Annotated in this window: 43 protein-coding genes, 2 tRNA genes and 1 pseudogene (2 of these 46 running past the window's edge); 23 read left to right on the top strand and 23 right to left on the bottom strand. The window is 60.2% G+C overall.

The features are described 5' to 3' along the window. On the bottom strand, nt 1–1,212 hold the 5' end (the start) of the coding sequence (locus OGI63_RS01180; RefSeq protein ID WP_011742577.1) for a phosphoenolpyruvate carboxylase. It extends 1,545 nt beyond the left edge of the window; the window shows 1,212 of its 2,757 coding nt (coding positions 1–1,212); the start codon lies at nt 1,210–1,212; its stop codon lies beyond the left edge, outside the window. A gap of 201 nt (nt 1,213–1,413) precedes the next feature. On the opposite strand from OGI63_RS01180, the gene OGI63_RS01185 reads away from it, so the two are divergent. Both OGI63_RS01185 and OGI63_RS01190 read left to right on the top strand, forming a co-directional pair. After that, on the top strand, nt 1,414–3,246 hold the full coding sequence (locus OGI63_RS01185; RefSeq protein ID WP_011742578.1) for a threonine/serine ThrE exporter family protein: 1,833 nt from the start codon (nt 1,414–1,416) through the stop codon (nt 3,244–3,246). A gap of 57 nt (nt 3,247–3,303) precedes the next feature. Beyond that, entirely contained in the window at nt 3,304–4,899 is a 1,596-nt protein-coding gene (locus OGI63_RS01190) for a sodium/proline symporter (RefSeq protein ID WP_011742579.1), read from the top strand. Between the two features lie 138 nt (nt 4,900–5,037). Here the strand turns inward: OGI63_RS01190 and trpS are convergent, their stop codons facing one another. After that, nucleotides 5,038–6,138: a tryptophan--tRNA ligase gene (gene trpS, locus OGI63_RS01195; RefSeq protein WP_055054870.1), complete on the bottom strand. Its 1,101-nt coding sequence runs from the start codon at nt 6,136–6,138 to the stop codon at nt 5,038–5,040. A gap of 126 nt (nt 6,139–6,264) precedes the next feature. Between trpS and OGI63_RS01200 the strand changes: the two genes are divergently transcribed. After that, a complete protein-coding gene (locus tag OGI63_RS01200; RefSeq protein WP_264309053.1) occupies nt 6,265–6,636 on the top strand; it encodes a DUF3073 domain-containing protein in 372 nt (123 codons plus the stop codon). 135 nt (nt 6,637–6,771) lie between these two features. Here OGI63_RS01200 and OGI63_RS01205 read toward each other — a convergent pair whose 3' ends face one another. Beyond that, nucleotides 6,772–7,209, bottom strand: a complete 438-nt coding sequence (locus tag OGI63_RS01205) for a sterol carrier family protein (RefSeq protein ID WP_011742582.1) — start codon at nt 7,207–7,209, stop codon at nt 6,772–6,774. Nucleotides 7,210–7,537: 328 nt separating this feature from the next. On the opposite strand from OGI63_RS01205, the gene OGI63_RS01210 reads away from it, so the two are divergent. Then, a complete protein-coding gene (locus tag OGI63_RS01210) occupies nt 7,538–9,994 on the top strand; it encodes a glycogen/starch/alpha-glucan phosphorylase (RefSeq protein ID WP_011742583.1) in 2,457 nt (818 codons plus the stop codon). Nucleotides 9,995–10,322: 328 nt separating this feature from the next. On the opposite strand, the gene OGI63_RS01215 is transcribed toward OGI63_RS01210, so the two are convergent. Then, on the bottom strand, nt 10,323–10,553 hold the full coding sequence (locus OGI63_RS01215; protein ID WP_021913506.1) for a hypothetical protein: 231 nt from the start codon (nt 10,551–10,553) through the stop codon (nt 10,323–10,325). Nucleotides 10,554–10,693: 140 nt separating this feature from the next. Here OGI63_RS01215 and OGI63_RS01220 point away from each other — a divergent pair, with 140 nt between their 5' ends. After that, nucleotides 10,694–11,482, top strand: a complete 789-nt coding sequence (locus tag OGI63_RS01220; RefSeq protein WP_041777187.1) for a rhomboid family intramembrane serine protease — start codon at nt 10,694–10,696, stop codon at nt 11,480–11,482. 409 nt (nt 11,483–11,891) lie between these two features. After that, complete coding sequence (locus tag OGI63_RS01225; protein WP_264309054.1) at nt 11,892–13,166, top strand: class I SAM-dependent methyltransferase; 1,275 nt, start codon at nt 11,892–11,894, stop codon at nt 13,164–13,166. A gap of 189 nt (nt 13,167–13,355) precedes the next feature. Here the strand turns inward: OGI63_RS01225 and crgA are convergent, their stop codons facing one another. Further along, nucleotides 13,356–13,817 carry a cell division protein CrgA gene (gene crgA / locus OGI63_RS01230; protein WP_021913503.1) on the bottom strand — a complete coding sequence of 154 codons (462 nt, stop codon included), beginning with the start codon at nt 13,815–13,817 and terminating at the stop codon, nt 13,356–13,358. 141 nt (nt 13,818–13,958) lie between these two features. Between crgA and OGI63_RS01235 the strand changes: the two genes are divergently transcribed. The 3 genes from OGI63_RS01235 (at nt 13,959) to OGI63_RS01245 (ending at nt 16,565) form a co-directional block, all read left to right on the top strand. Next, nucleotides 13,959–14,738, top strand: coding sequence for a DUF881 domain-containing protein (locus tag OGI63_RS01235; RefSeq protein ID WP_011742588.1), 780 nt, complete (start codon nt 13,959–13,961; stop codon nt 14,736–14,738). A 6-nt stretch (nt 14,739–14,744) separates the two neighbouring features. Further along, a complete protein-coding gene (locus OGI63_RS01240) occupies nt 14,745–15,839 on the top strand; it encodes a class E sortase (RefSeq protein WP_011742589.1) in 1,095 nt (364 codons plus the stop codon). Between the two features lie 81 nt (nt 15,840–15,920). Continuing rightward, nucleotides 15,921–16,565 carry an anthranilate synthase component II gene (locus OGI63_RS01245; protein WP_041777188.1) on the top strand — a complete coding sequence of 215 codons (645 nt, stop codon included), beginning with the start codon at nt 15,921–15,923 and terminating at the stop codon, nt 16,563–16,565. Nucleotides 16,566–16,683: 118 nt separating this feature from the next. Here OGI63_RS01245 and pknB read toward each other — a convergent pair whose 3' ends face one another. From pknB to OGI63_RS01280, 7 genes are read right to left on the bottom strand one after another with little or no spacing between them, the layout of a single operon-like run. After that, nucleotides 16,684–18,744, bottom strand: coding sequence for a Stk1 family PASTA domain-containing Ser/Thr kinase (gene pknB / locus OGI63_RS01250; RefSeq protein ID WP_011742591.1), 2,061 nt, complete (start codon nt 18,742–18,744; stop codon nt 16,684–16,686). Beyond that, nucleotides 18,741–19,685, bottom strand: coding sequence for a serine/threonine-protein kinase (locus OGI63_RS01255; protein WP_003807258.1), 945 nt, complete (start codon nt 19,683–19,685; stop codon nt 18,741–18,743). Before OGI63_RS01255 ends, pknB begins: the two co-directional genes overlap by 4 nt. Further along, the gene (locus OGI63_RS01260) at nt 19,682–21,148 is read right to left on the bottom strand and encodes a peptidoglycan D,D-transpeptidase FtsI family protein (RefSeq protein WP_011742592.1); all 1,467 of its coding nucleotides are present in this window, start codon (nt 21,146–21,148) and stop codon (nt 19,682–19,684) included. Before OGI63_RS01260 ends, OGI63_RS01255 begins: the two co-directional genes overlap by 4 nt. Continuing rightward, nucleotides 21,141–22,724, bottom strand: coding sequence for an FtsW/RodA/SpoVE family cell cycle protein (locus OGI63_RS01265; protein ID WP_011742593.1), 1,584 nt, complete (start codon nt 22,722–22,724; stop codon nt 21,141–21,143). The genes OGI63_RS01260 and OGI63_RS01265 overlap by 8 nt, the downstream gene beginning before the upstream one ends. After that, entirely contained in the window at nt 22,721–24,334 is a 1,614-nt protein-coding gene (locus OGI63_RS01270; RefSeq protein ID WP_041777456.1) for a PP2C family protein-serine/threonine phosphatase, read from the bottom strand. Before OGI63_RS01270 ends, OGI63_RS01265 begins: the two co-directional genes overlap by 4 nt. 5 nt (nt 24,335–24,339) lie before the next feature. Continuing rightward, on the bottom strand, nt 24,340–24,855 hold the full coding sequence (locus OGI63_RS01275) for an FHA domain-containing protein (protein ID WP_003807267.1): 516 nt from the start codon (nt 24,853–24,855) through the stop codon (nt 24,340–24,342). 28 nt (nt 24,856–24,883) lie between these two features. Beyond that, a complete protein-coding gene (locus OGI63_RS01280; protein WP_003807269.1) occupies nt 24,884–25,591 on the bottom strand; it encodes an FhaA domain-containing protein in 708 nt (235 codons plus the stop codon). Between the two features lie 149 nt (nt 25,592–25,740). On the opposite strand from OGI63_RS01280, the gene OGI63_RS01285 reads away from it, so the two are divergent. Further along, nucleotides 25,741–28,251: a prolyl oligopeptidase family serine peptidase gene (locus tag OGI63_RS01285; protein WP_011742596.1), complete on the top strand. Its 2,511-nt coding sequence runs from the start codon at nt 25,741–25,743 to the stop codon at nt 28,249–28,251. 225 nt (nt 28,252–28,476) lie between these two features. Here the strand turns inward: OGI63_RS01285 and OGI63_RS01290 are convergent, their stop codons facing one another. The 3 genes from OGI63_RS01290 to OGI63_RS01300 are packed head-to-tail and all read right to left on the bottom strand — an operon-like array spanning nt 28,477 to nt 30,600. Further along, nucleotides 28,477–29,766 (bottom strand): hypothetical protein, encoded by a 1,290-nt coding sequence (locus OGI63_RS01290; protein WP_011742597.1) that lies wholly within the window; start codon nt 29,764–29,766, stop codon nt 28,477–28,479. Continuing rightward, complete coding sequence (locus OGI63_RS01295) at nt 29,756–30,421, bottom strand: response regulator (protein ID WP_011742598.1); 666 nt, start codon at nt 30,419–30,421, stop codon at nt 29,756–29,758. Before OGI63_RS01295 ends, OGI63_RS01290 begins: the two co-directional genes overlap by 11 nt. An 8-nt stretch (nt 30,422–30,429) precedes the next feature. After that, the gene (locus OGI63_RS01300) at nt 30,430–30,600 is read right to left on the bottom strand and encodes a hypothetical protein (RefSeq protein ID WP_172761224.1); all 171 of its coding nucleotides are present in this window, start codon (nt 30,598–30,600) and stop codon (nt 30,430–30,432) included. 110 nt (nt 30,601–30,710) lie between these two features. Between OGI63_RS01300 and OGI63_RS01305 the strand changes: the two genes are divergently transcribed. Continuing rightward, entirely contained in the window at nt 30,711–31,775 is a 1,065-nt protein-coding gene (locus OGI63_RS01305; RefSeq protein ID WP_011742599.1) for an alpha/beta fold hydrolase, read from the top strand. A 127-nt stretch (nt 31,776–31,902) separates the two neighbouring features. After that, nucleotides 31,903–32,751 (top strand): DMT family transporter, encoded by an 849-nt coding sequence (locus OGI63_RS01310; RefSeq protein ID WP_217268757.1) that lies wholly within the window; start codon nt 31,903–31,905, stop codon nt 32,749–32,751. A gap of 143 nt (nt 32,752–32,894) precedes the next feature. Here the strand turns inward: OGI63_RS01310 and OGI63_RS01315 are convergent, their stop codons facing one another. The 4 genes from OGI63_RS01315 to OGI63_RS01330 all read right to left on the bottom strand — a co-directional run bounded on the left by OGI63_RS01315 (nt 32,895) and on the right by OGI63_RS01330 (nt 35,274). Further along, nucleotides 32,895–33,356 (bottom strand): Hsp20/alpha crystallin family protein, encoded by a 462-nt coding sequence (locus tag OGI63_RS01315; RefSeq protein ID WP_021913490.1) that lies wholly within the window; start codon nt 33,354–33,356, stop codon nt 32,895–32,897. A 573-nt stretch (nt 33,357–33,929) separates the two neighbouring features. Then, a tRNA-Leu gene (locus tag OGI63_RS01320) sits at nt 33,930–34,012 on the bottom strand. Between the two features lie 159 nt (nt 34,013–34,171). Continuing rightward, nucleotides 34,172–34,420: a hypothetical protein gene (locus OGI63_RS01325; RefSeq protein WP_041777189.1), complete on the bottom strand. Its 249-nt coding sequence runs from the start codon at nt 34,418–34,420 to the stop codon at nt 34,172–34,174. Nucleotides 34,421–34,788: 368 nt separating this feature from the next. Continuing rightward, the gene (locus OGI63_RS01330; RefSeq protein ID WP_011742603.1) at nt 34,789–35,274 is read right to left on the bottom strand and encodes a hypothetical protein; all 486 of its coding nucleotides are present in this window, start codon (nt 35,272–35,274) and stop codon (nt 34,789–34,791) included. Nucleotides 35,275–35,468: 194 nt separating this feature from the next. Between OGI63_RS01330 and OGI63_RS01335 the strand changes: the two genes are divergently transcribed. After that, nucleotides 35,469–36,824 carry a hypothetical protein gene (locus OGI63_RS01335; RefSeq protein ID WP_041777190.1) on the top strand — a complete coding sequence of 452 codons (1,356 nt, stop codon included), beginning with the start codon at nt 35,469–35,471 and terminating at the stop codon, nt 36,822–36,824. A 97-nt stretch (nt 36,825–36,921) separates the two neighbouring features. After that, nucleotides 36,922–37,626, top strand: a complete 705-nt coding sequence (locus OGI63_RS01340) for a response regulator transcription factor (RefSeq protein ID WP_041777191.1) — start codon at nt 36,922–36,924, stop codon at nt 37,624–37,626. Between the two features lie 211 nt (nt 37,627–37,837). Here OGI63_RS01340 and tgt read toward each other — a convergent pair whose 3' ends face one another. Beyond that, entirely contained in the window at nt 37,838–39,253 is a 1,416-nt protein-coding gene (gene tgt, locus OGI63_RS01345) for a tRNA guanosine(34) transglycosylase Tgt (protein ID WP_217268755.1), read from the bottom strand. Nucleotides 39,254–39,466: 213 nt separating this feature from the next. Between tgt and OGI63_RS01350 the strand changes: the two genes are divergently transcribed. Both OGI63_RS01350 and OGI63_RS01355 read left to right on the top strand, forming a co-directional pair. Next, the gene (locus tag OGI63_RS01350) at nt 39,467–41,392 is read left to right on the top strand and encodes a S1C family serine protease (RefSeq protein ID WP_011742607.1); all 1,926 of its coding nucleotides are present in this window, start codon (nt 39,467–39,469) and stop codon (nt 41,390–41,392) included. 355 nt (nt 41,393–41,747) lie between these two features. Continuing rightward, nucleotides 41,748–44,057 carry a heavy metal translocating P-type ATPase gene (locus OGI63_RS01355; protein WP_011742608.1) on the top strand — a complete coding sequence of 770 codons (2,310 nt, stop codon included), beginning with the start codon at nt 41,748–41,750 and terminating at the stop codon, nt 44,055–44,057. Between the two features lie 50 nt (nt 44,058–44,107). Here OGI63_RS01355 and OGI63_RS01360 read toward each other — a convergent pair whose 3' ends face one another. Further along, a complete protein-coding gene (locus OGI63_RS01360; protein WP_041777192.1) occupies nt 44,108–45,118 on the bottom strand; it encodes an asparaginase in 1,011 nt (336 codons plus the stop codon). Between the two features lie 402 nt (nt 45,119–45,520). Here OGI63_RS01360 and OGI63_RS01365 point away from each other — a divergent pair, with 402 nt between their 5' ends. The 6 genes and pseudogenes from OGI63_RS01365 to yddG all read left to right on the top strand — a co-directional run bounded on the left by OGI63_RS01365 (nt 45,521) and on the right by yddG (nt 51,910). Beyond that, complete coding sequence (locus OGI63_RS01365; RefSeq protein ID WP_231837096.1) at nt 45,521–47,188, top strand: ABC transporter permease; 1,668 nt, start codon at nt 45,521–45,523, stop codon at nt 47,186–47,188. A gap of 81 nt (nt 47,189–47,269) precedes the next feature. Next, nucleotides 47,270–48,721, top strand: a complete 1,452-nt coding sequence (locus tag OGI63_RS01370) for an FAD-dependent oxidoreductase (protein ID WP_041777194.1) — start codon at nt 47,270–47,272, stop codon at nt 48,719–48,721. 241 nt (nt 48,722–48,962) lie between these two features. Beyond that, the gene (gene htpX / locus OGI63_RS01375) at nt 48,963–50,084 is read left to right on the top strand and encodes a zinc metalloprotease HtpX (protein ID WP_041777458.1); all 1,122 of its coding nucleotides are present in this window, start codon (nt 48,963–48,965) and stop codon (nt 50,082–50,084) included. A 333-nt stretch (nt 50,085–50,417) separates the two neighbouring features. Next, nucleotides 50,418–50,491, top strand: a tRNA-Gly gene (locus OGI63_RS01380). Between the two features lie 159 nt (nt 50,492–50,650). Continuing rightward, a pseudogene (locus OGI63_RS14265) lies at nt 50,651–50,752 on the top strand (XRE family transcriptional regulator); the annotation flags it as partial. Nucleotides 50,753–50,941: 189 nt separating this feature from the next. Continuing rightward, nucleotides 50,942–51,910 carry an aromatic amino acid DMT transporter YddG gene (yddG, locus tag OGI63_RS01385; RefSeq protein ID WP_003807310.1) on the top strand — a complete coding sequence of 323 codons (969 nt, stop codon included), beginning with the start codon at nt 50,942–50,944 and terminating at the stop codon, nt 51,908–51,910. A 339-nt stretch (nt 51,911–52,249) separates the two neighbouring features. Here the strand turns inward: yddG and OGI63_RS01390 are convergent, their stop codons facing one another. Continuing rightward, complete coding sequence (locus OGI63_RS01390) at nt 52,250–54,574, bottom strand: YhgE/Pip domain-containing protein (RefSeq protein ID WP_011742614.1); 2,325 nt, start codon at nt 54,572–54,574, stop codon at nt 52,250–52,252. A 2-nt stretch (nt 54,575–54,576) separates the two neighbouring features. Continuing rightward, nucleotides 54,577–57,288 carry a YhgE/Pip domain-containing protein gene (locus OGI63_RS01395; RefSeq protein WP_011742615.1) on the bottom strand — a complete coding sequence of 904 codons (2,712 nt, stop codon included), beginning with the start codon at nt 57,286–57,288 and terminating at the stop codon, nt 54,577–54,579. Between the two features lie 308 nt (nt 57,289–57,596). On the opposite strand from OGI63_RS01395, the gene fbaA reads away from it, so the two are divergent. Further along, nucleotides 57,597–57,671: the beginning of a class II fructose-bisphosphate aldolase gene (gene fbaA, locus OGI63_RS01400; RefSeq protein WP_011742616.1), read on the top strand. Its footprint extends 993 nt past the window's final position; 75 of the gene's 1,068 nt are visible here — the first part of the coding sequence; the start codon lies at nt 57,597–57,599; its stop codon lies off the right edge, out of view.

Here is a 57,671-nt window from a genome sequence, read left to right on the forward strand (position 1 = left end):
ATCGGCGATGTAGTCCTCGCAGGAGTGGTACATGAGGTCGGCGTCGCGGTCGATGGTGGCCTTCAGACGGTCTGCCATGACCAGCATGACGGCGCGGTGCAGCTCCTTGGTGGAGATCAGCGCGGCCTTGTCGGTCAGACGCTCGCTCATTTCCTTCTGGTGGTTCCACAGGGACTTGAGTTCGGCGCTCGGCGGGGTGGTCTCGGCCTCCATCGTCAGGTTCTTGCCGACGCGGCGGGTCTCGATCTCCAGCGCGCCCAGCACGTGGTCGCTGAACTTGCGGGCCACCTGACGGCTCACCTTGGCGGTGACGTTCGGGTTGCCGTCACGGTCGGAACCGATCCAGCTTCCCGGATGGAAGAACGCCGGGCACACCGGCGGCACGAGGCCGGCCTTGTCTCCGAGGACCCAGTCGTCGAAACGACGGTAGACCTGCGGAATGGTGTAGAACAGCGTGTTGTCGAAGATATCAAGAATGGTGTCGGCTTCCTCAACCGGAGTCGGCTTCTTCAGCGCGATCGGGGAGGTACGGAACAGCGCGTCGATCTCGTTGAAGAGTCGACGGGAGTTCTCCTTCTTGTCCGAGCCGCCGAGCAGCTTATGCGCTTCGAGCAGCTGGGAGATGCGGCGGATCTTGCCTTCCACGGCCTTACGGCGGGCTTCGGTCGGATGCGCGGTGAACACCGGATGGAACTCGAGCTGGTCGAGCAGCTCCTTGGCTCTGGCCGGACCCATCTCGTTGATGAGCTGGTGGTAGGCGCAGGTCATTTCGTTCACCGGATCGACGGCCTGGGTGTCGTCAACGGCGTTCTCACGGCTGTGCAGCACGGAGACACGGTAGTTCTCCTCGCACAGATTGGCCAGATGGAAGTAAGTGGTGAAGGCACGAGCCAACAGCTGGGCCTCATGCACGTCCGTCTTGTCGATGATGTCGACAACCTTCTGCAGGTCGTCCTGATCGGGATTCGTGTCGGTCAGAATGCCGGAGAAACGTTCGTCGCTGGCCTTCAGCGCATGTTCGCGCACTTCATCGAACTTGGCCAGCAGGTTTTCATCGAACTCACCGAGCACCTCGCGAAGAATCTGCAGACACAGATCCATTTCCTCTTTGAGGGATGCGGGAAGATCACGCTCCTCAGGGCCCTTGGTGCCGGTGCCGGACGAGACGATAGCCGCGTCCGCAGGCGTGATCTGTTCGTTTTCAGTTGTCATCAGACCTCCTTCTCCAAACCATCGGGTTGCTCGGTCTGTCGGTCCTTCGCGGCACCTCCGCGATTGTTTTGGCCGTCTGTTGCGAGCCCACAGCCCTAAGCTTGGTGGGTAAATGCTCGACCATTGTAGGCGCGGCAAATCGACAGTTTGGTTACGGAAACGCCGGAATGGTTCGCATCGTGGACATTGAATGTCCGGAAAATGGGCATGTGGGAATGTTCGGAAAATATCCGACCAGCCCACACGTTAGACCTGAATAGTGTGAGCGCACTACATGAACATGATGAGAACACCGAACGCGTTGACAGCAGCGCGAAGGCGGTCAGCAAATTCCACACCCACTCCATTCCGCTCGATATGGAAGACATCGAACGCGATTGGGACAAGCCGGTAACCGAAGCCGGCATCGCGGCGAAAGCCAGCGTGATCGTCCGCGTCGGCATGCTTGACCTCGGCGCCGGAACAGGCAGCTTCCGCGTCCGCGAAATGATGCACCGCATCGCCTATCCATTGGGCGTGCACGTGCGCGCCGACGTGAACCTCACCGACATCGAAGCCTCCTGCACGGACGGCAAGGACCGCATCACCGAAGTCGTCGACCTGCCGACCACCGGCGTCAACACCGAACGCATCTGGCTGCTCGAGCACTTCGCCGACTGGTTCAACGTCAACCTCGGCAAAGGCTCTATGTACCACAGCCAATCCGACGTTTCCGAAGGGCTGATGCAGCATCTCGACAAGCGCGACGCCTCGCAGGTGTCGGCCGAACTGTCCAAGCAGCTCAAGGAACGGCAGAAGGCCGAGCAGAACCAGGAAGGTTCCGACGATCCCGTGCTCGACGCGCTGGAAATGGTCACGGAACGCGCGCAGGAAGGCGATTCCACCGCACGTCCGCTGCACATGCGCGATATCGAGGCGGCGGCCGCGGCCGGACGTAGCAATGGCGATTCGGTCGCGGAAAAGCCGCGTAAGAACCGCAACTGCAAACCGCCGAAGGAATATGCCGAGCATTTCGACCATATCGGGAAAGCCGCGGGCGAATCGCAAGGCGTCACCGTACGGCAGGCGCACGAGCGACTCGACATGATCGAACGTCGCAAACCGCTGTATTCGCCGGCCTTCGCGGGACTCGCGTCCGCCTGCGCCTGCGCATCCTTCGTGTTCCTGCTCGGCGGCGGCCCGTACGACATGATCGGCGCGTTCGTCGGCGCCGGCCTCGGCCACTGGCTGCGTCGCCGCCTGTTCGCCCACCATCTCAACCAATTCTTCGTGACGTTCGTCTGCGTGGCCGTCGCCGCGCTGGCATGCACCGGCATGCTGCGACTGATCGGCCTGTTCGATCCGATCGCCTTGCAGCACGACACCGCGTATATCGGCGCGATGCTGTTCGTCATCCCCGGATTCCCGCTGATAACCGGCGGGCTTGACATGGCGAAAATCGACTTCCCATCAGGCGTGCAACGACTCACCTACGTGCTGTGCATCATTCTGATGGCCACGTTGGCAGGATGGATGGTCGCCTCAATCGTGCACCTGAATCCGCAAGGATTCGAGCCGCTTGGACTGAACCCCGTCATCAACTGCCTGCTGCGCATGCTGTTCGCGTTCATCGGTGTGTGGGGCTTCTCCGTGATGTTCAATTCGCCGCAGCGCATGTGCCTCGTCGCAGCCACCATCGGCGCCATCACCGATACCTTGCGATTGGAGATCGTCGACTTGGGCGTGCCCGCGGAAGCCGGCGCGTTCATCGGCGCGTTCCTTGCCGGCCTGCTCGCCTCCGCATGGCGTTCGGCGGTGCGCCACGGCCTACTTGCTCCGCATTTGGGATATCCGCGCATCTGCCTGACGGTTCCGTCTATTGTGATCATGGTGCCCGGTTTGTATATGTACCAGGCCATGTTCCACCTCGGCCAGTTCGATACGCTGAACGCGCTCGATTGGGCGTTCCGTGCGTTCATGGTGATCATCTGCCTGCCGATCGGCCTGGCGATGGCACGAGTAGTGACCGATAAATCCTGGCGCTACGACATTTAATAACCTGCAGAAGGGTAAAAACACTTGGTAACCAAAGATTTCTGGGTGCTGCTGGCCATGGTCTTGTACTTCGCGGCCATGCTGACCATCGGCTTCGTCTACTCCAAGAGGTCCAATTCCTCCACCAAACAGTATTTCGCGGGTGGGCGTGGCGTCGGACCGTGGCTGACGGCATTGAGCGCGGAAGCCTCCGACATGAGCGGCTGGCTGCTTATGGGCCTGCCGGGCGTCGCCTACTTCACCGGCGCGGTCGACCCAATGTGGACGGCCATCGGTCTGGCGCTTGGTACTTACCTCAACTGGAAACTCGTCGCACGCCGTCTGCGCCGCTACTCCGTGGTGGCCGGCGACGCGATCACCATTCCCGACTTCTTCTCCAAGCGCTTCCATGACGATCGCAATATCGTATCCACCATCGCTGCGCTCATCATCCTCGTATTCTTCTGCGTGTACGTCGGCAGCTGCTTCGTGACCGTCGGCAAACTCTTCTCCACGCTGTTCGGCTGGGACTACCACCTGACCATGGTGATCGGCGCCGCCATCGTGTTCGCGTACACCATCATCGGCGGCTATCTGTCCGTGGTCGTGACCGACTTCATCCAGGGCCTGCTCATGTTCTTCGCGCTGGCCGTGGTGTTCATCGGCTCCGTGGCGTCCGCCGGCGGCATCGACAACACCGTCGCCTTCCTCAAGGGCATTCCGGGATTCCTCGACGGCACGCATGTGGCCACGCCGATCCTCAACGACGCCGGCGAGCAGATCGTCAAGGCCGGACAGGCCATGTTCGGCGCGCCCGCCGACTACGGCATCATCACCATCATCTCCATGCTCGCGTGGGGCCTGGGCTACTTCGGCATGCCGCAGGTGCTCGTGCGGTTCCTGTCCATCCGCAGTTCCGAGGAAATCAAGAAATCCCGCATCATCGCAACCACGTGGTGCGTGATCTCGCTGGCGTGCGGCGTGTGCATCGGCCTGGTCGGCCGTGCCATGATGCCGACGCAGTTCGCCACGCAGGCGGCCGCGGAGAACATCTTCATCGTGGTGTCGCAGGCGCTGCTGCCGAGCTTCATGTGCGGCATCGTCGTGTCCGGCATCTTCGCCGCGTCCATGAGCTCCTCGTCCTCGTACATGATCATCGGCGCCTCGGCCGTCGGCGAGAACATCTTCCGCGGACTGCTGCACCGCAAGGCCACCGACCGCCAGGTGATGATGGTGGCGCGCATCACGCTGCTCGTCATGTTCATCTTCGGCATCGTGGTGGCGTTCGACCAGAACTCCTCGATCTTCCAAGTGGTCTCGTACGCGTGGGCCGGCCTCGGCGCATCCTTCGGACCGCTGATGCTCACCTCGCTGTACTGGAGGCGCACCAACAAGTACGGCGCGATTGCGGGCATGCTGTCCGGCACGGCCACCGTGCTCATCTGGCACAACCTCGTCAAGCCGCTCGGTGGCATCTTCGCCATCTACGAGCTGCTGCCGGCGTTCATCGTCTCGCTGCTGTTCATCGTGGTGGTCTCGCTGCTTACGCCCGCGCCAAGCGCGGAAGTGCTGCACGAATTCGACCACTATCTCGACGATCCGGACGACCGCCACGTGGACGACGACCTCGTGGCCGCCGAAATCGCCGCAGGGGAGAAGCGCTCGCAGATCTAAGCGGGATGGCATCCGGCGGAAGGCGTAATCCGCCATTTGTAAGCGAAATGGGTCGGGAACCGATGTGGTTCCCGACCCATTTCTCGTTGTGAACGTGCGAACACGTAAGCGTGCGACGGCCGCACGGCTCAAACGCGCTCAGTAGCGCATGCCCATGGCGTCGCGCACCTGCTCCAGCGTCTCGTTGGCGATGGCATTGGCCTTCTTGTTGCCCTCGGCGAGCACGTCACGCACGTAATCCATATCTTTGGCCAGCTCGGCGCGGCGTTCGCGCATCGGGGCAAGGAAGTTGTTCACGGATTCAACCACGTACATCTTCAGTGCGCCCGCGCCGGAATCACCGATCTCCTCGGCGATTTCCTTCGGGTCGCGGCCGGTGGTCAGCGCTGCGGTGGTCAGCAGTGCGGAGACCTCCGGACGGTTGATCGGATCGAAGGTGATCTTGCGTTCGGAATCGGTGCGGCTCTTCTTGATGAGCTTGGCGGTCTCCGCTGCGGTGGCACTCAGCATGATGGAGTTGCCACGGGATTTGCTCATCTTCTGGCCGTCGAGGCCCGGAATCTCCGGCGCATCGGACAGGATGGCGTCAGGCTCCGGGAACACCGGGTTCTTCTTGGCGTAACGCTCGTTGAAGCGGCGGGCGATGGTGCGGGTCAATTCGATGTGCGGCAGCTGATCCTTGCCCACCGGCACGATATTGCCCTTGCAGAACAGGATGTCGCAGGCCTGATGGACCGGGTAGGTCAGCAGCAGGCCGGTCAGTGCGTGGCCGGAAGCCTCCATCTCGGCTTTGACGGTCGGATTGCGGTGCAGTTCGGACTCGGTGACGAGCGACAGGAACGGCAGCATGAGTTGGTTTTCGGCCGGCACGGAGGAGTGCGTGTAGATCATGGTCTTTTCCGGATCGATGCCGGCGGCCATGTAGTCGAGGATCAGGTTGAGCACGTTGTCCTGGATGTGCTCGGTGGTGTCACGGTCGGTGATCACCTGATAGTCGGCGATGATGATGTTGGTGTGCACGCCCTTGTTCTGCATCTCCACGCGGCTGCGCAGCGTGCCGAAGTAATGGCCCATGTGCAGACGGCCCGTCGGACGGTCGCCGGTGAGCATGGTGAACTTGCCCGGATTCTTTTCGATTGCGGCGAGGGTTTCATCGGAACGCTTCTTTGCGGCGAGGAAGCTCGCGCTCATTTCATTGCCGACAGCAGTGATCTGCTGCTCCTGGGTTTCGTCCGTCATACGTGTCCTTTTCTTAAGAAAATCAACGATTTTATCGTAAAAGTCTGAGCCGACAACGAAATAATGCGCAATAAGTGGTACTCTCTTGTTTGATGAATTGATAGCACAGTAATTTCAGGGGGTCAGATGGGCCGCGGACGTCAGAAAGCCAAACAGCAGAAAATAGCCCGAAAGCTCAAGTACCTGACCACCGACGCCGATTACGATGAGCTTGCCAAGGAGCTCGGTGCGCAGGAGCCCGGTTCTGGTTCCTTCGACCCATTTGCCGATATCGAAGCCAAGTATTCTCACGATGTGGACGCCGAAGATGAGACCGTTGGGGACGGCCAAACGTCTTCCGATTCCGCCGATGACCTTGACGAATACGCCAAGTGGGCCGCGGAAGCCGCGGCGAAGGCCACGAGTGGCGAGTTTCCGGCGGCAAAGGCCGCGCCGAAGCCGCACAAGCCCATCCCGATGCCGGTGCCCAGCGCGCTGAAGCCGAAGAAGCAGGACTGACTGCACAGATTTTTTCAACGAATGGCCCGTGGTTTCGACCGCGGGCCATTTTTTATTATTTCGATTTCGATTGTCGGGCGATTGTCGAGCTCGTCCCGCCAACCATCACCGGTCGCACCACGCCGCGACCTATTCCTATGCCAGCGGCAGCAGCCCGCTCAGATCGTCGCGTTCGCCGACGGCGGTGATGCGTCCGGCGTCCTTTTCCTCGCCCCAGCTGGTGATGCCGGTGGCGAGCCTCATCCACACGTCGGGGTCCAGTTCGATGACGTCCGGCGGCGTGAGATTGTGCGGATCGGACGCCGGCCCGTCGAGGATCTTGATGGCGCCCCACGGTGCCACGCGCACCTCCACGCCTTCGCCCGGAGCCTTCTTTTCCAGCAGGTATAGCGAGTAGCGCACCGCCATCGCCCACAGCTGGCGCGGCAGACGCGGCGAGAAGTTGAGCCGGAAATCGAAAGCGGCGTCGTCATCGGCCGGCAGCTGCTCGCTGAAAATGTTGTGCGCCGCGTCCTGCCACTGTTCGAAGGCGGCGCGTCCTTTGCCCAAGTCTTGTTCTCGTATGACAGCCATACCGGTATTGTGCAGCCCGCAAACGACTATGATGGGACTTTGCAAACGATGTAGTCGTAACTAAATAGGGGTTTGAGGGGCGATTTTCCTGCGATTGTGGTGCCCTCGCTTAATGGGCGCCATACGTTGCGTTGCAGTTTTTGCAATGTTTTTTGCAAACGAATGCCGGCTTACGATTGCTGGGAATTTCGTCTTTTTATGATTACGTAGTATGCTGTACATGAGAACGTATGCATGATGTTACTTAGTGTTCATGCGGCCGCAAATGCAAGGACGCTGAAGTAAGGCATAATGTTCCTGGAGAGTATCCGTCAAAGGGAGTCAATCAATGACTGAAATTACCGCACCGAAGTCCGCGGTCACCGCGGAACAGTTCGCTGACGAGATTCGTGAGCAGCTGAAGTACACCCAGGGCGTCACCGTCGAGCAGGCCAAGCCGGCCGACGTGTACGTTGCCGCGTCCGCCGCAGTGCGTCGCCATCTCGTGGATTCCTGGATGAAGACCCAGGCCGACATGGTCAACGGCAACACCAAGGCCGTGGGCTACCTGTCCGCTGAGTTCCTCATGGGCAAGCAGCTCGAGAACGCGCTGCTCAACGCCGGACTGACCGACCAGTTCGACAAGGCCGTGGAAGCTCTCGGCTTCGATGCGCAGGAAGTCATCGACGCCGAATACGAGCCGGGACTCGGCAATGGTGGCCTGGGCCGTCTGGCCGCCTGCTTCATCGACTCCCTCGCCTCCCTCGGCGTGCCGGCGTTCGGTTACGGCATCCAGTACAAGTACGGCATCTTCAAGCAGGAATTCGACGAGAACGGCAAGCAGATCGAGACCCCGGATTACTGGCTGGCCAACGAAGAGCCGTGGGGCCACATCGACTACAACCGCGACCAGAAGGTCTCCTTCGGCGGCGAAGTCGTCGAAGAGAACGGCAAGAAGGTTTGGAAGCCGGCTTGGTCCGTGCGCGCCGTCCCGGTCGACTACATGGTTCCGGGCTACGCCTCCGGCCGCGTGAACACCCTGCGCCTGTGGACCGCCAAGAGCTACGACGAGTTCGATCTGCTCACCTTCAACAAGTCCGAGTACCTCGACGCCGTCAAGCCGCAGGTCGAGGCCGAGAACATCTCCAAGATCCTGTATCCGGAAGACTCCACCCCGCAGGGCAAGGCTCTGCGCCTCGAGCAGCAGTACTTCTTCGTGTCCGCCTCCATCCACGACGCCATCCGCGTCTTCTACCCGGGCCAGGACAAGCCGGATCTGACCACCTTCCCGGACAAGATCAACTTCCAGCTCAACGACACCCACCCGGTCATCGGCATTCCGGAGCTCATGCGCGTGCTCATGGACGAGTATGGCTACGATTGGGACACCGCCTGGACGATTACCAACAAGACCTTCAACTACACCTGCCACACCCTGCTTCCGGAAGCTCTGGAAGTGTGGCCGTCCAAGCTCATCGGCGAACTGCTGCCGCGTCATCTCGAGATCATCGAGAAGATCAACGACCAGTTCGAGGCCGAGCTCAAGGCCAAGGGCGTTGCCGAGGAGACCATCAAGGACATGGCCATCTACACCGGCGACTCCGTGCGCATGGCCTACCTGGCCACCTATGGCGGCTCCCACGTCAACGGCGTGGCCGAGCTGCACTCCCAGCTGCTCAAGGACGTCACCCTGAAGAACTTCTCCGACGTGTATCCGGACAAGTTCACCAACGTGACCAACGGCGTGACCCCTCGCCGCTTCATCAAGCTGGCCAACCCGCGCCTGTCCGACCTCATCACCGAAGGCCTCGGCACCGACAAGTGGCTGAGCGACCTCGAACTGCTCAAGGGCCTCATCCCGCTGGCCGACGATGACGAGTTCGTCAAGAAGTTCGCCGCCGTCAAGCAGGCCAACAAGGTCGACTTCTCCAACTTCGCCAAGCGCAAGTACGGCTTCGACATCGACCCGAACACCATGATCAACACCATGGTCAAGCGTCTGCACGAGTACAAGCGCCAGGCCCTGAAGATCCTGTCCGTCATCGCCGACTACGCCGACATCAAGTCCGGCAAGGTCTCCGCCGACGACATCATGCCGCGCACCATCGTGTTCGGCGCTAAGGCCGCTCCGGGCTACTACCTGGCCAAGCAGACCATCCAGCTGATCAACAACGTCGTCCGCGTCATCAACAACGACCCGGACGTCAAGGGCAAGCTGAACGTCTACTTCCCGTGGAACTACAACATCGAGCTGGCCATGAACCTCATTCCGGCCACCGACCTCGACGAGCAGATCTCCCAGGCCGGCAAGGAAGCCTCCGGCACCGGCAACATGAAGTTCGCCCTCAACGGCGCTCTGACCGTCGGCACCCTCGATGGCGCCAACGTCGAGATCCGTGAGCGTGTGGGCGCCGAGAACTTCTTCCTGTTCGGCATGACCGAGCCGGAAGTCTCTGCGCTGTACGCCAAGGGCTACGACACCAAGGGTCTGTCCCGCGAGTACTACGAGAAGGACCCGCAGCTCAAGGCCGCCATCGATATGGTTGCCGACGGCACCTTCTCCGACGGCGACAAGGACACCTACAAGGACCTCGTCAACGATTGGCTGAACAAGGATTACTTCATGACGCTCGCCGACTTCCGCGCGTACATGGACATCCAGGCCCAGATCGAGGAAACCTACCGCGATCCGATGAAGTGGAGCCGCATGGCCGTGCTCAACGTGGCCAACTCCGGCTACTTCAGCTCCGACCGCTCCATCGAGGATTACCTCGAGCGCATCTGGCACACCGGTCCGCTCAAGTGATTATGGAGCGGTCATGAAACGTCGCTGGCATCGCCGACGCACGCATGATCGCTTTCGCTCCGTCCGTTTCGCAATGGGCGGATAAGTGATGACGACGAAGGCCCTTGGGATTTTCCAAGGGCCTTTTCGTATGTTTTTCGCATGTCCGATTGCGTATGCCGGTAGTGCCCGAACGTACGTGCCGAACGTACGTGGCAATACAGCGACAGTACGACGGAAGGCCGCAAGCCAATCGCAATCGCAAAAGCAAAAGAAAAACCCTGTATCGCAAGATACAGGGCGAAGCAACAAACCCAACGCGGCATAGGTGTGCCGGGGAAAGGCGAAATCAAGCGGCTTCCGGCTCAGCGGCAGGAGCGGCGGCAGTGGCGTCGGCCTCCGGCTCGGCGTCCTTGGTCAGGCCCAGGTCGACCGGCGAGGAGCTGTTCTCCCACGGTTCCTCCCACGGGTCATAGTCGGGATTCTGCTGCTTGTAGATGTACAGACCGACGACGCCAGCAAGCAAAGCTCCGAAGAGCAGTGCGAAGAACTTCCAACCGTTAGAAGACTTGTTCTCCATGACGGCTCCTTTCAAGGTTTCCAAACACTGGCTGACCTGCTCGTTCAAGCCAGCTCTGTTCCCTATCTTAATTCGTGGAATGTGTCGATTGGGTGGATTTACGCGCCGGAAAATACCGCATGTGCCGGTAGTGTTGAGCTATGGCATACCAACGATTCAGTCTGTTTCCCGATTCCCCATCGTTCAAGGATCTGTTCTCCGCCCGATCGCTGCGATACCGGTGGCGCAACGGCGACCCGGTCATCACCACCGCCATCATGGCGATCTGCATCGTGGTGTGGACCATCGAAGCGGTCCTCTTCCTCGTCTGGCCCGAAGGCGGCAACGCGTTCGTGAACGCCGGCATGCTGCTGCCCGCCACGGCCGTCCGGCACCCGTGGACCTTCATCACCTCGATGTTCCTGCACCAGCCGACCTCGCTGTGGCACATCCTGTTCAACATGCTTACTTTGTGGTGCGTGGGGCCCGTGCTGGAACGCATGATGGGGCATTGGCCGTATCTTGCGCTGTACCTGCTGTCCGGATTGGGCGGCGGCGCCGGACTGATGGTGTGGGCCGTGTGCTCGCCGTCGGGATGGATGACCGCCGCATATGGCGCGTCCGGCGCGCTGTTCGGCCTGTTCGCCGCGATTCTGGTGGTGTACAGGAGAATAGGCATCGATATTCGTTCGATGCTGATTTGGATGCTGATCAACTTCCTGATGCCGGTGATCACGCCGGGCATTGCATGGCAGGCGCATGTCGGCGGATTCATCGTCGGCGGCGTGCTTGCGTGGCTGCTGGTCACCGGCCTGCATGCGTTCCGCGGCAAAAGCCTGACGTGGCGCACCACGGTGTACGGCATCACGGTGTTCGTGGTGGTCGTGGCGATCATCGTGGGATGCAACGCCGGCAATCCGCTGATGCATATGTCACTTCTGTACCAGTAATGCGGGAACTACACACATGTAGTTTTCCACATCCGTGGATAACTTTGTGGATAAGTGATGTCAAACCTGTGGGTAAGTCGGGGATAACGTGGTGGATTATCCACAAGGATATTCACAAAATGGCGGAACATAAGGAATTTCCTATGTGAAAATTGTGGATAACCGATATCCACACCCCACAAAAATGGGGAAAATCGCCGCCGGTATTTCGTGGTGCGACGTTGACTCAGGCACAAAATATGGGCGTTATCCACATTCATCCACATTTGTCCACTTGTTATCCACAGGAAAGATAAGATGACGAAGGCAATCGACAAGGACGCAATACCGATGCGCCACGGACGCAGGATACGCGTGCGACGATATACGTGCGACATGGCAGATACTTGCGAAGAAGGGGAGAGGAACCATGAGTGACGGACCACTGCTCAACGACGTGACGCGCGCCTTCGCCGAGGCGCATCGCAATGAAGATGTGCGTGACCTAGCGCTCAAAACCAAACGGACGGCGGACCTCGACTTGCCGGCCGCGCTCGACCAGATCGCGGGCTGGCAAATCGCCCGCAACAAACTGCCGCAATGGGCCGCCTGCGCGGATATCGTCTATCCCGCGCATATTTCCATGGAACAGTGCTCATCGCAGTTCACAACGCAATACAAGGCCGAAATCGCCCGGCGTCTGTTGCGATCTCTGCCGCAATCGGCGGGACAGACGGCCAACGACGCGACCATGACGGACCTGACAGGCGGATTCGGCGTCGATTTCTCATATCTCGCCCGAGGATTCGGTCACGCCACGTACGTGGAACGCCAATCGCATCTATGCGAACTGGCCGCGCACAATATGGCGGCGCTGGGCCTCACGCAAGCACAGGTGGTGTGCGGCGACGGCGTCGAATACCTACGTGCGATGGAGCCGGCGCAGCTGATCTACATCGACCCGGCCCGCCGCGACGAGCACGGCGCCCGCACCTACGCGATCGAGGACTGCACGCCCGACGTGCTGGCGCTGCGCGATCTGCTGCTGGCTAAGGCACGATATGTGATGATCAAACTGTCGCCGATGCTCGACTGGCGCAAGGCGGTCGACGATTTCGCGGGCACTGTGGCCGAAGTGCACATCGTCTCCACCGGCAACGAATGCAAGGAACTGCTTCTGGTGCTGGACGGCAAGGCTGCCGGGGCAACGTCCGATGCCGCAGCGGCAGACACGCGTGCGCCGCACGTGTACTGCGTGAACGACGATCAGCGACTCGACTACGATGCGGCCGCCTATACGCGCGGCCTGCGCATCGGGGACGCGCCGCTGCCGCACGAGCTGCGCTACCTGTACGAGCCGAACGCGTCGATCATGAAGGCCGGCTGCTTCGACGTGGTGGAAGCGCGATTCGGGGCGGTGCAGATCGGCCCGAGCAGCCACCTGTTCGTATCGGACGAGCCGGTCGATGGTTTTCCGGGGCGCGGTTTTGCGATTGAAACGATCGGCGGTATGGGTAAGAAGGAGCTGAAGCGATTGCTGTCCGGCTTGGACCGTGCCAACATCGCCGTGCGTAATTTCCCACTCACCGCGCCGCAATTGCGCAAGAAACTCAAGCTCGCCGACGGCGGCGACGCCTACCTGTTCGGCACCACCATGCAAGGCGGCGACCACGTGCTGATTCGGACGGCAAAAATCAGCAGATAATCGGCGGGTAAGCGGCGGCTTTCCACTCGACAGGAAACCGCTTTTCCTAAAGCTGAAGCGGGGCGATGCAGACGCGGTAAGTAAAGTGGATGAAGTGGATGAAGCGGATGAAAAAAGACGCCGGATCGCAAAGAACCCGGCGTCTTTTGAATAAGCCTCGATGGAATAGGCGAAACGGAGAAAACCGACTCAGCGCCACCACATGGTCATAATGAAACCGACCATGATGATTGCGAACGCGATGGCCAGGTTCCAAGCGCCGATGTGCGGAATCGGATAATCGGTGGTCAGGTAGTAGACCACGGCCCACACCAGACCGATGATCATCAGCGCGCAGAACAGCGGCACGAACCAGCGCGGGTTGGACTTGGTGCCCTTGATGCTTTCCTCCACACGGCGGGTGTTCTCCGCCTGACGGTTCATCATGCGTTGCATCTGCGGTGACAGCGAATCCTTATCAACGGTGGCGTTCAGCACCGCTTCGACACGGTCCATAGGAATATCGAGATCGTCATCGTCGGACTGGTCCTCGTCAACAGAAGTCTTGTCGACGACATCTTCGGTGGTTTCCTCGACGGCAGCGGTGTCGTCGGCGGACTGCAGATCCTTCTGGTCATCCGCGGTGGTTTCGTGCAGCTCTTCGTCAGCCATCAGCATAGTCTCCTTTAATAGGCTAAAAGTCATAATAGTGGGTAGACTCGAAAGCGGCGAACTCACGGCGTAAAACTGTTCAAAATCAGGACAATTGTTCAGTGAAACCCGGCGGATTCAGGCAGGTTTGGAAAGGCGCGTATGGCGAAGCATACCGGAAAGCACAGCGCGAAACGGTCGAAGGCGGCCGGCGTCGCGGCGTTCCTCGTGCTGCTGTTCTCCGGATTCCTGCTGTCCACCAACCTGCGCGTCAACCGTTCCGTGGTGGTCAGCAACGATACCGCCGAACTCGTGGAACAGCGCGTGAAAAAAGTGAACTCGCTACGGTCCGAAATCGATGCGCTGAGCACCAGAGTCAACGATCTGAGCAAAACACTCGACAGCCAGAACGCCGACGGATCGCAAGACAGCGAAAGCGCCGGCAACGGCACCATGCTCCCCGCCGTGGAAGGCCCGGGACTGGTGGTGACGCTCGACGATTCGCCGCTATGGGAGAACATGGTCGACGCCAACGGATCCAGCGCCAACATCAACGATTACGTGGTGCACCAGCAGGACATCGAAGCCGTGGTCAACGCGCTGTGGGCGGGAGGCGCCGAATCCATGCAGATCATGGACCAGCGCGTATTGTTCAACTCCGCCGTACGCTGCTCCGGCAACGTGCTGCTGCTGCAAGGCAAGAAGTATTCGCCGCCGTTCAAAATCTCGGCGATCGGACCAGTGGAGGGCATGAGAAAAGCGCTCGACGATTCCGAGGAAGTGTCCATCTACAAGCAGTACGTGAGCGCGTTCGGCCTGGGATGGCAGGTCGACGAGAAAACGAAACTGCATTTCGACGCGACCGACGCGTTGCAGCAGCCGTTGCAGTATGCGAAAGCGCTCGAAAACGACAAGAACGGCGACTCGCAAGAGGGGAAATAACAATCGATGAAACATGTGGCAAGCCGTGGCGGACGCACCAAAAGCGCGCTGTGGACGATACTCGGCATCCTCGCCGAACTCATGCTGACCGCCGCCGCCATCTGCGCGCTGTACATCGCATGGCAGATGTGGTGGACGGGCGTGCAGTCGGAGCATAACCAGATCGAAACCCGCCAATCCGTATCCTGGTCCGATCCAGGAAAGTCCGGCAACGTCACCGTGGCGAAGGCACAGCAGGGTGACCCGCCTGTACAGCCGCAAAGCGCCACGGAAGGCGAACTCATCGCCCAAATCTACATACCGCGATTCGGCAGCCAATGGCAGCGCAACCTGGTGGAAGGCACGGACCTGACACAGCTCAACAAGCACGGCCTCGGCCACTACACGGATTCGCAGATGCCCGGCCAGGTCGGCAACTTCGCATTCGCCGGCCACCGCAACGGCTACGGGCAGCCGCTCGGCGACGTCGACAAACTGCAGGAAGGCGACCCGATCATCGTCCGCACGCAGGATTACTGGTACGTGTACCACTACACCAGCTACAAAATCGTGCTGCCGACACAGACCGAAGTGGTGGCGGCCAACCCCGAAAACCCCGGCGCAACACCGACCAAACGCATGCTGACCATGACCACCTGCGAACCGAAATACTCCACGCCGACGCACCGCTGGATCAGCTACGCCGAATTCTCCTACTGGGCGAAGGTCTCCGACGGCATCCCACAGGAACTGGCCTCCCAAAACGCCAACGGCACAGTCAAATTCGTCAACAACGAACAGTCGTCGTTCCTGTCGTCGATCGATACGCTGAAACCGTGGATCTTCGGCGCGCTCGCCGCATACGTGATCATATTTATTTCCGCCGCCGTCGCCTGGCGATGGCCGTATCTCGCCGACGTGCGCGCAGGAAGACGAAAGAAGGCCGATTTCAGCCTGTACGGCAGCCTGGTGCGACTGCAGCCGGGCGTGCTGCCGATCCGTCTGCTGCTGGTGCTGCTGCTGGTTTTCGCAGCGGCCGCATCGTGCTTCGAATGGCTGTTCCCGTGGGCCGCGTCGACTATTCCGATGTTGCAGGAGATGTCGAACTACACGGCCATCTAAAGGCTGCCGCTGCGTGAGACGCGGACGTTGCTGCGGCACGGAACGCACGTACACTGCTGTTCAAACGTTGATTGGAGCATGATGACCGATTCCGCACGCATTCTGGTGGTAGATAATTACGATTCGTTCGTCTATACGATCGTCGGCTATCTCAAGACGCTCGGCGCCACGGTGACCGTGGTGCGCAACGACGCGATCGACCCGTCCCAGCCGGGCGTGATCGACGAATACGACGGCGTGCTGATTTCTCCTGGCCCCGGCGCTCCGGCCGAATCCGGCGCCAGCGAGGACATGATCCGCCTGTGCGCGAAGCTCGACAAGCCGATGTTCGGCGTATGCCTCGGCATGCAGGCGCTCGCCGAAGTGTTCGGTGCCATCGTGAGCCACGCGCCGACCATCATGCATGGCAAAACCAGCCAGGTTGAGCATATCGACGATGAGATCTTCGACGGCGTGGCCAATCCGATGACCGCCACGCGCTACCATTCCCTGGCAGTGGAACCGGAGTCCGTGCCGGACGATCTGGTGGTGACCGCGTGGACGCAGGGCGACCACATCGTGCAGGGCATCAAGCATCGCAGCAAGCCGATGTACGCGGTGCAGTTCCATCCGGAGTCCGTGATGACCCAGGACGGCTACCGTCTGCTGGCCAACTGGCTGAAGGTGTGCGGGCAGGATTCCGCGGTTGAGAAGTCGGCTGGATTGCAGCCTAAGGTTGTTGAGTAGGAGGCTGTAGCTCGAAGGTAGTCTGCAATCCGCATTCCGCAGAGAACCGGCAAGGTTTTTACGGTACGGGATATGAAAAAGGAGCGGCGTTGAGCCGCTCCTTTTTCATCATCACTGATTAGTGCTGTGGTTGCTGCTGATTGTTGTCAGTGGTGTTGCCGTTGCTATTGTCACCGGTGTCGGTGGCGGGCTGGGCCTTGGTGGTCAGCGTGATGGTGGAGCCGTTATCGGCCTTGCTGCCACCATTCGGGCTCATGGAAGCAACCGTGCCGTCCTGCGGGCCGGAAACGTTGACCTGGAAGCCGTAGCCTTCCAGCAGAGCCTTGGCATCCGCGTAGTTCATACCGGCCACGTTCGGCACGCTGGTCTGCTGCTTGCCGGTGGACACCCAAATGGTCACCGCGGTGCCCATTTCGACGGTGCTGCCGGAACCCGGATCGATGCGGGTGACTGCACCGGACTGCACCGAATCGGAATACTCGCTTTCGATGGTGATCTGCGTCAGACCAGCCTGCTTGAGCTGCGCGATGACCGAATCCTTGGCCTGGCCTACCAGACCATCCGGAATCTTGGTCATGCCGGACGAAATGTACAGCGTGATGATGGTGCCCTTGGTCTGCTTCGAATTCGCGGCCGGATCGGTGTTCACCACCTGATCCTTCGCAATGGTGGCGTTATCCACGGTCTTGACGTTGCCTACCTTGAATCCGGCAGCCTCGAGGATGCTCTTCGCCTCCTCCTGGGTCTTGCCGGACACATCCGGAACAGGGACCGCTTGTGGGCCAGTGGAGAACCACACGGAGACCGTGGAGCCCTTCGCCACTTTCCTGCCGCCTTGCGGATTCTGCTTGGTGATGGTGCCCTTTGGCTGGCTGGATGTGGCATCGTCACGGGCGTCAAGCTTCAGACCAAGGGCCTTAAGCTGTTCTTCCACACGCGCCTGGGAAATGTTCGACGTGTCGGTGAAGTCCGGCACGGACACCAGATCCGCAGTGTTCTTATGCCCGTTCAACGCGAAGAAAATACCGATGACGGCCAGCAAAACAACGATGCTGCCGACCACGGAAGCGATGATGATCTGCTTCTTCTTACGCTCCTGCACGGCCTTGGCACGCTGTTCCGCACGGGTCTTCGTTTCGACTCCGCCATTCGGATTCGGCACGGCCTCGAACTGGCCGGTGACCGGATTGAACGCCTGCGTCGGCGCATCCGTCGCCGGCGCCATGGGCACGGTGGCTGCATCCATTTCGGCCTGCTTGCGGGCCTTCATGTTGGTCAGGTCGGTCAACGGGTTGAACGCGGCAGCCATCGGCACACCGCCGTTCATGAACGTCAGCAGATCGTTCTTGAACTCGGAAGCGGTGGCGTAACGGTTCTGCCGATCCTTGGCCATCGCCTTCGCGCAGATCGAATCCCACATCTTCGGCAGGCCCGGCACGATCGTGCTTGGGGGAGTGGCGACTTCCGACACATGCTGGTAGGCGATCGCCACCGCCGAATCGCCGGTGAACGGCGGCCGGCCGGTGAGCATTTCGTACAGCACGCAGCCGGCGGAATACAGGTCGGAACGCATGTCGACGCTTTCGCCGCGCGCCTGCTCCGGAGACAGGTATTGCGCGGTGCCGACGACGCCCTGCGACTGCGTCATCGTGGCCGCGGAATCGTCGATCGCGCGGGCGATGCCGAAGTCCATGACCTTGACCACGCCCTGCTCGGAAATCATGATGTTGCCGGGCTTGATGTCGCGGTGGATGATGCCCATGCGGTGCGAGTATTCGAGCGCGTTGAGCACGCCCATCATCACCTGCTCGGCGTCGCGCTGGCTCAGCGCGCCATTCACCTTGAGGATGTCACGCAGGGTCTGACCCTTGACGTACTCCATCACCAGATACGGCAGATGCTCGATCTCGCCGGTTTCCGTGGTGACGGTTTCCTCGCCCGAATCGTAGATGTTCACGATGTTCGGGTTGTTCATCTGCGCGACGGAATGGGCTTCACGGCGGAAACGCTCAAGGAAGATGCTGTCAGTGGCGAAATCGGCGCGCATGATCTTGACGGCGACGGTACGCCCCAGACGCGTGTCGGTCGCCACATGCACTTCGGCCATGCCGCCACGGCCGACGAGTTGGCCGAGCTGATAACGGCCCCCGGCCAGAGAGGTAGGCATGTTGATGTTCATCCCTGTTCCTTCCAATCATTGCTCACGGAGATATGGGGTTTGCTGACCACACGTCGGGGAAGCCTTCCTCCCGAAGAGACGACCATCGTGTCGGCCAGCTGCGTCTGCTGGTCGAGCAGACGGCGTTCGATGCGGGACAGGGTGCGTGACACCACCAGCGCGTCCTTCGGACGGTCCAGCGGGTCCTTGGCCAACATCGACATGACGAATTCACGCAACTGCACATCGACGGTGTCGGGCAGCGGCGGAACCGGATTATTGACATGTGCTGCGGCGATGTCGACCGGTGTGGCGCCCGTGAACGGACGGTGTCCGCACAGGCCCTCATAGGCGACGACGCCAAGCGAATAGATATCGGATTGCGGCGTGGCATGCTTGCCCTGCGCCTGCTCCGGGGAAATGTACTGCGCGGTGCCCACGACCATGCCGTCCTGCGTGATCTGCTCCTGGTTGGTGGAGTAGGAGACGCCGAAGTCGGTGATCTTCACCTCGCCGGAATCGGACACCATGATGTTCGCCGGCTTCACGTCACGGTGGATCACGCCATGGGAATGCGCGACGAACAGGCCGCGTGCGGTCTGAATGAGAATCGGCAGCAGCTTGATCGGGTCCATCGGGCCGTTCTGCTCGTGGTACAGGTCTGCAAGCGACTTGCTCGGCACGTATTCCATGATGAGGAATCCGATGCCGTCATGCTCGTAATATTCGAACAGCGCAGCGATGTTCGGATGCGCAAGATTGGCGGAATTATGGGCTTCCGCGCGCAGACGAAGCAGTTTGGCCTCCTGGGTGACGCCCAAATCGCCACGTAGCGCCTTGATGGCCACCGGACGTCCAAGTTGGATGTCATAGCCTTTCCACACTTCACCCATACCACCTTGGGCCAGGCGGGAATCTAACCTGTAGCGTCGGTGGATGAGCTGTCCTTCAACCAGTTTCATTCTGCCAGCGCCTCCTGCATCATTGCTTTCATAATCGGTCCTGCCGCGAACGAGCCGTACAGGTCCACGTTATGCACCACGACCGCCACCGCGATCTTCGGATCGTCCGCCGGTGCGAATCCGATCACCCAGCCGTCGATGGACGTATTGCCGTTTCCAATCTGCGCGGTACCCGTCTTGACGGCCACCTGCACGCCGTTGATGGCCAGATTCGTGTTCTCCTTGGTGACCACGGCCTCCATCATCTGGGTGAGCTTGTTGGCCGTATCCGCACTGAACGCATGGGACATGACCGTGGGCTTGGTCTGCGAAATGACCGACAAGTCGGCGGAACGCACGCGGTCGACCAGCGTGGGCTGCATAAGCTTGCCATCATTGGCTATGGCGGCGGCCACCATAGCATTCTGCAACGGTGTCACCACGGTGTCTCCCTGGCCGATAGACGCCAATGCGAGCTTGTCGTCGTTGATGTCGGTGGGGAACTTCGACGTGACCGACACCCACGGGGTTCCGGTGTAATCGGAACCGTCCACGGTGATCGGGCTGTCAAAACCAAGTTTCTTGGCCATGGACGAGACGGCGTTGTCGCCCAACGACACGCCCAACTGGGCGAACGCGGTGTTCGACGAATACGCCAGCGCGTCCTCCATGGAGATCTTGCCGTCAGCGCCGTCGGCCTGCGGTACGGCGTTGGTCAGTTGCGTGACGGTGCCGGGAAGCGTGTAGCTTGCTCCTGCCGGAATCTGCGTATCCGGCTGGTATTGGCCGGTTTCCAAAGCCGCGGCGGCCACCACCGTTTTGAACGTGGACCCCGGAGGATACAGCTGCGAAGTGGCTCGGTTGAGCATCGGATTGGTGGCGTCCTGGGACAGCACGCCGTAGTTGCTGTTCGCCTGGCTCATGTCATGGCTGGCCAGCTGGTTCGGGTCGTAGCTGGGCGTGCTGACCATGGCGAGGATACGGCCGGTTTTCGGCTCGATGGCCACTGCGGCGCCATCCGTGCTGCCGAGGCTGTTGTATGCGGCCTGCTGAATCTTCGGATCGATGGACGTTTCGATATTGGCGCCCTTGTTCTCCTGCCCGGTGAACAGCGACTTGAACCGCTGCCAGAGCAGCTGCTCCGACTGGCCCGACAGCAGCGAGCTGCGGGACGCTTCGACGCCGCTCCAGCCACGCTGGCTGATGGAGAAGAATCCGGTGACCGGCGCATACAGTTCGCCGGCGGAATAGGAACGCTGGTACGAGAACGAATCGTTGGAAGGATCGGATTTTGCGATGACCGATCCGTCCGCGGCGAGAATGGACCCGCGCGGTGCGCCGTATTCGTGGTACAGCGCGCGGACGTTACGTGCGTCGTTGGTGAGCTGGTTGGCTCGGATGGCCATGATGATGGTGGTGGACATGCCCAGAATGACGAACAAGGCCACCACGATGGTGAACAGCTGGCGGAGCGACTTATTCATGCGATGCTCCTTGCTGGTCGATCGTCGGCAGGACTCCGGTTATCGGAATCGTCGGATTGGATTGATCGGTCTGGCCGGCTTGGCTGGTTTGATTGGCGGGCACGGCATGACCTGCTTGTCCGGCTGCGCCCGCATGGTTTGCCCGCACGGCCGGGATGGCCGAAGCCTTCGCCGCACCCGAACGCGTATTGCCGGCGATTTCGGTACGACGGTTCCGCTCGCGTTCGCGCAACACCCTGACGGCTTCCTGCTGGAATGTGTCGCTGTCAATCTCGGATTCCGGCCTGTTCGCGGAATTGGAGATGACGATCAGCAGCGCGGCCAGCATGTAGTTTGCGATCAGCGACGAACCGCCGGCCGCCATGTAGGGAAGCGTCAGACCGGTCAGCGGAATGACCAGCGTGATACCGCCGACCACGGTGAACACCTGGAAGGCCATGGTGAACACCAAGCCGGACGCAAGCAGCTTGCCGAAGCCGTCCTTGATTTTCATCGCGGTGATCATGCCGGCTGCGATGATCAGCAGATACAGCATGAGAATGGCCATCAGGCCGGTCAATCCCAGCTCCTCGCCCAATGCCGCGTAAATGTAGTCGGAATTTGCGATCGGGGTGATCGACGGGTGGCCCTGACCGAGGCCGGTGCCCATCAGACCGCCGGAAGCCAAGCCGAAAATGCCGGTGACGAGCTGGTATGAGCCGCCGTATTCCTTGTTGTATTGAGCCGCGGAGAACGGGTGAAGCCAGGCGTCCACACGCGAGCCGACGTGGCTGAAGATGCTTGCCGCCGCCACCGCGCCGGCGGCGAAGGCGATGAATCCGATGACGATCCAGCTTTTACGCCCGGTGGCCACGTACAGCATGGACACGAACATGGCGAAGAACATCAGTGACGTGCCCAGATCATGCTGCAGGACCAGAACGCCCATGGAGACGATCCACACCACGATGATCGGTCCCATATCCTTGATGCGTGGCAGTTGGATGCCGAGAATCTTCTTTCCGCCGACGGCAAGCTGGTCGCGATGGTCGAACAGATACGAAGCGAAGAAGAACGCCAGGAACAGTTTGGCGAATTCGCTCGGCTGGAACGATCCCAAGCCGGGAATCTTCACCCAGATGCGTGCGCCGTACTGTTCGGAACCGACCACCGGCAGCATTGGCGACAGCAACAGCACGATGCCGATCACCATGCTGACGTACGAGAATCGCCGCAATACGCGGTAATCCCTCATGAACACCACCAGCAGGTTGGCAAACACCAGTGCGATCGCCAACCAAAGCAACTGTCGGAACGCCACTGTGGTTTTGGTGTCTTGGTCGAGGCGTGCGATCATCGTGACGCCGATGCCCGTCAATACCAGCACGCAGCACATGACCGATTGGTCGGCGTGCGGCTGGAATCGCAGCAGCAGACCCCAGGCGGTCAGGAACAGCGCGCTTACGAACGCGAGCATCCACACATAGTTTTGCGGGAAGCCGTTCGTGGTGCGTTCAAACATCTGGAAGAACGCCACCGCGCACAGCAGCATGCTGAACAGCAGCATGCCAAGCTGTCTCAAGCGTGTTGCGATCATGACTTGTCACCGCCCGACTTGTTGGTCTGCGCGGCCTGATCGGCGGCCTTTTTCGCCGCTTCGTCCTGCTGCTTCTGCTTGGCGGCTGCTTCGTCCTTCGCCTTCTGCTCGGCTTCGGCCTTCTCCTGCTGCCTCGCCTCTTGCTTGCGCTTCGCATCGTTCAGCTGCTTTTTGATCAGACGGGTATGGCTTTTCGCTTCGCCGTACGTGTCGAAGGAGATGCCCTGGTCAAGCTGTTCGCGCCAGCTTGGCGGCAGATCGCTGGTCTTCATATTGGTGTCGGTGACGGCATGTGACAGTTTGGCACCGAAGATGCTCGTCGGCACGCCTTGGAAAATCGCCACTTTGCCGTTGTTGTCGCCGATGTAGTACTTGGTTTGGCTCCAACGGTAGGTGCCCACGCCCACGCCGGCAACGCCAAGCAGCACCAGAATGATGATGAGTATGGTGATGATGCGGTTGCGGAATTTGCGCGACCGTTTCGTCTTACGTTCCTCGATATGTTCGTTGCGAATCGCCTTGGCGACTTCCGGATCGTTCGGATCGGCGGAAATACGCCCGTTGCGCTTCTGCACAATCGGAATTTCCCCGGTATCGGTATTGACACGGTCGCCATTGTCTTCGCGGACCGACGACGGCTGCGCGACGCGCTGTTCCGGCTGTTTCGGCTCCTCGTTGGGATCCTTGCCGCTGCGCAGGGCCGCGGCACGCGCCGCCGGCGACTGTTTGCCTTCGCGCAGAGGCGGGGCGGAAGCGACCGGTTCGTTGACGATGTCCGCGATGGTTTCCAAGCTTGCGCTGGCCGCGCCGCCGACCAGCGGCGTCTGATGCGGCAGGTCGAACGCGTCCGCGTCGAGCGCGAGCGTCGCGTCGGCGATCACCGCGGTGACGTTGTCGGTGCTGCCCGCACGCAACGCCATCGATACGAGCCGCTGCGCGCACTCCTCCTGATCGGCGCAGGTGGACAGCACTTCTTCAAGCGTGGAATCTTCCAGCACGCCGCACAGGCCGTCGGAGCACAGCAGCCAACGGTCGCCCGGATGCGCCTTGCGGATGGCGATGTCAGGGCGCGAATCGATGTCGAAATCGCCCAGCACGCGCATCACCACATTGCGTTGCGGATGGTTGCGCGCCTCGGCCTCGCTGATACGGCCGGTGTCGATGAGATGCTGCACGTAGCTGTGGTCGCTGGTCATGCGGACCAGATGGCCGTCGTGCAGCAGATACGCGCGGGAATCGCCGATATGCGCCAATACCCAGCAGCCGGCGACCAGTGCCACGGACGTGACGGTGGTGCCCATGCCGGCAAGACGACGCTCACGTTTGGCTTTGCCGACGATCGCGTCGTGCGCGGCCATGACGGAAGTCGCCATCATATGGGAGACGACCTGCACGTCGCCGTCAACATTGTCCTGTTCGATGTGCGCCAGCGACCGGATGGCGATGGTGGAGGCGGTGTCGCCGCCGGCATGCCCGCCCATGCCGTCGCAGATGGCGATGAGATGCTCGCCGGCGAACGCGGAATCCTGGTTGTTGGAACGCACGGTGCCCACGTCGGAGACGACGGTGGAATACATGAACAATTGTTGCGAAGCGGTGGAAGTCGGCAAAAACGTCACCTCAATTCGAAGGTGGTCGCACCGATGCGCACAGGCACGCGCGCGCCAAGAATCATCGGCGCGTTCAGACGCTGATGATTGACGACGGTGCCGTTGGTGGATCCCAGATCCTCGATGGCCCAACGGCCGGTGGCGGGATCGGTGTAGACGCGCGCATGGTGGGAGGAAACGAATTCATCATCCAGCACCACGGTGTTCGAAGCGGAACGGCCAAGTGTGATGGTGTTGCCGGCCAGAGGGACGGAACTGCCGGCAAGGGGGCCATCGATAATGACCAGCAGAGTTGGTTTGGCATTGGTTGCGGCGCTTGCCGAAGGGGCTGCGGCGGCTACGGGCGCAGGCGATTCGACGGCCTTGCGCGCGGCGCGCTCCTTACGACGATGAGCCCGCGACTTGCGCGGGCTGAGCGTTTCGATATCCCTGTACAGCGAACGTACCGTACAGGCCACGAAGATCCAAAGCAGTACGAGAAACCCGTACTTGAGGATCGCAAACGTTAATTCAGTGAGCATAGAAGGCGGCTCTCCAGGTTGGGGCTGATTACTCCTGCTCCTGCGAGGAGGCCCAGTACAGGATGCGGGTTCGGCCGATGGTGATCGTGTTGCCGTCGAGCAGCGTTGCCGCCTCAACATGATGGCCTTCGACGTACATGCCGTTGGTGGAGTTCAGGTCGCGGGCGATGACGGTGTTGCCGTTGTCGGTGACGTCGATCTCCATGTGACGACGGGAGATGCCGGGGTCGTCGATGACGATGTCGCAATCGGAACCACGGCCGATGATGGTCTTTTCCTCGGTGAGCAGATACTGGTGCTCGCCGATCTCCAACATCGGGCAATCCTCGGTCTGCGCGTCGGTCGTGACCGGCACGGTGTTGCCCTGCACGGATTCGCTGGAAAGCCGGTAATCGCCCTTGGAAAGTTCAAGATCCTCTTCGAAGATCACCACGACCGGGCCGACGAACGCGTAGTTCTGGCTCTTCGCATACTGGGTGAGGTTGTCGGCAAGTTCATTGGCGAGCGTTTCGGCGCCCCACTCGACGATGTTGTTGAAATCCGGAGTGCTGAGCTTGAAACGGTACTCGTTCGGGGCTACGGTGCGATCGCGCGTGACGGGCATGGCTTCTTTGTCGATCTCGCGTTCCAGAGCGCTGGAAAGGTCGACGGGCTTCAGGTCTTTAGACCCGAACTTCGCGAAAACCCCGTTGACGGCGCCTTCCACGCTCTTCTCAAATCGGTCGAGAACACTCATACTTGTCCCTTTCTGTCCTTGACTATCCTACGCTGTAGCCTGCCGAGCGCCAATTCGAAGGCTACTTGCTTGCAAAAATTTCATGTGAAGGGGGTTGCGTCCGGGGTATTGGCGGCGAGTGGTGCGTGACGGTCGGTAGATTGGAAGGTATGAATGATGCGATTGATGAGTTTCCTGGGCTGAAGGCCCGTACCTTGCGATTCACCTGCGGCGCGCCACGTTCCGCCCGCGCGATCGGCGACGGTTCGCGTGCGCTGTTCCTGCGTTCGGACGGTCCGGAGGACACCGTCACCTCCCTGTGGATGAGCGTGATCGGCAGCGATGGCGATACCGACGAGATTCTGCTTGCCGATCCGCGTACGCTGCTGGCTGACGCCGACGCCGAGGATGTGCCGGCTGAGGAAAAGGCGCGCCGCGAACGTGCGCGTGAAGGTGGTTCCGGCATCGTCGGCTATTCGGTCGATGCGGCCGGCAACCGCGTGACGTTCACCATCAACGGCCAGCTGTTCCTGACGGATATCGCGGCCGGCGTGACGCACGGCATCGCCATCGACGAACCGGAATTCAAGCCGGTGCTGAACCCGCGCATCAGCCCCGACGGACGACACATCATGTATACGACCGGCACGTATTTGGTGGACGTCGATCTTGCGGACGTGTCGGACACGACGGACGCAGGCGAAGACGCGGGCGATGCGGTGTCCATCGTCGCGTCCGTTCCGCAAGACGACGCTGACGACGTTGCCGATACGCAGGACGGCACGAAAGATGACGCGCAAAGCGACGCGGCCGAATCGCAAGCAGGCGAATGGAAAATCGGTCTCGCCGAATTCGCCGCAGGTGAGGAAATGGACCGTTACGACGGCTTCTGGTGGTCGCCTGATTCCAAGTATGTGCTCTTCGAAACCTTCGACGCATCCCACGAGCAGACCTGGTACATCGCCGACCCGGCCGATCCAACGAAACCTGCGCAGGCCCGCCGCTATCCGCAGGCGATGACGGCCAACGCCGACGTGCATCTGACGCTGCTGGAACTCGGCTACGATACGGACGGCTGCTACTACGGCGGCATCGCACACAACGTGGAATGGGACCGCGAATCGTACGAATACCTGGCCGCCGTCAGCTGGACCGAAGGCCACGAGCCGCTGCTACTTGTGCAGGACCGGCTTCAGCAGCACGACCAGGTGCTCGCCGTCCACGTGGGCGAGCCTATCGTGACCATGAGCGCGCCGGAAAACGGCTTCACCGACGAGGACGGCAGCGAAGTGGAGACCTTCTCCATCGCCATCCCCGAATACGCGCCCGGCGAAGAACCCGGCACCACGCGCGTGCTTGAGGAACATAGCAACGACTGCTGGCTCGACCTGATCGCCGGCACCCCCGCATACACGCCTGACGGCCGTCTCGTGTGCGCGATGAACGACATGGACGCCGACACGAACCGTCTGACCGTGGACGGCACGCCATTCACACCCAAGGGCCTGCAGGTGCGCGAAGTGCTCGACGTGACCGACGACGACGTGCTGTGCGTGGTGCAGCGCACGCCGGAACTGCTGCCGGCCGCCGATCTGCCGTTCCTGTGGCAGTCCAACGCGGACGATCACGACGCCCGCAGCTTCGACGTGGTCTCGATCCGTTACGACGGCGACTGGGAGCCGCTCACCTACGTTCCCGGACAGTGGACGATGAGCCGCGCCGGCGACGGTTGCGTGGTGACCGGCCGTGGCATGGACGATGCCGCGATGCAGATGCAGCATTGCATGAACGTGCGCACGACGGACGGTGATGGTGATGGCGTCGACGCCGCCGACATGATGTCGATGGTGGTTTCGCCGATCGAAAACCACGCCGAAACCCCCGGTTTCATGCCGAACGTGCGATTCGTCCGCCTCGGCGAACGCGCCCTGTACGCGGCGGTCATCCTGCCGTCGGCGGACAGCGCATACGCGCATGCCGACCAGTTGCCGGTCCTCATGAAGCCTTACGGCGGCCCCGGTTTCCAGCAGGTCGTGGAAAGCCAGTCGTTCTACTGGGACGCGCAGTGGTGGGCCGACCAAGGCTACATCGTGGTCACCGCCGACGGTCGCGGCACCACCGGCCGCGGACCGAAGTGGGATCGCGCGATCTACGAAAACATGAAAGCCGTGACGCTTGAGGACCAGGTCGACGCCGTGTACGCGCTGCCCGACGCGCTTGCCTCGATCGCCACCAAAACCGGCGTTGCCGTGCCGAAACCCGACCTCGGCCGCGTGGCGATGATCGGCTGGTCCTACGGCGGCTTCCTGTCCGCGCTCGCCGTGCTGGACGCGCCCGACACCTTCGCCGCGGCCTGCGCGGGCGCTCCGCCGACCGACTGGACGCTGTACGACACGCATTACACCGAGCGCTACCTGGGACTCGATCCGACCACGTACGAACGTAACAGCATCGTCGCGGACGCGCCGAAACTCAGTCGCCCGCTTATGCTCATCCACGGTTTCGCCGACGACAATGTGACGATCGCCAATAGCCTGCGATTGAGCCAGGCGCTGATGGCGGCCGGCAGGAAGCACACGTTCCTGCCGCTCAACGGCATCACGCACATGACCAACGACGAGACGGTGGCGCGCAACCTGTTGCTGCTGCAGCGCGACTTCCTCGCCGACGCGCTGGTCTGACGGTGTTCCGGCGGAACTGACGTTCCGATACAACCGAAGAAAAAAAAGAACGCGTCCCCCTGCGATTCGACGGACTGCCAAGTATCCGTCGGGTCACAGGGAGACGCGTAACCCTTCTCAATAGGGAAGATAGGATGGCGTGAACACCCCTGCAAGTAAGGGTGTACCACATCTGTGTAGCACCTTTTGTAGTACCCTTTCGTTTCTCGCGACCGTCGGAGCCAGTCACGATTCGGGGTGTCCGGCAAGGGGTGGCAGGGTTTCGGGCACCGGAATCGGCAGATAGGCGAACAGCGTCCATTCGCCGTCGCGCAGCGTTGTCTCGAGTTTGCCGCCATGCGATTCGAGCTGTTTGCTGAAATACGCGAGGCCGTGGCCTCCCGGCTGCGTGCGATCCGTTTCGGTGGTCCTCGCCTGGTTGATCTGCGTGATTTCGACGGCGTTCGGCTTGAGTATCACCGACAGGTCGGCTTTGCTGCCGGACTGGGCGTGACGCGCGATGTTGGCGTAGGTCTCGCGAAGCAGATCATTGGCGATTCCGGCCAGGCTCGGGGAGGCGCTTGGCGCACCGCCCGCCACATGGAGGATCGAGGTGATGTCGAAGCCGAGCGCGCGTAGACGCCGGTCGCCGCCGGCCATCGTGGCTTTGAGCAGGTCGGAGAAGGCCTTGCCGTCCGCATCCTCCTCAAGGACGGTGACGTCCATATCCAGTTCGTCGATGACGCGATGCACGTTGGTCAGGGCGGACAGGATGTAATCGTTGACCTGCGTCCATTTGTCGAGCTCATCGCGTCTTTCGTCCGCGTTCTTGCCGTCGTCACCATCCGTCGAGGCGCTGCCATCGCCATCGCCTCCGCCGGACAATGCATCGATGCGACGTTGCGCGACGAAAGCCGCGGCGGACAGATCTCCCGTCACGGCGTCGTGTATGGCTTCCGCGATGTGACTGCGGCTTTCCATCTCCCGTAATCGCGCTTTCGCCTGCTCCGCCTCGGCGCGGCTGCCGGCTACGGCCTGGTTCCATCGCAAACCGCATCCGAGCATCAGTACCAGGCTGACCATGGCGATGATGGCCACGGGATTGCTGCGGCTCGTGCCAAGGACCAGTTGACGGAACAGCTGGTCGCCTATGGAATAAGCGAGCAGCAGCAGCGCCACGAGATTGTTGGTTTCGTAGGCGAGCATGCCGAACGTGTAAAGGATTCCCGGCAGCGAGTTGACGTCGGCTCCGGGTATGAGCCAAGGTCCCGACTGGCTCATGATCAGAAACAGCAGCGACATCGATTTCGGAAAGAACGGTGACAGCAGCAGCACCGCGATTTCGATGATGGTCCAGACGATCGCCGCGGGATTGTCGGTCGGGGCGAGCACCAGGCAGAACAGGATCCACCATACGGTGATGACCACGATGGTTATGCGGATCGGATGCCAGAGTTTCGGATGGTCGGCACGCATATGGTTGTGCCAGGAGCGGAAGGCGCTTACGGGTCTGGGTTTTGTGGGTTCAGCGTGCATGCGATCTCACCCACAATGCCACTGCCTGGCGTGCCGTCTTGCAGTTCAGCTTCTTGAGAATGCCCTGCATATGCTTGCGCACGGTGCTTTCGGAGATGTCCAGTCGTTCGGCGATCTCCCTGTCCAGCATGCCGTCGGCGCACAGGGAGATGATTTGCTCCTCGCGCACGGTGAGCCGCGGTGAGGTCTCCTCCTCGCGTCTGATGCGCACGTTGGCCAGGGCGGGAGGTTCGAATCCCTCCATAACGTTGCCTCCACAGAGCCGCTCGATGGCCTTCGCCAGCTGATCGGAATCCTCCTTGCCGATCAGTCCCTGCGCTCCGGCTTCCATCAGCCTGCTACGGTAGCTGTTGATGGAGAAGCTGGTGATGCCCAGAATCGGCAGATGCCTGTCCATGAGACGGATCCGATGGCAGATGGCCGGCCCCTGCAAGCCCTCCATGGACATGTCCAATACAAGCAGGTTGAGATTGTCGTCGTTCCTCTGGCAACGTTCGATCGCTTCGTCGCCGGAAGTGGCCGTCCACACCACGTAGGCCGTGGGGACCTTCGCTTCGATGAGAAGGCTCAGCGATTCCAACGCGCGAGGATCGTTGTCGACCAGCGCTACACGGTGGATTTTTGGTATGGGAGCTGCGGATTTCGCGGGATTCATCGCATGGCTCACTTTCCACACAGCCAGTAAAGCGGCGGCGGGCAGTCGATGATGGCGGATGCGGTTCCTCTCGCCGCGTCGGCGAAGATGGCAGCCTTCCCGTTGGAAGGGGTCATCGTTCCGGCTGGCTGCATGGTGCAGAGCATGACGAATGCCACACACAATGACATGATTTTCATACCGACATTGTACGGGGGAGCGCGTCCACGAGTGAGGAGGCGCGTTCGATCCGTGGAGCCGAAGCGTGGGGCTCTGAAGGCTGTTCATGTGGGATTCGTATGATGAAAGCATGACTCTTAGGCTGCTCGACGAGGCGAATTACGACGCCGAAATGGAAAGCAAGGTGCTGCCCGCGCTGGACGCCTGCATGACGGAAGGATGGATGGATCCAGCCACCGTTGACTGGAACGGCGACGCGCTGCCCAAACTGGACGAACCCGGCCGGTTGCACTATTGCTGTTACGACGCGGCCAAATTCGACGTGCTGCGTGAGGACGGCGCTTCGGGCGTGTTCCGCGGTGCGATCGTCATTTCGCACGGATTCACCGAATTCGCGCGAAAATACAGCGAGATGGCATGGTATTTCCTGCTGGCCGGCTATTCCGTATGCATCCTCGAGCATCGCGGGCACGGTCATTCCGTGCATGACGTGGACAATCCCAGCCTGGTGTGGATCGACGATTGGCGCCGGTATGTGTCCGATTTCGCAGCCTTCGCCGACACTGTGGGCCGCGAATACGCGTGCGGCGAGCCACTGAACCTGTACTGCCATTCGATGGGCGGCGGCATCGGCGCGGCCGTGATGGAACACTATCCGAGCCTGTTCGACAAGGCCGTGTTGTCCGCACCCATGATCGCCCCCGTCGTCGGTATGCCGACATGGATCGCACGCATCGCTACAGGCGCGTTGTGCGGCTTGGGATTCGGCAAAGCGCGCGTATTCGGTCACACCGATTTTTCCCCCGAACTCGATCTCGACGAGCATAAGGGCGCGTCCGAGGCGCGCGTTCGCTGGTTCCACAAGCAGCGCGTCGACGACGTGGCATGCCAGACCAACGCGGCCACCTTCGAATGGGCGCATCAGGCGATGGCATTGTCTCGAGCCGTACTCAAACCGGACATGTGCGGTGCGATCGAAACTCCGACGCTGCTGTTCCAAGCGGGCCGTGACGTCTGGGTCCTGAACGGTCCGCAGGACGATTTCGTGGAACGCGTGCGCGAAGGCGGCGGATTAATCGAAAAAATACGGTACGGCAAGTCGTTGCACGAGATCTTCTCCATGCCGAACACGGTGGTCGGACCGTATGTGAACAAGATTCTCGACTTCTTCAGCGCGCCCGCGGACAGTCTGTGAGCGGCTGCCACTGCAAGACACATGCGGCGTGTACGGTGTGCGATGAGCGAACAGTGAAGGGGAAGGAGCCGCAGTGGCGGAAAAAACGTTCGAACGCACGCCGAAAGACCTGATTATCGGCATTGCGATGACCCTGTGCGGCGGCGTGCTGTGGGGCGTCAACGCCACCGTCTCCAAAATCCTCATGGGCACGTACCACGCCTCGCCGCTGTGGATCGCATGCGTGCGCGAACTGGCAGCCGGCGTGCTTTTCCTCACCTGCTCGGCCATCATGACGCCGAAACTGCTTACCGGCGCGCTACGCGATCGCAAATCATATCCGCGGCTGCTGGCCACCGCCATCATATGCGTGCTGCTGGTGCAGGTCGCCTACCTCGAATCGATCAACTGGACCAACTCCGGCACCGCGACCGTGCTGCAAAGCCTGAACCTGCTGTTCGTCTTGGGGGTCGTATGCCTGCGCGGGCGGCGACTGCCCGGCGTACGGGAAGGCATCGGCGTGGCGCTCGCCTTCGCGGGAACCGTGCTGATTGCGACCGGCGGCGATTTCACCACGCTGAAACTGCCGTTGGTCGGCCTGATTTGGGGCGCTATCAACGCGGCGTCCACGGCGGCCATGGTGTTTCTTCCGGTCAAGCTCATCGAACGTTGGGGCAACTTCACCGTCAATGGCATCGCGTTCCTGATTTCCGGGCTTGTGCTGCTGCCGTTCGTGCGGCCGTGGGCTACGGCGCCGCAGTTGGATTGGCTGGGTGTGGGGCTGATGACGTTCACCGTGATCGGCGGCACATTCGGCGCGTTCTGGCTGTACATGGCCGGCGTGGTGCGCGTCGGTTCGATGCGTGCCACCATGCTCGGCACCAGCGAACCGGTGATGGCCACGATTTCCGCGGTGGCATGGACGGACGCGGTGTTCGAACCGACCGATTTGGTTGGATTCGTGATGATTCTCATCATGGTGTTTTTGGTACGTTAAGTGCCGTGACGGGCGTTGCTTTTCGGGCGGCGGCGTGCGGACAAACAAAAAAGCCGGACACCCACTTACGGGCGTCCGGCTTCGCTTTGCTTAGCGATTACCGTGACTTACGACGTGCGAATATGACGTACGGCAGCTGGAAATCAGCCTTCAATCGCAATCTGATGCTTGGTCTCAACCTGCTGCTGCGCTTCGGGCTTCGGCATTTCCAGGCACAGGGTGCCGTCCTTGTAGCTGGCGTGAATGTCGGAATCCTTCACGTCCTCGCCAACGTAGAAGCTACGAGAGCAAGAGCCGGCGTAGCGTTCGCGACGCAGCCAGCGGCCGTTGTCGTCCTTGTCCTCGTGCGAGCTGTTGCGATGCGCGGAAACGGTCAGATAGCCGTTCTGCAGGTCCAGCGAAATGTCGTCCTTCTTGAAGCCAGGCATGTCGATGTCGACCATGTAGCCCTTGTCGGTCTCACGCACATCGGTGCTCATCATGCCTGCGGACATGTTCGGATCGCATGCGGCTGCGCGGTCCATGTTGCGCCAACCCTCGAAGAACGGATCGTCGAACAGATCGGAGAACATCGTGTCATTCATCAAAGCCGGAAACATTGCCATAATCGGTACTCCTTAAGCAAATGCGCGTTCTGTGCGCGGAGTAATGCGGCTTGGCAGCCGGCCGTGCGATTATCGCTGCGGCGTCACCATCCAGCGAGACCGGCGACCGGGTTCGTTGCCGCATCCGGAACCCTCCCGGGCTCCTGACCTTGACCTTTCACTTCACCCAACTCTTCCGTGTCCTGCTCATTCCGCGATTATGCTCACAGTGAAATACCGGGAAATGCTTGCGATTGCGTGCGCGGAAAAGTCGTACGGCGAATTTCGTTTTTCTTCAGAATCGGACGCATGGGATTGGTCTGCAATGCGTTACGTATCTGTTTTTCCAACCGGTCACGTGAAGTGTGGTTTTGGGTGGCTATGTGTTCGATTCTGCCGAATTGGTTATTCGGATTGTGTTTTCTGGAGAATCGGACATTTGTGGTGCTGGTTTTGGGTTTGGATGTCCGTTTGTCTGTTTCTGCTGAGATAGCTGGGCTTTCGGCGCATTTTTAGTACTTTTTTGTCACATTTCATACGTTTTGGATAAAGCAAAAGGGCTGGAATCGTTGGATTCCAGCCCTTTTCGGCCCGTGCGAGCGGGGGGAGTTGAACCCCCACGAGCATACACTCACTGCCACCTGAAGACAGCGCGTCTACCATTCCGCCACGCTCGCAGACAGTGAATTAATTTACACCAAAACCCACGCAACCTCAAATCGGCGTGTCGTGCCGCCATTTTCCGTAGGAAAATTCAAGCGGCGCGACGCAGCTTGTCCGATTCTGGAGAATCGGACAAATAGACATGCGAATACGCGGCTGTGAACGGGCGTGAATCAAGGCAGCATCAAATCGGTGCCGCCGAGAAAACGGTAGCCGCCGTCATCCATCAATCGGGTTTTCGCAAAATGTAAGCCCAAGAGCGTGGCTTGCACCTCGTCGATGCCGTAAATGACATGCTCCCAGACGGTCTGCCCAGAAGCGTCTTCCAGACGAACGTCTACACTCCAGGTGTCCTCGTCGATTTGCGGTTCGGAAACCGACAACACCCGATCTCCACCCTCGTATTGGAATTGTCGCTGCATGCTCGTCTCCCATCAAATGCGCGTATCTTCGATTGCGGGTTGTTCGCTCTTCGGGTTGGAAGATAGTGTTTGGCTATTTGTCGCATTGGAACTTTTCCCCGCTAGGCAGGCGGCATAGGCTGCGGCTGCCCCGGCCCAGCATACTGCGGCCGCAGCACCGTGTAGGCGTTTGCATGTTTTCCCTAAAAGTTTATATTCGTGATCACACGTTGCTTTTGAGGAGACTGTGACTGCAGCTGCATTGCTTACTGATGGATTACTGATGGCGCATGGGGGCATTCCCTGAACTGTTGATAATATACAAGCGAAGGTAATTGTTAGAATAGTTTTCAGCATAATTTAATGTCCTGCGATAACTGATATTGGAATTAAATTAAAATATTCGCCAGAATTTGCGCTACGCAATGTGCAGTGCTTGCGTTTACGCCATGCTGACGGAGGAATTGCTCGATTTTGCCAGCTGCCCAATTCTCAGGTTTTTGCAGAAAGCCGGAGAGATCGCCGAGCCATTTTGCTCCACTGAAAATTTTTGCCGCTACTTTAAGCGCTTTGGCTACATTTCCTACGGCTCCACGACTCTGTGGCACGTCATCCGTGTCATTCAATGGTTGCAAGGCGTTTGCATTTTTAGTGGGGAATATTCCGGAAGCCTCCGCCTCTGCCGGGTAAGCATATTGTTTGTCGGCTGTGGGCTGGACGGAGAGGCTATGTGCTTCGTGTTCGATTGCTGCGCTGTTCGGCACCTCATCCATGCTGGGAAGCGAAGCTTCATCTGCCATTGCTGTCGCGCTCCCCGATGCAAGTGTCGCACAAGCCAAAATAGTCGCAATAACACGTAACGTGTTCTTTTTCATATATATGTCTTTTCGTCAAGTTGACGTGACATCAGTCGAGAGTAGAAGCGTGTTCGCAATTGTGATAGAGTGCTGTCACCTGTTAGGGGGACGTGTCGCATTAAATATTCAAACGGGTGACATTGCTGTTGTACGGAACCGCATTGCGTGATTTACATGATGACGGAATGTGTCCCCCGGTGAAAGGTGTGAATATGCGACGGAAGCAAAATGCATGCGACTCGAACGGTGGCGTACATACTGAGCGCGTGACGGCCGGCATGCATGACCTTACATATGGCTTGAAAGATTTTTTCCGCGAGGTCTTTCTTGATAAGGATGATATCGACTATGAGCGCCGCTTTGACGTGCGTTCCTTGCCATTGCTGGTTGTAGCGATGGCTGCAGGATGGCTCTATTCTCGTGATGGAAACGGATTCTATGCGTGTGTCAGCGCGATTTTTGCTGTTTCCTATACTGTGTATTTCATCGTCAATCGAGGCGTGTACATCGTGCGCCTGTTCCGTGGGGAAAATATTTTCGGTAAACGGCGTGTGAGATGTATGAAATACCGTGGCACGATACATTCGTCGGTTGCGGGCGGGCTGGCAAAAGCCTTGGAAAAATTCGTTGATAACGATACGCTGTATGCGTATATCGGCGGATATGGTGTTCCGTTGCTGGGCACTGCGACAATGATTGCTTATGACGCGTCGCACTGGTTATGGTTGGCATTAGTCGGGGGAGTCTTGTGCGTTGTATATGCGCTGTATTGGCTGATATATGCATTTGTTGCCGCGCATCGGGCGCTTATCGCAGTGCTTGCGGATCGCGATAGGAGATTGGAACAGGCGGGTTATCGCATGACGGTTATGCGCCGAGATGCAAAATTGGCCAGCAGGACGCATGATACGGTTACCGGTGGTCTGTCGTATATTGCCTTTATTGCGCAGCAGCAGCTGGAGGGTAAAACCTTATCGGACGAGGAACGGGTTGCGTGGAAACATATCGATGATGCGGCTCAACGTACGATGGACAATGTTCATGAAGTTATTGATATTCTTGGACGAGATATCGACCCCGCAAATCCCGTTGGCGGCGAAGGGTTTGATTGCGAATCGCAAGAAATACAGATGCCAGATGTTTCTTCATTGGAGAGAATTATTCGCGAGCATTGTGATGAGGGGGATTCTCGGCTTAAGACGCTCGGGTTTGTTGGAACAAGTGAGATTCAGCTGGATGTTGCGGATGCTGATGATACTGGTGAAAGTGTTTGTGCGGATCTGATTGATGAGTGTACAAGTCTGATTGATGAGTTATACACCAATATTTCTTGTCACGCTGATACGAGTCAGCCATACGCTGTTTTTGTCAGTAGCGAGAACGGATGCCTCCGCATCACGCAGGTAAACGCTATAGCGTGCCCGCACGATGCGCAGAGCGGCTATAAGAAGAAGGTTTCAGGAAGGGGACTTGCGTTTCATCGGAGGATGCTTGACGCGATGAGCGGGTCGATTACTACTTGTGAAGAGGGTGATACTTGGACGCTGCATGTGGTCATACCGTTGTGAAAACAATAGGTTTTGGTGTAGATATTTGATAATTATTCATGCTGAAGCTTTATAAAATATCGCAAGTAATTTGGTAGTTAATGTAATGGAAACTAATGTGGAAAGAATTGACAAATCAGTTGAACATATAGGAATAGTCGACAATGATGTGTTGACGTTGGGTGCGTTGTCTAGCTATTTGGCTCAACAATTTGGAGACGAGAAAATTTTATGGCGATGCACGCTTGGTAAAAAAGCTGCGGAATTATGTAGTAATTCGCAAACACGTCCCCAGATATTACTCATGGATATGTCATTATCTGATGCCGATGGCGTGCAGATTTGCCAGGAGATTCGGCGTACTGTTGACGATATGCCGATTTTGGCGATTACTTCTTTTCCGTTGCGCCGATATGCTGCTGCGGTGGCTCAGGCTGGAGTGCAAGGCATTGTCGCGAAACGAAATTTGCGCACTATTGCCGCTGCTCTCGAATGCGTTGTATCTGGACACGTTTATCTGCCGGATGAGTTAGCGGAAACCATGCCGGATCTGCATTTTGAGTTGCCAGTACAGGCGCATCGTAGGATCGATGCAGAGACTCTTGGCGGGCAGGCCGTGAAACCAGTTTTGTCCGATCGGGAAACGGCGATTATAGTCAGGTATGCGCGAGGGCAGACCACACTTCAAGTGGGGGAGTGCTTAGGATTATCGGAGAACACTGTCAAGACTTATACCAAGCGTGCCATGGCGAAGCTTGGGGCGAAAACGCGAGGTCAGGCAATAGCCCTCTGGCTGATGCAAACCATGACGCATGGTGTGTGATTTAGGCAGCTTTTATCTCTGATAAACGTATATGTGCTGTGACCGATTCTGGAGAATCGGACACTCGTTGGGTTTAGGAAAGGGCTTGGGTGTCCTTATTCTCCCGAATCGGACACATGGGACGGGATACGGGGAGGCATGAAAAAGCGCCGACGGGGGTTCATCGGCGCTTGAGCTGTTTTCAGGATACTTAATCCGGAGTGGCTTTGCCTCAGCCCTTGGAGCCGTTTTCGTAGAAGTGCGCGAGCGTCTCGTCGCGGAACTTCTCGAAATATCCGCCGTCGATCGACGCGCGAATGTCGTCCAGCAGCTTCACGAAGAAATGCTCGTTGTGGATCGTGGCCAATGTGAAACCGTTGAATTCGCGGGCGCGCAACGCATGATCCACGTAAGCACGCGAATAATGCGTGCACGTGTAGCAATCGCAGCCCTCTTCAAGCGGGCCAAAATCATGCTTGAATTGCGCGCGCTTGATGTTGTAGCGGCCGTGGCGCGTGAAGATCGCACCATTGCGGCCGCAACGCGCGGGGGCCACGCAGTCGAAGGTGTCGCCGCCGTTCTCCACGCAGGCGAAGATGTCGTCCACCGCGGCGATGCCGAGCACATGGCGCGGACGGCTTTCCGGCATCGCGTCACAGATCCAGGCGCAGGTGTCGCCGATGATGCGCTTCTCGATCGCGCCGCCGATGCCGACGCCGTCGAAATCGAGCGAAGCGATCTGTTCGGCGGCATGCCTGCGCAGATCCTCGTAATTCGCGCCCTGCACCACACCATACAGCGCCTGATACGGCTTGCCGAGACGTTCCTCGGTAAGCCGCCTGTGCTCGGCCACGCAACGTTGCGCCCAGCGGTAGGTGCGTTCCACGGAACGTTCCTGGTAGCCGCGGGTGTTCATCAGCGTGGTCAGCTCGTCGAAAGCGAACATGATGTCGGCGCCGATCTTGTGCTGGATGCCCATGGAGATTTCGGCGGAGAACCGGTGCAGCGAGCCGTTGAGCGGCGACTTGAACGTCACACCGTCCTCGTCCACGAACGCGAGCCGCTCCTTGCCTTCCGCGATCACGTCGTCCGATTTCATGCCGGTGACGTCCATGGCGAGCGTCTTCTTGAAGCCCGCGCCGAGTGACAGCACCTGGAATCCGCCGGAATCGGTGAAGGTCGGACCGTTCCAGTTCATGAATTTGGCGAGTCCGCCGGCTTCGTCGAGCACCTGTTCCCCGGGGCGTTCATACAGGTGGAACGCGTTGGACAGCAGGCATTGCGCGCCAAGATCCTTCATGGTTTCGGGCAGCACGGCCTTCATCGCGGCCTGCGTGGCCACCGGCACGAACGCCGGGGTGTGGATGTCGCCGTGGGGGGTGTGGATGATGCCGGTGCGTCCGTATCGCGCGCCGCCGCGGCCCTTGCCATCGGCCGCATCTGGCAGGCGGGTTTTCTGCTCGAAGTAGAACGCGTCGCGGCGGCCGGGCTTGCCGGGTTCCGCGCCGCGGGGATGCTCAATAAGGTTTTCGGTCGATGCCGCGCTGGTCGTGTTGCCTGCTGCGTCGTGCGTTGCGCCGGCTGCCGCGTTGGCCGCTGAGGTCTCGTGCGCCACCGCGCCGGTCTGTGGTTCGTTCAAGCTTGTCATGCTCTCAACTGTATGCGATAGCGCCGATTGCCGCGGTGGCGCCATCGGCGGTCGACGGTGGCATCGTATGGAGTAAACTGCCAAGCGATTCGATTGCTACTTTCAACAAACATTCAGGAAACTTCCAGAGCAGGTATCTTTACTCTTAGATAGCAGTTCGAGCGGCACGATTGCTGACCATGTTGAATGCCGCGAGACGAATAAGGAGCAACAATGGCTGAAGATAATAGCGATCAGAACATCGCCCAGCCGCAGGATGGCACGCAGCAGACCGCGCCGCAGACGCCGAGCGAGAACGTCGCCGACGAAGCACAGACTTCCGTTACCGAACCGATTGCAGTGCCGAACGCGGGCGAGCAGCCCACCACCGCCCTTCCTACCGTGGACGCGGCGGATGGCACGGCAGGCAATACCGCTGACGATACGCCGGATTATGCTTCCGCTGCCGGTGAACGCACGGTGATCAACAACGCGACGCAGGATGCGCCGACCGAACAGTACCGTCCGGCGCCCGAATACGGCGCGTACGGTCCGGTGCCGACGCCGCCGGCTGGCGATGCCAGCGGCCAGACCGTCCAGCAACCGCAGTACGGCGCGCAGCAGCAGGGCCAGCGCCAGCCGCAGGACAACCGTCCGTCGTTCTTCGGCGCTTTCGGCAACCCGTATACGACCGGCAATCAGCGGAACAATGGCAATCCGTTCGGCAATCCGTTTGGCGGCTCGTCCGCGCAGAACGGCGCGCAGCAGAACAATCAGCAGCAGCCGCAGTACGGCGCGAACATGCCCCCTGCGGGACCGGGCAACCGCAATCCGTTCGGCGCTCCGGGGCAGGGCTTCCCGAACCAGCCGAACCAGACGCCGGTCGTCACCAAGCAGAAGTCCGGCATGACCAGCCATGTGGTCACCGCCGTTGTGGCCGCACTGGTGTCCGGCGCGCTGTGCCTCGGCGTCGGCTTCACCGCGATCACCAACGGTTGGGTGCATGTGCCGTCCTCCAGCTCGCTGTCCGACGTCAAGTCCAACACGTCCGGTTCCGGTTCCGCCAAGGCGAAGTCCGGTACGGCGGTCGATTGGACCGCGGTGGCCAAGGAAGTGTCCGATTCCGTGGTGGCCATCGACGTGGCGACCAGCGACGGCGAAGCCAAGGGCTCCGGCGTGGTGATCAGCGACAAGGGCTATATCGCCACCAATAACCACGTGATTTCCGGCGCGCAGCAGATTCAGGTGACGCTCGCCAGCGGCGCCGTCTATTCCGCGAAGGTGGTCGGCACCGACACCACCACCGATTTGGCCGTGATCAAGCTCGACAATCCGCCGAGCGATCTGAAAGTCGCGGAATTCGCCGATTCCGACAATCTCGCCGTCGGCGAGGCCGTCATGGCGATCGGCAATCCGCTCGGCTACGACGACACCGCCACCACCGGCATCGTGTCCGCGCTCAACCGCCCGGTGACCGTGACCGATGACGACAACAACGCTATCGTCACCAACGCCGTACAGATCGACGCGGCCATCAACCCGGGCAACTCCGGCGGCCCGACCTTTAATGCGGCCGGCCAGGTGATCGGCATCAACTCGTCCATCGCCTCCACCGCAAGCTCGTCCGGCACGGCAGGTTCCATCGGCATCGGCTTCGCCATTCCGGCGAACCTCGTCAAGCGCGTGACCAACGAGATCATCGACAACGGTTCCGTGAAGCATGTGGTGCTTGGCATCACCATCAAGAGCTCCTCGGTGGAAGCGGACGGTGTGACCCGCGGCTGCGCCCAGGTGCAGGCCGTGACCGACGGTGGCCCGGCGTCCAAGGCCGGCGTGAAGGCCGGCGACTCCATCGTGGCGTTCAACGGAAAGGCAGTGAACAACAACTACTCGCTGCTCGGTTACGTGCGCGCCTCCGCCATGGGAGACAAGGTGAAGCTGACCGTTGTGCGCGGCGGCAACACCATGGATCTCGAAGTGACGCTCGACCAGGAAGAGACCAAGACGAACTCCTCCAACAAGCAGGAACAGCGTCAGCAGAACAACGGCAACGACGATAACGGCAACGGCCAGAATGGCGGCAGCCAGAACGGCCAGAATGGCGGTAACGGCAACAACGGCGACGGCGGTGGCCTGTTCGATCCGTTCGGTCTGTGGTAAAGCCGGATGCGCGGCATCGTACGGCAACGTACGGTGTGCGGCGTTCATGCCGACAGCGATACGGGTGGCTGCCACCCGATAGGCTGACGGCGAAGTCGCAACCGCAATCCGCGTAATCGCGGAAAACGCTGAACAAGCCGAAAAACGGCGGAAAACAAGGGCTGTGCGAGCAATCGCACGGCCCTTTTCGTATGCGCGGAACGCGCGCGACGAACGGAAGCACACGCAAACGACCGCGGCAATCGCAATGCTCTGTTATGCTGGAAATATCTTTTTACGCCGTGTATCGATGGTCCGCGCAGGCGGGGCGCCGATGGGTTAACAAGGCGTCCGATACGAGCGTAAGGAGATTCTCATGCGTAGAATCATTTCCATTTGCAAAGAAGTTCCGCTGCTGCCGATCGCCATCATTGCCGCGATTCCGTTGGCATTGCTGGGTTCGTGGCGTCCGTGGGAGGCTGCGGGCGTCTCGCTGACTTTCGGACCGTTCAATCCGGGTGTCGGGCAGTGGATCGTGATCGCGCTGGTCGTGTACACGATTGTGGTGACTGTGATCGGCATGATTGACGATTTGCGGCACGGTCACGTCGGTGTGGATTTGCTTGCGGTTATTGCGATCGCGTCGACGGTGGCGGTGCAGGAATACTGGGCTGCGTGGGCCGTGGTGCTGATGATTTCCTCCGGCGAGGCGATTGAGGAATTCGCACAGTCGAAGGCGGAAGGCAACCTGACGGCGCTGGTTGATGCGGCGCCGCGGACCGCGCACGTGGTGACGTTGCCGGGCGTGGGTGCACGTGCGGCGGCTGCTGGGGCCGACGGTACTGCCGGTGATGCTGAGGGCGACATGACGGCGGACGGCTTTCGCAAGGTCGCCAGTGTGGATGTGCCTAACGCTGCGGAAACGAATAAGTCCACCACCCAAACCAAGCCTTACGACGCGGCCGGCGAGCATTTCGAAACCGTTCCGGTCGACCAGGTCAAGCTTGGCGACGTGATCCTCGTGCTGCCGGGCGAAACGGTGCCGGTCGACGGCGAACTGCTGTCGGGCGTCGCCACGTTGGATCTGAGCAATATCAACGGCGAGCCGGTGCCGCGCGAAGTGTATGCGGGCGCGCGCGTGCTGTCGGGTGCGGTCAACGGATCGACCGCGCTGACGATGCGTGCCACGCAATTGGCGCAGGATTCGCAGTATCAGAAGATCCTCGAACTGGTGTCGTCGGCGCAGGAATCGCGCCCGACCGTCGTCAAAACCGCCGATGTGCTGGCGGTGCCGTTCACCATTCTTTCGCTGGCGATCGCCGGCATTGCGTGGGCCGTCGCAGGCACGCCATTGCGATTCGCGCAGGTGCTGGTTTTGGCCACGCCCTGCCCGCTGCTGATCGCCGCTCCCGTCGCGTACGTGGCCGGCACCGGTCGCCTTGCCAAGGCGGGCATTCTTATCAAAGCGCAGGACGTGCTGGAAAACTTGGGCCGCGTATCGCATATCTTCTTCGACAAAACCGGCACGCTTACCGTCAAGCAGCCGCAGGTCGTGCGCGTCGAGAAGCCGTTCGAAAACAGCTCGCCGTACGACGAGAACCACATTCTGATGATGGCCGGCGTGGTGGAAGGCTACTCGGTGCACATTCTGTCGAAGGGCATCGCGGCGGCCGGGCAGAAGGCCATGCAGGAACTGTACGCGCGCTATGAGAACGGGCAGCGGCTGTGCGCCGAACGCGATCTGCCGGGGCATGGACGCGATTACCCCGTGGTGAAGAACATCGAGGAACAGTCGGGCAAGGGTGTGTCCGGCGAGGTGAACGGGCATGCCGTGCGCGTGGGTCGTTTCGCGTACGTGACGGCCGACGAGGCCGGCTTCACGCATGTGCTGGGCGCAGGTGCGGCGGCCGGTATTGCGGCTGGTGCTGTGGCCGATAGCGCGGTTGGCGATTCGGCGACCGGTACCGCTGCCGGCGCTTCCAAGAAGCCGGAGGTGAATTCGCTGTTCGCCCCGCTCGAGCCGGACGAAATGGCCGCGTACGTGGCGATCGACGGCAAGCTCGCCGCGCGCATCGTGCTGCGTGACGTGCCGCGCGAAAACGCGAAATCGTCCCTTGAAAAACTGCACCGGCTCGGCGTGAAGAAACTGTCCATGCTCACCGGCGACAAGGAGGCTTCCGCACGCATCATCGCGGGCGAGGTCGGCATCGACGACGTGCAATCCGAACTCTTCCCCGAAGGCAAGGTCGCGGCCGTCAAGAACGCCACGGAAGACGCGCACCAAAACCAGCCGGCGTGGGACAAGGTCGTACAGCGCGTGGTCGGCGAATCCATGACCCGACAGGTGACGATGATGGTCGGCGACGGCGTGAACGATGCCCCTGTACTGGCGGTTGCGGACATCGGTATGGCCATGACCGACGGCACGTCCACCGCCGCGTCCGAATCGGCGCAGGTGGTCATCATGAACGACGACATCGCCTCCGTGCCGCGCGCCATCGCCATCGCCCGCCGCACGAAGAAAGTGATGCTGCAGGCGGTGCTGGTCGGCCTTGGATTGGCGATTATCGGCATGGTCGCGGCCGCGTTCAACCTCATTCCGGTGGTCGTCGGCGCGTTCATGCAGGAAGCGATCGACGTGGTCAGCATCCTGTGGGCGCTCACCGCCCTGCTCGACCGCGAGTAGCGCCGGTTGCGGCGACGAGCCGTGCGGAGGCTGAACCGCGTTGCGCCGTGCTACATCGAGCTGGGCGAGATTTCGCCAGCGATGTTCCGGCGCATCCACGTGCCGAAATCGGCCGCGTCCACGCCCTGCGACAGCAGGAACATGATCTTCGCGTATGCGGCTTCCAGCGTCATGTCGCCCGATCCGATCGCACCGGCGCGGGCGATCGCGTCGCCCGTCTCGTAATGGCCGAGCAGCACTTCCGCCTGCTGACATTGCGATGCGATGACGACCGGCACGCCGTCATGCAGCACGTCGGCGATCACGTCGGTCAGTCCTGGCTCGTCGCTCGGCACATTGCCAACGCCGTACGCGCGCAACAGCACCGCTTCCGGACGAGGGTCGAGCATCGCGGCCAATCGCGCGGCGGAAATGCCGGGAGCCATGTCGATCACGGCCACATCGTGACGGGAGTAGGGCAGCGGCGACGCCCAACCGCAACCGGAGCCGGCCGAATCGCCCGCATACCAATGCCACGGCGTGCCGGTACGTGCCAGCGGGCCGGTGGACGGCGCCGAAAACCCTTCGAACGCCCAGCTTGACGATTTGCTCACACGGTTGCCGGCGAACAGATGATGGCCGAAGAACAGGCCGACGCCATGAAAACGTCCGCTCATCGCGGCGTTCAGCGCACCCGTGACGTTCGCGGTGGCGTCCGATTCGATTTTGCCGAGCGGATGCTGCGACCCCGTGAAAATCACAGGCTTGCCGAAACCGGTCAGCGCGTAAGACAGCGCGGCGCTCGAATAGCTCATCGTATCGGTGCCGTGCAACACCACAAATGCGTCGGCGTCATCGCGGTGCGCGCGCAGGTCGTCCGCCATCGTCTGCCAATTGTCGGGCGTCGCGTTCGACGAATCGATCAGCGGGTCCAGCTCGGTGAACGAGAACAAGCTCGGGTCCAGATGCGCGTCCTCAATCAGCCGGCGCAGCCAGCCGCGCATATCGGCGCCCGGAACCAGACCGTTCGGTGACTCGACCATACCGATGGTGCCGCCGGTATACGTGATGTGAATGCGCATGGTTGCCTTTCTGCTGCGTGTTATCTGCCGGCGCGTATCTCTATGTGCGTGTCTCTGCATGCTTGTCCTTGTGCGCGGAAGCCGGATGTCATCGTACTCGCCGTGTGCCGTTGCCGCGATTGCGGTTTTGTCTGTCGTCGCCGCGGTTTTTCGAAAACCAGTTGCGATTGTACGTGCCGCGTGCGTCCGATTCTGAAAGCATCGGACGCCGAGAGCGTGACTGCGATGGGGCGGTGAGACAGGCGGGTTTCCGAAGGTTCATCATAGGTTTGCCGAAGGTTCCCCGTGGGATGTTTGAGAGGCGCATCACAGTGCCGTACCGTGGTCGCATGTGCGTTATTATGCTTATGGCTTACTGATGGGGGATATTCAACGCGTGGGGCGCGGAGGATGGGGTTATCTATGAATACGGTTGCTGACTGCCTGCAACGGCATTACCGTGTGGTGGTGTTCGCCGTGTATCTTGCGGTGGTCATCGTCACGATGGCGTTCCACGAGCCGTGGTTCGACGAGGCGCAATCGTGGCTTATTGCAAGGGATTGCCCTTATCGAGACCTGCTGCTCGTCCGCCCGCATTACGAAGGCCATCCGCCGCTGTGGTGGCTGTTGCTGTCGATTCCGGCGAAGCTGGGCGTGCCATATGAATGGGGGTTGAAAGGGGTTGAGCTGGTCTGTTCGGCATTAATGTGCGGATTGTTGGTTTTCCGCGCGCCACTGCCCCGGCTGGCCGTTGCGCTGCTGCCGTTCACCTACTTTCTGTGCTACCAATACGGCGTCACCTCGCGGCCCTACGCGTTGATGTGCTGCGCGTTGTTCGTCATCGCGGCCTGCTGGAAATCGCGCGATGAACACCCATGGCGATTGACGGCCGCGTTCGTGCTGCTGTGCTGCACCAGCAGTTACGGCATTGCGCTGGCATGCGCGTTCGCATTGGTTTGGATGGTGCGTGCGATTCGGGGCGCAACAGGCCGTCCTGCCGTACGTGACGGGCTTTTCGGCAATCCCGCCCGGTTCGCGGCTTGGATGGTATTGCTGGCCGTCGGTCTTGTATTGACGGCGTGCGTCCTGCCGCGCTCCGACACGTTCGGCGCGGTGCAGGATCCCGGCGGTAATCCGCCGATCGCGCAATTCGCGCTGTTCTGGACGGTGCTGCCCGCCGAAAGCATGTTCACCGCTTTTGCGGGCGATGTTTCCCTGCATGGTCTGCACATGGGCGTTCTTGCGATTGCGTTGTGCGTGGCGCTGTCACTGGCGATTTGGAGCGTGCTGGCACGGGTCGCGTTGCGCCGCAAGAACCTCGATCTGCTGTTGGTCACGTATGTTCTGCTGAGCCTGTGCGCGACGAAATACTTCAGCATGCACCACATCGGCATCATCTTCGCGCTGTTCGTCGTGCAACTGTGGATCAACGTGCAAGACAAGGCCCTCGGAATCGCCGATATTCCACTGCCGACGCCTCTTTCGCGTTCGCTGCGCGCCGCCTGTGCCACGCACGCCGTCCGCGTCGCGCACATCGCCCGTATCGCAATCGTCGTGGCGCTGCTGCCAAGTCTGGTGTGGACCGCCGCCGCGATCGCATGCGACATTCGCTACGACTATTCAGCCGGTCGCGCGCTGGCCACGTTCGTGCGCAACAACAACCTCGAACACAACCGTTGGGTGTCGTTCTGGCGGTATCTTCCCGACACGACCTGGCCCGACGGCACGCACACGAATCGCATGGAAGACACGTACCGCTACAGCTGGCCGGCGATCGCGGCAAATCCGTACTTCGCGCGCAATCTGCTGGACTGCACGTACGAGGGCCGCACGTTCGTGCCGAACCAGGTGCCGTCGCGGGCGCAGATGAACCGCGAAATCGCAAGCTGTGCCGCCAAAGGCGCACCGGAATTCCTTATCGGTGACACCGATTTTCCGCAATATTTCTTCCATCGGCTCGGATTGAAGAGGGGCGATTACCGGCAAATCGTCGTCGCCAGCCAGCACGTGCCGTGGAAAACATGGGTCACGTCTTCCGACATCGCCGTGTACGTGCGGTCGGACGTGTACCGCACGCTGCCGCACGCGTGACCTCAATATGGAAGAGCCGCAATACGGCGGAATCGTAATGCCCCCTGTTGGAAATGCAGGGAATATATTAGGCTGGAACATATGAGCGAAACCAACGAACTTCGTATTGCTGTAATCGGCGCCGGCCCCGCAGGCGTCTACTCTTCCGATATTTTCCTGCGCCAGCTGGGCAAGCTCGGCGAAGAGCTGGGACTGGGCACCAAGGCCCGCATCGACCTGTTCGAAAAGCTGCCGGTGCCGTTCGGTCTGGTGCGCTACGGCGTGGCCCCCGACCATCCGTCCATCAAATTCATCGCATCCGCGCTTGAGAAGACGCTCGACAATCCGGACATCCACCTGTACTGCGACGTGGAATTCGGCAAGGACGTGACACTCGACGAGCTGCTGGAACGTTACGATGCCGTGCTGTTCGCCACCGGTGCTGTGGAAGACAAGCCGCTCGGTCTGCCGGGTGCTGATTTGGACGGCGTGTATGGCGCGGCCAAGTTCGTGGAATGGTATGACGGTTATCCGACCGGCGCTCGCGAATGGCCGCTCGAAGCCGAGGAAGTCGCCGTGATCGGCGGTGGTAACGTGGCCATGGACGTGGCGCGCGAGCTGATGCGCAACGCCGACGACCTGAAGGAACGCACCGACATTCCGGACAACGTGTACGAAGGCATCAAGGCCAACAAGGCCAAGACCCTGCACCTGTTCATCCGCCGTGGCGTGGCTCAGGCCAAGTTCTCCGTGCAGGAGCTGCGCGAAATGGAGAAGCTGCCGGGCGTGCAGCTGATCATCAACGAGGACGATTTCGATTTGGACGACGATACCATCGAGGAGGCTGGCAAGGACAAGCTAACCCGTCAGATGGTCGAGGAGCTGTTCACCATCCGCGAGATGGCCGAGGACATGGAAGACGACGGCGACACCGATTTCGAAGGCAACCCGGCGGATCGCAAGTACTACATCCACTTCAATTCCGCTCCGGTCGAAGTGCTGGGCAAGGACGGCAAGGTCAAGGCGATTCGCGTGGAGAAGACGACGACTTCCGCGGACGGCAAGATGACTCGCACCGGCGAATTCGAAGAGTACCCGGTGCAGGCCGTGTATCACGCAATCGGCTACAAGCCGGCCACCGCGCCGGGCATCGCGTACGACGAGCGTCGCGCGCACCTGGCCAACGCGAACGGCGACGGCCGCATCACCACGGAGGCCTCCGGTGAGGGCGCGCAGGTGCGTGAGCGTCTGTACGCCACCGGTTGGGCCAAGCGTGGTCCGGTCGGCCTGATCGGCTCCACCAAGTCCGACGCGCTGCTCATCGTCACCAACATGCTGGAGGACCTGTCCAAGGCCGCCGAAGGCGGTCGCGTGGCCGCTGACCGCGATCCGGAATCCATCGACCGTCTGCTGGCCTCCCGCGGTGTCAAGCCGATCGACTTCGCCGGCTGGAAGAAGGTCGATGCGTTCGAACGTGCCGAAGGCGCGAAGGAAGGCCGCGAGCACAAGAAGGTCATCGACCCGGAGCAGATGCGCGCGCTGGCTCATGCGTGAGGTGGGTGTTTGAAACCCAGTCTGATAGGTTTCAGGCTTCTTTCATGCGTCTTGGGTGTCCGATTCTGGAGAATCGGACACCCAAGACGTTTTTTATCCTGTACTTGTCCGCTTCTGGTGAATCGGACATCCGGGAGAAGCTGAGCGTGCGAACTTCCGCAACTGCCCCTAGTCCTTCCCGCGGCCCAGTCTCCAGCGCATATCCAGCAAAAACTCAGACTCTGTTTCTACGCTGGTGATCATGAACGGCAAACTGCAGGTGCACGGCCATTGCAATGGCTTGAAGACAACGCTGTTATTCGCGTTGATGTGGGGCATCATCATGCTCATTTGGTGGGCGGCCGGTGCCAGTCAAAGCACGCTTGGAATCTACCTTTGCATCGGTATTGGCTCGACGTTCGTCTCCTATTGGTTTTCCGACAAACTCGCGATCGCCAGCATGCACGCGCAGCCGGTAAGCGAGCAGGAGGCGCCCGTACTGTACAAGATCGTACGCGAACTGTCGGCGAAGGCTGGCAAGCCGATGCCGCGTATCTACATCGCACCGACCATGAGCCCCAACGCGTTCGCAACGGGACGTAACGAACGTCACGCGGCGGTCTGTTGCACGCAAGGTATTCTGCAGATGCTTAACGAGCGCGAAATCCGCGCCGTGCTCGGCCACGAGCTCATGCACGTCTACAATCGCGACATCTTGACATCCGCGATTGCGTCCGCCATGGCCACCGTCATCTCGTACCTCGGATATTCGCTCATGTATTTCGGAGGTGGACGGTCCCGTGATGATCGCGACAATTCGGCATCCGGCGGCTTGGGATTGCTGGGTGTGCTGTTGAGCACGATTCTTGCTCCGATTGCGGCGTCGCTGATTCAGATGGCGATTTCCCGCACGCGCGAATACGATGCCGACGAGGATGGTTCCAAGCTGACGGAGGATCCGGAGGCGCTCGCTTCCGCGTTGAACAAGATTTCCGGCGGCGCGGCCGCGATGCCGATGGAGAAGACCGCGGGAACGCAGTCGGTGGCTGCGATGATGATCGCCAGTCCGTTCTCCGCGGAGGGCTTCTCGCGCCTGTTTTCCACGCATCCGCCGATTCAGGACCGCATTGCGCGGCTCATGCAGATGGGTCAGGAGATGCGGCAGCAGGGCGCGCAGTCGGGCTACCTGGCCGGCGGATACGCAACGACCGGCGTTGCCGCGATCGACATTCGACAGGGCGGTTATGACGGGCCGCAGTTCGGCTCGCAGTATGGTTCCGCTTACGATTCGTACGGTTCGGGTCCGGCGGGTTCGGCGGGTTCGACCGGTGGATATTCGCGCGACTATTCGCAACGCCCCATGCGCAGAAGAGGGTCGCGCTGACGCCCCCACAGCCTCCCGCGCCGCTGGTTCCTGCCCCGACTTTCAGCCTTTTCCGGTACTGATGTTGCTGCGGACGCATACTTGCTGTGCTGACGACTCCCAAAATCGCTATATGTGGCAGATAAGAGACTGCCGAGAAAGTGATTTCCGCTATATGTGGCACTTTCCTTCGCGAAGATGCCCCCATACCTTCGATTTCGTACCCTCTAACAGCTCTTGCCCGCGGAGAACTGCCACATATAGCGCAAATCGATTTTGCGGAACCGGACAATCTGCCACATATAGCGGGAATGGCGTGCTAGACTAATGGCTCGTGCCCAAAAGGCACACCTTGCGGATGTAGTTCATCGGTAGAACGAAAGCTTCCCAAGCTTTAAAGGCGGGTTCGACTCCCGTCATCCGCTCCACTCAAAACCCTTGGAATCGTTGGAATTTCAAGGGTTTTTCTATTGTCGTAAAAGACCCGTGAAGCCAACTTCGCGTCGCGCAACTGTCGGTTGCGTCGCAAAATTTGGTTGCGAATCGCAATGCAACCGCAAGATGGTGGCGTGGAACGCGACGTTTGTGACAAGCTGCTGATGCTTTGCGACATGTTCGGTGTGACGTTGGATGATTTGGTCATGGGCGACGTGTGCGCGTCGGCGGGCCGTGGAGGTGCGGGACGCGTGGGGCTGTGTGGATGCGGGACGCATGGACTTGGCTGCCGATACGGCTGGTGTGGCAGCGTCGGATGGGGTGGTTGACTCTGCTGTTGGTGCGGTTCCGGGGGTAATCGGGTTCGCGGCATCGCAGGTTGCAGGAGTGTCCGATTCTGCAGAATCGGACACTCGTGGAGGGCGATGGGTAGGCTGGAGCCCGTGAACACGAACCAGAAGTCCCCCTCCGATTCCGGCGCAAACCACCCCACCGGCAACTCCTGCAATCCGCTACTCGGCCATGCCACATCACACGCGGCGACACTCATCGGCCTGTTCGCAATCGTCCTGTGGGGCTTCATGGCCGGCCTCGTGCGACTGGTCTCCGAATCGTTCGGCGCCACGCTCGGTTCGGCGCTCATCTACACCGTCGGTGGTGTCATGCTGTTCATTGTGCGCCGTCCGAAACCAATCCGCGAAGCGCCATGCAAGTACCTCATCGCAGGCGGACTCATGTTCATCGCATACGAGGCGTCAATCTCGCTGTCGATCGGCCTGGCCACAACGAACGCGCAATCCGTGGAAGTCAGCCTTGTCAACTACTTGTGGCCGACGCTGCTGGTGCTGATGACCGCAGCGGTATCGCACAAACGTGGTGCGGTCGCCAAAGCGATTCCTGGCGCGGTGATCGCAACCATCGGTGTGGCGATGGCGGTTGGCGGAGAAAGCCTTGATATGCAGGAAGCGGTCCACAATATCGCCAGTAACCCCCTACCGTATGTGCTCGCGTTTGTTGGCGCCTTTATTTGGGCGATTTATGCGACTTTTACGCCGTCGTTGTCCGGCGGTTACGACGGCACGACGATTTTCTTCTGCTGTGTGGCCGTTGTACTGTGGACCATCCATTTCGTTTCGGGAGACGGTTTGCCGGACACGGCGCCCGGCATCGGTGGATATGCTGCGCTGATTGCGTGCGCCGCTTCGATTTCGGGCGGCTACGCGTGCTGGGGATACGGCATGTTGCACGGCAGTATGGAAACGCTTGCGATTGGTTCGTACGCGACTCCGCTGTTTTCCACGGCTTCTAGCACGCTTCTGTTGGGCGTGGCGCTGGGCATGCCGTTCTGGATCGGTGTTGTGCTGGTGGTTGCCGGTTCTCTGATCAACGTGTGGTTTGCACGGTGCCCCTGAGTGTCCGTTTCTCCCGAATCGGACAACCTGGGGTGACCGGATGACGCGTGGGTGGCTGATTCGGGGGAATCGGACACTTGTTGGTGCGTGAGGAGGCGACATGTGGGGTAGTGGCGGCGCAGAGGAGCGCCGGGATGGCGCAGCGGTACGTAAGGGAAGTGACTGGGCAGGACAATGCCCTACGCCTCCACGCTAGCTTAGGTTTTTGCCGGCTGGTCGATGGTGACGAATTCGTGGCTTTGGGTTTTCAGGTCGTCGATGATGGCGGGCAGCGCGTTCACGTGTACCAGCCGAAACCGATCTAAACCGGCTCAAACCAGCCCGTTCAAATCCGCCTCGTCACATCACCTTGGTGGACTCCAGATTGCGGCTCACCCAGTTGTTCAACCGGATCACCGGCTTGCGCAACACCAATCCCAGCAGCAGCGAAGGAATCAGGAACAAGGCGAGATACACCATATCAAGCAGGTACTCATTGCCGTACGATCCGGCCATCGCGGCGTGCATGGCATCGATGGCGTGCGGGAATGGTAGGAACGGGTAGAGCATTTGGAAGAACTTCGGCAGCGTCTCGATAGGGAACGTACCGCCCGAACCGGCGACCTGCATCACCAGCAGCACCACGGCCACGGCCTTGCCGATATCGCCGAACGACACGGTCAGCGTATACACGATATTCGAGAACACGAGCGCGGCAAGCCACCCCACGGCAAGGAACTGCAGCGCATGATTCGCCTGCACGCCAAGGAAATACATGTCACCCAGGCAAACCAGTGTGCCCTGCAGCAACGCGAGCAGTGCGAAGATCGCGTACCGTCCGAAATACTCGTGGTCGAGACGCAGTCCCCAACGTGAGGCGTTCCCCGGGCCGGACGGGCCGGCGACGCGCGGCAGCGTGTCGCCCAAGCCCAGCACATGCGCCTTCTCGCGGTCCGAAATCGTCACTTTCAGCATGGCGCACAGGATGATCGCACCCACCCAGATTGACAGGATCGTATAGAACGGCGCCATGGCCGAACCGTAGTTCGCGATCGGGTACACCGAGACGCGATGCAGTGCGACAGGCGCGGAAATCAGCGTGGACAGTGTGGACGCGTTGGCGGTGGCCAGTGCACGTAGTTCGTCCGATTCACCCGAATCGGACGAACTGGCGTCGTTGCCACCATTGCCACCATCGCTGTTGCCGTCACCGGCGTTCCCGCCCGTCTCCAGCTTCGTGATCAGCTCCTTCACCGTCGCTGCCGACGAGTCGAGTTTCTTCGCGATCGCGCCGAGCGTGGAACGGATGGACGTCACATTCGTCCCCACATCGCCCGTCACATCGTCCAGATCGTCGGCGGTGCCGCTCAGCTGGGTGATTATGCTGTCGGTTTGGGAGATCAGCGTGCTGACTGTGGAGGCGAGCGCGTCGATTTTCGGCTTGACGTTCGTGGCGTAATCGTCGCGCACATTGCTGATCGACTGCTTCGCGGAGGTGATGCGGTTCAGGATCTCCTTGCGGGAGCGTTCCGCGGCTGCGGTATCCTGCGTGACCTGCGTGGAAGCGTCTTTCAGCTGCTGCGCGAGCTTCTGCGAATCGCCTTTGGCGGCTTCCAGCAGCGTGATCTCCCGGTCGATGGCTTCCAGCAGCGCCTGTTTCGCGGAATCGCTGTCCGGTAGTTGTTCCACCGATTCGCGCATGTGGTTGAGGCTTGTGATGTACGTGTCGTACAGCGATTCGCCGCTGGAGATTTGTTCGCTCAACGTTGCCAACTGGCTGGCTGCGGTGTCTGAGTCCTTGCCGATCGCGTCGAACGCCTTGTTCACCTTGGCAGCTACTTGGTCGAACGCGCCTGACACCTGGTCGAGCGCGGTGTTCACCGAGGAGGTGACGTTCGCACCTGCAGAAGTGAGTGACGTGGCACCTGATTTGCCTTGCTTCAACGCGTTCTGGGCCTGTTTGCCCGCCTTGGTCGCCGAGGCGAGCAGTTTGCCCGTGGAATCCACGATGTCGTTCGCCGAGCCGAGCAGCTGCGAATACGACGTCACCTGCTGCGATGCGCCGCTCAGCGTATCCGCCGTGGTGGTGAGATTGCCGTTGAGGTTGCGCATGTATTCGGCCATTTGCGGGCTTTGCGAATAGTGTAGGATGCTTGAGGCCAGGTCGAGTCCGACTTGCGCAATCGTTTTGGCGAAGGTTTTGTCGATCGTGTTGACCACGGTTGTCGCGCCCTGATCGGTGATATGCGGGGCGATCGGGTTGATTTTCTCGTTCAGATAGTACTTGAGCTGCGCGTGTTTGATGTCGGGGGAGAACAGCGTCATCATGTCGGCGCTGAAACCTTTCGGAATTACGATCGCCGCATAGTATTCGCCGGATTTCACCCCGTCGATTGCCTTGTCGCTTTTCACGAACTGCCAGTCCAGCTGGTCGTTGGCGTGCAGTGTGCTGATGATGGTTTCGCCCACGTTGACGCGCACCGGTATGAGATCCGACTTGTAACCCTTGTCGTTATTGGCCACGGCGACCTTCAATGCCTTGGTGTTGCCGTAGGGGTCCCAGCTGGCCGCGATGTTGAACCAGGCGTACAGCGCCGGCACCACCACCAGGCCCATCGAGACGATCACGGCGATCACGTTGCGGGTGGCATGGCACATGTCCCGCTTGAAGATGCCCCAGATCATTTTCACTGTTCGTTCCCCTCCTCACGCAGACTCCTGCCAGCATTTCCGTCCGTGTTTCCAGCCGCATACTCAGCCGCATGTTCAGGCGCATGTCCGGCCGAACCACCATGCGCAGCCTCATACAGCCTCGTACGTACGGCATGCATCGGCTTGTAATGCATGCCCGGCCGGAACAGCAGGTTCTCGTGCAGGATCGCGCTGCGGAACTCTTCCGCACTCATCGCTTCCTCGCCCAGATAATTCGCATACCGTTCGCGCAGATACTCCACCACGATGAGATACGTGTCGATGGCGATGATCGAAATGATCCAACCGAGCAGCATGGCGAGCTTCATGCGCGTGATGAATAGCAATAGCAGGAACACGAACGGCAGTACCGCCAGCGCGAGGAATCCCCAACGCACCAGGCGCGGGTACAGGCGGAAGAAATGAATCGCCCGTCTGCGGACGAGTTCGGGGAACTCCTCGGCGATCTGCTGCGCGGTCTCGGTGAGCCGCAACGGTTCCACCGTGCCTTCGTTATGTTCGGTGATCATCAGATCAGTGTCCGCCAGACGGTTGTCGAACAGGCGGTTGAGGTTTAACGCCAGCTTGCGGACCACCAAGCCGATGAACAGCGCCACAGGCAGATACCAGAACAGCGAGAGCATGTCGATCCAATAATGGTTGGCATACATGCCGCCGATCGGCCCGCGCATCGCGTTGATGCCGTAGGTGAACGGTAGGAACGGTTTCAGACGGCGGAAGAATTCCGGCATCATCTCGATGGGGTAGAGGCCTGCCGCGCCCGGAATCTGGATGATCACCAGAATCACGGCGACGGCCTTGCCGATATGCCGGAACGCCACGGCGAGCGCGTAAATGATGTTCACGTAGACGAACGAGGCGAAAATGCCGGCGAGGATGAACAGGAACGGATGCTCGCATTGGATGCCCAGCGCGAGATCGCCGATCGTGGCGATGATCGCCTGCAGGAATCCGACCGTGACGAACAGCAGCCAACGGCCCATATAGCCTTGGCGTGGCGTGTACATGCGGATCTTCTCATCGCGGTCCACTTCAAGCTTGTAGATCGCGACGAGCACGAATCCGCCGACCCACAGCGCAAGATTCGTGTAGAACGGCGTGACCGCGGAACCATAGTTTTTGACCGGGTAGAGGACCTGTTCGTCCAAATGCACCGGCTCGCCCACGAACGAGCCGACCTCGCTCGCGTCAAGTCCGAGCGCTTGGGAAAGCTGCTGGAACATCGCCGAACTGCTCAACGCGGCCACATCGGTGCGCGTGGTGTTGAGCTGTTTGGCGAGATTGGCGAGCTGTGTCTGCGTGCCAGCAATGGTGGTGTTCGTTTGGGTCACGGTGCGCGACAACTGGTCGAGCAGCCCGTTGCCCTGTTCCAGCGTGCTTTGCAGCGTGGTAAGCGTGCCGGACAGCGACCCATTGGCCAGGCTGAGTGTATCGAGCCCGGTGTTGAGATTCGGCATGACCGTGCCGGTGATGGTCGTGCGTGCGCTCGCCATCGACGCCGTGCCGTTCTTCGCCAGCGTGGTGACATCGTCGTTGAACCCGTTCGCGGTGTTCTTCCCCGCGTTGATCGCAGCCGTGGTGTCCTGATCGAAGGCGTCGATGCGCTGCTGCTGGAACGTCAGCTGTTTGCGGGCTTCGGCGAGCTGCGCGGAAAGATCCTTATACGTTTGGCTGTTCGGATCCAGCTGGCTGGCCTGCAACGCCTTCTCCACGTCGTCGAGCACATTGCCGGTGGTGGTGTTGACGTGATGCATGGTGCTGGACACTTGGTCGAGCGCGTCCTGCGTGGTGTTCAGTCCGCTGAGCACGGTGCCGGTGGCATTGCTCACGTTGACCTGCAGGCCGGACAGTTGCGTGCTGCCGTTGTCGAGCGCTCCGACCAGCGTGTTCGAGAATCGTTCGGTTTGTGTGCGCGTCTCGCTCAGCAAGTCGGACGCCTTGCCGACGGTGTCAAGCGAGTTGGTGATTTCCGAGGTGAGCGCGATGTTGGACTGTTTGGCCGAATCGATGGTGGTGAGGGCCTTGTCGAGCGTGGAGCGGGTGTCGCGCAGCTGCTGTTGGACGGTTTCGAGCTGGTTGATGGTGTCGGTCAGATCGTTGATGACGTCGCTTTGCGCGCTTTTCACGCTGCCGGTGGTTTCTCCCGCTGCCTCCTTCACTTCCTTTGCCACGGCGTCGGCCACGCTGGAAACGAAAGTGGTGTTGATCTGCTCGTCGATCGTGGTCGCGCCCGTATCGGTGATTTTCGGCGCGATCGCGTTCAGCTTTTCGTTGATGTAGTACGTGATCGACGGTCGGTCGCCTTTACCGGTGACGGTGCCGATTAGTCTGGAGCTGAAGTCTTCCGGCAGTACGATCGCCGCATAGTATTTGCCGGATTCCACGCCTTCGATGGCTTGCTGCTTGGGAACGAAACGCCAGCCGAGCTGATGGTTCTTCTTAAGCTGGTTGACGGTCTGCTGGCCAGCGTCGAGATGGCCGACCAGCGTGGAGGTTGTGCCCTTGTCCTCGTTCGCCACAGCGACTTGGATGTTGCCCGTGTTCGCGTACGGGTCCCAGTTGGCGAGGATATTGCACCATGCGTACAGTGATGGGATGATGGCCACACCCAGCGTGACGACGAGCGCCACGGGGTTCTTCAGAATGCGTTTCACGTCTCGAAGGAAGATGGCGAAAACCTGGTGCATCAAGCCTCCTCGCGGGTATTGGTCGCAACATCTACGTGCGGCGGCATGCCCGTGCGGGAACACCCGGTTGGGCTCTTCGTCGCGCGATCCGGTGGACATTCTATGACTTCCGATGGAACGATCGCAATGGTTTCGCCATGTTTATTGGTCGGTCCCGCAAGTGTCGGGATATGAGACGAAAACGCTCGGCATATGGCTCTAGTGGGGCGGGCGACCTGGATATGGAGCGGACGGTCGGGAAAACGGAAAGGAAAGATGGCGAATGTTGTCACATGACAAGTGGGATAGGGTTGGGCGATAATGGAGGCATGACTATTGCAACGCCGGAACGTTATGCGCAAATGCTGGACGCCGCACGCCGCGGCGGTTACGCCTATCCCGCG

It is taken from the genome of Bifidobacterium sp. KRGSERBCFTRI (genome assembly GCF_025908335.1).

What these genes read in the sequence shown, in the direction of transcription:
- OGI63_RS01260 (WP_011742592.1), bottom strand. Translation starts at nt 21,148, where the DNA reads ATGAATAAGTCGCTCCGCCAGCTGTTCACCATCGTGGTGGCCTTGTTC.
- tgt (WP_217268755.1), bottom strand. Translation starts at nt 39,253, where the DNA reads ATGACAAGCTTGAACGAACCACAGACCGGCGCGGTGGCGCACGAGACC.
- OGI63_RS01200 (WP_264309053.1), top strand. Translation starts at nt 6,265, where the DNA reads ATGGGCCGCGGACGTCAGAAAGCCAAACAGCAGAAAATAGCCCGAAAG.
- OGI63_RS01325 (WP_041777189.1), bottom strand. Translation starts at nt 34,420, where the DNA reads ATGCAGCGACAATTCCAATACGAGGGTGGAGATCGGGTGTTGTCGGTT.
- OGI63_RS01275 (WP_003807267.1), bottom strand. Translation starts at nt 24,855, where the DNA reads ATGCTCACTGAATTAACGTTTGCGATCCTCAAGTACGGGTTTCTCGTA.
- OGI63_RS01315 (WP_021913490.1), bottom strand. Translation starts at nt 33,356, where the DNA reads ATGGCAATGTTTCCGGCTTTGATGAATGACACGATGTTCTCCGATCTG.
- OGI63_RS01210 (WP_011742583.1), top strand. Translation starts at nt 7,538, where the DNA reads ATGACTGAAATTACCGCACCGAAGTCCGCGGTCACCGCGGAACAGTTC.
- OGI63_RS01310 (WP_217268757.1), top strand. Translation starts at nt 31,903, where the DNA reads ATGACCCTGTGCGGCGGCGTGCTGTGGGGCGTCAACGCCACCGTCTCC.
- OGI63_RS01355 (WP_011742608.1), top strand. Translation starts at nt 41,748, where the DNA reads ATGCGTAGAATCATTTCCATTTGCAAAGAAGTTCCGCTGCTGCCGATC.
- OGI63_RS01365 (WP_231837096.1), top strand. Translation starts at nt 45,521, where the DNA reads ATGAATACGGTTGCTGACTGCCTGCAACGGCATTACCGTGTGGTGGTG.
- OGI63_RS01220 (WP_041777187.1), top strand. Translation starts at nt 10,694, where the DNA reads ATGGCATACCAACGATTCAGTCTGTTTCCCGATTCCCCATCGTTCAAG.
- pknB (WP_011742591.1), bottom strand. Translation starts at nt 18,744, where the DNA reads ATGAACATCAACATGCCTACCTCTCTGGCCGGGGGCCGTTATCAGCTC.
- OGI63_RS01265 (WP_011742593.1), bottom strand. Translation starts at nt 22,724, where the DNA reads ATGATCGCAACACGCTTGAGACAGCTTGGCATGCTGCTGTTCAGCATG.
- OGI63_RS01245 (WP_041777188.1), top strand. Translation starts at nt 15,921, where the DNA reads ATGACCGATTCCGCACGCATTCTGGTGGTAGATAATTACGATTCGTTC.
- OGI63_RS01205 (WP_011742582.1), bottom strand. Translation starts at nt 7,209, where the DNA reads ATGGCTGTCATACGAGAACAAGACTTGGGCAAAGGACGCGCCGCCTTC.
- OGI63_RS01330 (WP_011742603.1), bottom strand. Translation starts at nt 35,274, where the DNA reads ATGAAAAAGAACACGTTACGTGTTATTGCGACTATTTTGGCTTGTGCG.
- OGI63_RS01295 (WP_011742598.1), bottom strand. Translation starts at nt 30,421, where the DNA reads ATGAATCCCGCGAAATCCGCAGCTCCCATACCAAAAATCCACCGTGTA.
- OGI63_RS01215 (WP_021913506.1), bottom strand. Translation starts at nt 10,553, where the DNA reads ATGGAGAACAAGTCTTCTAACGGTTGGAAGTTCTTCGCACTGCTCTTC.
- OGI63_RS01290 (WP_011742597.1), bottom strand. Translation starts at nt 29,766, where the DNA reads ATGCACGCTGAACCCACAAAACCCAGACCCGTAAGCGCCTTCCGCTCC.
- htpX (WP_041777458.1), top strand. Translation starts at nt 48,963, where the DNA reads ATGAACGGCAAACTGCAGGTGCACGGCCATTGCAATGGCTTGAAGACA.
- OGI63_RS01240 (WP_011742589.1), top strand. Translation starts at nt 14,745, where the DNA reads ATGAAACATGTGGCAAGCCGTGGCGGACGCACCAAAAGCGCGCTGTGG.
- OGI63_RS01305 (WP_011742599.1), top strand. Translation starts at nt 30,711, where the DNA reads ATGACTCTTAGGCTGCTCGACGAGGCGAATTACGACGCCGAAATGGAA.
- OGI63_RS01360 (WP_041777192.1), bottom strand. Translation starts at nt 45,118, where the DNA reads ATGCGCATTCACATCACGTATACCGGCGGCACCATCGGTATGGTCGAG.
- OGI63_RS01255 (WP_003807258.1), bottom strand. Translation starts at nt 19,685, where the DNA reads ATGAAACTGGTTGAAGGACAGCTCATCCACCGACGCTACAGGTTAGAT.
- OGI63_RS01235 (WP_011742588.1), top strand. Translation starts at nt 13,959, where the DNA reads ATGGCGAAGCATACCGGAAAGCACAGCGCGAAACGGTCGAAGGCGGCC.
- OGI63_RS01190 (WP_011742579.1), top strand. Translation starts at nt 3,304, where the DNA reads ATGGTCTTGTACTTCGCGGCCATGCTGACCATCGGCTTCGTCTACTCC.
- OGI63_RS01280 (WP_003807269.1), bottom strand. Translation starts at nt 25,591, where the DNA reads ATGAGTGTTCTCGACCGATTTGAGAAGAGCGTGGAAGGCGCCGTCAAC.
- OGI63_RS01300 (WP_172761224.1), bottom strand. Translation starts at nt 30,600, where the DNA reads ATGAAAATCATGTCATTGTGTGTGGCATTCGTCATGCTCTGCACCATG.
- OGI63_RS01395 (WP_011742615.1), bottom strand. Translation starts at nt 57,288, where the DNA reads ATGCACCAGGTTTTCGCCATCTTCCTTCGAGACGTGAAACGCATTCTG.
- OGI63_RS01335 (WP_041777190.1), top strand. Translation starts at nt 35,469, where the DNA reads ATGCGACGGAAGCAAAATGCATGCGACTCGAACGGTGGCGTACATACT.
- OGI63_RS01285 (WP_011742596.1), top strand. Translation starts at nt 25,741, where the DNA reads ATGAATGATGCGATTGATGAGTTTCCTGGGCTGAAGGCCCGTACCTTG.
- OGI63_RS01370 (WP_041777194.1), top strand. Translation starts at nt 47,270, where the DNA reads ATGAGCGAAACCAACGAACTTCGTATTGCTGTAATCGGCGCCGGCCCC.
- OGI63_RS01390 (WP_011742614.1), bottom strand. Translation starts at nt 54,574, where the DNA reads ATGATCTGGGGCATCTTCAAGCGGGACATGTGCCATGCCACCCGCAAC.
- OGI63_RS01185 (WP_011742578.1), top strand. Translation starts at nt 1,414, where the DNA reads ATGGGCATGTGGGAATGTTCGGAAAATATCCGACCAGCCCACACGTTA.
- crgA (WP_021913503.1), bottom strand. Translation starts at nt 13,817, where the DNA reads ATGGCTGACGAAGAGCTGCACGAAACCACCGCGGATGACCAGAAGGAT.
- OGI63_RS01350 (WP_011742607.1), top strand. Translation starts at nt 39,467, where the DNA reads ATGGCTGAAGATAATAGCGATCAGAACATCGCCCAGCCGCAGGATGGC.
- trpS (WP_055054870.1), bottom strand. Translation starts at nt 6,138, where the DNA reads ATGACGGACGAAACCCAGGAGCAGCAGATCACTGCTGTCGGCAATGAA.
- OGI63_RS01225 (WP_264309054.1), top strand. Translation starts at nt 11,892, where the DNA reads ATGAGTGACGGACCACTGCTCAACGACGTGACGCGCGCCTTCGCCGAG.